The following is a 56776-nucleotide window of genomic DNA, read 5'->3' on the forward strand; positions in this document are numbered from 1 at the left end:
CGCGATTGGCGCACTGTATAAGATGAACGCGTCCATTTCCGGCGCTGAAGTCGGCTGTCAGGGCGAAGTCGGCGTCGCCTGTTCAATGGCGGCGGCGGGCCTGGCTGAACTGCTCGGCGCCAGCCCGGAGCAGGTTTGCGTGGCGGCGGAGATCGGCATGGAACATAACCTCGGCCTGACCTGCGACCCGGTCGCCGGACAGGTTCAGGTGCCGTGCATCGAGCGTAACGCTATCGCCTCCGTGAAGGCGATTAACGCCGCGCGTATGGCGATGCGCCGCACCAGCGAACCGCGCGTCTCTCTCGATAAAGTTATCGAGACCATGTACGAAACGGGTAAAGACATGAACGCCAAATATCGCGAAACCTCTCGCGGCGGCCTGGCTATCAAAGTGCAGTGTGACTAAAACTCATCTGTGAAATGCGCCCTTTCCGGGCGCATTTTTCTTTTTCTCCCACCAACTTATCTTACCCACTACACTTGCTTTAAGCCGGCTGTTACTCTTATTCCTCTATTTAGCCGACAGGGCGCCGCGCATGCAAAATGCACAGAAGGTCATTTCGACATATCGCCGCAAGCGCATTCTGGTGTGCCTGGCCGTTGCATTTCTGACGCTTGCCGTCACCCTGACAATCCGATTTATTTCACAGCGTAGCCAAAATCAGCAGCGTATCCAAACGGTGACCCGCAATATGGTGATCGCGATGGACAATATCCTGCAACCGCTGGCGGCAAAACACGCTACCCTGCTAAGTATGGTCGGCAAACCCTGTCAGGATGTACATCTTGAACTGCGTAAAACCGCAGCCACGCTACAGACCGTGCGCTCAATCATCCTTGTTCAGTCCGGGATGGCCTACTGCTCCAGCATTTTTGGCCCGCGCCATGTGGCCATTCATCAGCTACAGCCCACACTGCCGACGGTAAAGCCGCTGCTGGCCTTTTCAACCGACAACTCACTGCTCAAAGGCACGCCGGTACTGATCCAGTGGTATCCCTCCTCCGTGAGCGGCGCCGACGGCGCGTTGTTAATTATTAATATCGAGCTGCTTGGCGAATTGATTCTCAAAGAAAAATCATCGCTCATAAGCGACATCAGCCTCACTGTAGGCAACAAGAGCTTTCTCAGCGATGTCGGCGTCGTCGAAAGTCATCAGTTGCCGGGTCTGCCGATAATTTACCGGCAAAGTTCCAGCCAGTTCCCCTTTACCATCAACATCAGCGGCCCGGGAGCCTCCGCGGTGGCCTTAGAAGAGCTGCCCGCTGAATTACCGCTGGCGCTGATGTTCAGCCTGTTGATGACCGGTATCGCCTGGCTGACGACCGCAGGACGAATGACTTTCTCGCGCGAAATAACCCTGGGTATCGCCGCCCACGAGTTCGAGGTATGGTGCCAGCCGCTGCAGGATTTACGCACCCAGCAGTGCTGCGGCGTGGAAATTTTGCTGCGCTGGAACAATCCGCGCCGCGGCAATATCTCACCGGATGTTTTTATTCCTATTGCTGAAGGCTACAACCTGATAGTCCCCCTGACCCGCTACGTCATCGCCGAAACCGCCCGCCGGCTACATTATTTCCCGCAGGATGCCAATTTTCATATTGGTATTAACGTGGCGGCGCGTCATTTCAGTAATGGCGAACTGCTGCGCGATCTGCACACCTATTGGTTCAGCGCTAATCCGGTACAGCAGCTGGTAGTCGAGCTGACTGAACGCGATGTCCTGCGTGAGGGAGATCACCACATGGCGGAGCACCTGCATTTTAAAGGCGTCCAGCTGGCCATTGATGACTTCGGCACCGGCAACAGTTCTTTGTCCTGGCTGGAAAAACTCCGCCCGGATGTACTGAAGATTGATAAGTCTTATACCGGCGCCATTGGCATTGATGGCGTCAACGCGACGGTGACCGATATGATTATCGCCCTGGCGCACCGGCTCAAAATCGTCACCATTGCCGAAGGGGTCGAAACTCAGGAACAGAAGATTTACATGCGCAGCCACGGCGTGGATTTACTACAGGGATATTATTATGCCCGCCCGTTACCGGTAGAGGATTTTCCGCGCTGGCTGGCGGAGGAGAAACACCGTCTGGCGGCGACTGGGGGTAAAAAACAACCCGCCGGGCAAGTTTAGCCCGGCGGGTTCGACATTACTCTTCTTCGTCGTTATCGTGTACGGTTTTAATAACCCGTACCAGATCGACGCGGTAATCGTTCGCTTCAACAATGGTAAACTGCAGCGGCGGCAGTTCCACAACATCGCCTACCCGCGGGATATGGCCGTTCGCGGAGATAACCAGCCCGGCAACGGTAGCGATATCATCGTCTTCGTTGACCAGGTCGTCCAGCCCCAGCGCCTGCTGCAGCGCGTGGAGGTCGGTTGAGCCTTTGATTAACCACCCCTCGCCATCCAGCACAATTTCCGGCGTTTCATCCGCATCCGGGAACTCACCGGCAATCGCTTCCAGGACGTCCAGCGGCGTCACCAGCCCCTGCACCACGCCAAATTCGTTGGTGACGATGACAAAGCTACCGCGCGCCCGGCGCAGCACGCCCAGCAGGTTGATCGGGTCCAGCGTTTCCGGCACCACAATCGCCGGAGAAGCGGAAGCCATTGCGGCAACGTTCTCCCCCGCTTCCAGCGCCACCAGCATCTCTTTGGCGCGTACAATACCGATGATTTCATCAAGCTCGCCGCGGCAAACCGGGAACATGCTGTGTGGAGACGAAAGCAGCTGGCGACGAATTTCTTCTTCGCTCTGTTCAGCATCCACCCAGCTAATTTCGCCTCGCGGGGTCATGATGCTGCGCAATGAACGCTGCGCCAGGGTCAGCACGCCGTTAATCATATAGCGTTCTTCTTCAGCAAACGCGCCTTCCGGCACCGGCACTGCCGCCGGGCTATCGCTATCGTGCGCGACGGCCGCCTGTTTGCGACCGCCCATCAGGCGCAGAATCGCATCAGCGGTACGCGCGCGCAGCGGCAACGTCGACTGGTGGCGGATAAAGTTACGCCGCGCCACCTGGTTAAAGAACTCAATGGTTATCGAGAAGCCAATCGCCGCGTACAAATAGCCCTTAGGAATATGGAAGCCAAAGCCTTCAGCCACCAGACTCAGACCAATCATCAGCAGGAAGCTAAGACACAGCACGACAACCGTCGGGTGCTGGTTCACGAAGCGGGTTAACGGCTTCGAAGCCAACAGCATCAGGATCATCGCAATAACGACCGCAGCCATCATCACCGGCAAATGGTTCACCATGCCGACGGCGGTAATCACCGCATCAAGTGAGAAGACGGCATCCAGCACCACAATTTGTAGCACTACCACCCAGAAGCTGGCATAGCCTTTGCCGTGGCCGGCATCATGCTGGCGGTTCTCCAGTCGTTCATGCAACTCTGTCGTCGCCTTGAATAGCAGGAAGATACCGCCGACCAGCATGATCAGATCGCGCCCGGAGAACGAAAAATCGCCTATGCTTATCAAAGGCTTGGTCAAGGTGACCATCCACGAGATAACCGAGAGCAGCCCCAGACGCATAATCAGCGCCAGCGACAGGCCGATGATACGTGCCTTATCACGCTGTTTTGGCGGCAGTTTATCGGCAAGGATGGCGATAAAGACCAGGTTATCGATACCCAGAACAATTTCGAGGACCACCAGCGTCAGCAGGCCAGCCCAAATGGTGGGATCCATTAAGAATTCCATGAGCGGCTCCCGTTAACGACAGCGGTAGTCATCGCGATGTCATGCACCGGCGAAACAATAGTTGCTGGTAAAAAAGCGTGTGAGGTAGAGGCGGCAGACGAGTGCCTGAGGGTGAAAAGACGTCGATGACGGTCCATACGGCGGGCTATGCCCTATACTCCTGAGTAATTAAACGGAAGCTAAACATAGCAAAATATAGCGCAGAATTGGCAAAAATTTACCTGTCTTTGCAATAGCTAAGGCTATTTTTTGCGCTGCGAAATTATTGATTATCGAAGCGTAATTTACGGAGCTCCATCACATTAATTATTTTTTCACTATCTAAAATAATTCGCGGTAGTAATTAAATTAGATCTTACACCCTTACTGAATCGATTTTTCCACAAGAGTGATTCAGGATGTATCAGACCAGATGATGCATTCACCATAATAACGGAGGTAGCAAGTGACGATTGCTATTGTAATAGGCACACATGGTTGGGCTGCAGAACAACTGCTGAAAACCGCAGAAATGCTGTTGGGCGAGCAGGAAAACGTTGGCTGGATCGATTTCGTTCCCGGTGAAAACGCCGAAACGCTCATCGAAAAGTACAATGCACAGCTGGCAAAACTGGATACCACAAAAGGCGTGCTGTTCCTCGTCGATACGTGGGGCGGTAGTCCATTCAACGCGGCAAGCCGCATTGTTGTTGATAAAGAAAACTATGAAGTGATCGCTGGCGTCAACGTCCCGATGCTGGTCGAAACCTTCATGGCCCGCGACGACGATCCGTCGTTTGATGAGCTGGTGGCGCTGGCGGTGGAAACCGGTAGCGAAGGCGTGAAAGCGCTGAAAGCCAAACCGGTTGAAAAAGCGGCACCGGTGCAGGCGGCCGCGCCAAAAGCGGCGACACCCGCTAAACCGATGGGTCCAAATGATTACATGGTGATTGGCCTGGCGCGTATCGATGACCGTCTTATCCACGGCCAGGTTGCGACCCGCTGGACCAAAGAGACCAACGTCACCCGCATTATCGTGGTCAGCGATGAAGTCGCCGCCGATACGGTGCGTAAAACGCTGCTGACCCAGGTGGCTCCTCCGGGCGTGACCGCTCACGTTGTTGATGTCGCGAAGATGATCCGCGTTTACAACAACCCGAAATACGCCGGCGAGCGCGTCATGCTGTTATTTACCAACCCAACGGACGTTGAACGTATTGTTGAAGGCGGCGTGAAAATTACCAGCGTCAACATCGGCGGTATGGCTTTCCGTCAGGGTAAAACGCAGGTGAATAACGCGATTTCGGTCGATGAAACCGATATCGAAGCATTCAAAAAACTGAATGCCCGCGGTATTGAACTGGAAGCGCGCAAAGTTTCCACCGACCAGAAACTGAAAATGATGGATTTGATCGCCAAGGTGGATAAATAACCCGGCGCTCGCGAGCCAATTTTCACTTTAAGACTTAATCAACAGGAGAAGTACAATGGAGATTACCCTTCTTCAGATTGTGCTGGTGTTCATCGTCGCGTGTATTGCGGGTATGGAGTCGGTACTTGATGAATTTCAGTTCCACCGTCCTCTGGTCGCCTGTACCTTAATCGGCGCCGTTCTCGGCGACATGAAAACCGGTATCATCATCGGCGGTACGCTGGAAATGATCGCCCTGGGCTGGATGAACATCGGTGCGGCGGTTGCGCCTGATGCCGCGCTGGCGTCCATTATTTCTACCGTACTGGTTATTGCCGGCCACCAAAGCATCGGCGCCGGTATCGCGCTGGCTATCCCGCTGGCGGCGGCAGGCCAGGTTCTGACCATTATCGTGCGTACCATCACCGTTGCCTTCCAGCACGCGGCGGATAAAGCCGCTGAAAACGGTAACCTGACGGCCATCTCCTGGCTGCACGTTTCCTCGCTGTTCCTGCAGGCGATGCGTATCGCCATCCCGGCGGTTATCGTAGCCATCTCTGTCGGCACCAGCGAAGTTCAGGGTCTGCTGAACGCTATTCCGGAAGTGGTAACTGGCGGTCTGAACATCGCGGGCGGTATGATCGTCGTCGTCGGTTACGCGATGGTCATCAACATGATGCGCGCGGGCTACCTGATGCCGTTCTTCTACCTCGGTTTCGTCACCGCGGCCTTCACCAATTTCAACCTGGTTGCGCTGGGGGTGATTGGTGCCGTCATGGCCATTCTCTACATTCAGCTGAGCCCGAAATATAACCGCGTAGCGGGTGCCCCGGCTCAGGCGGCTGGTAACAACGATCTCGATAACGAACTGGACTAACAGGTGAGCGAAATGGTTGATATGACTAAAAATACCACCGAGAAAAAACTCACTCAGAGTGATATTCGTGGCGTGTTCATTCGTTCTAACCTGTTCCAGGGTTCATGGAACTTCGAACGTATGCAGGCGCTGGGCTTCTGCTTCTCTATGGTTCCGGCAATCCGTCGCCTGTACCCTGAGAACAACGATGCGCGTAAGCAGGCTATTAAGCGTCACCTTGAGTTCTTCAACACCCATCCGTACGTCGCGGCGCCGGTACTCGGCGTAACCCTGGCGATGGAAGAGCAGCGTGCTAACGGCGCGGAAATCGACGATGGCGCAATCAACGGTATCAAAGTTGGCCTGATGGGGCCGCTGGCAGGCGTCGGCGACCCGATCTTCTGGGGTACCGTACGCCCTGTATTCGCCGCACTCGGCGCCGGTATCGCGATGAGCGGTAGCCTGCTCGGTCCGCTGTTGTTCTTTATCCTGTTCAATGCCGTGCGTCTGCTGACCCGCTACTACGGCGTAGCATACGGCTATCGTAAAGGCGTGGACATCGTTAAGGATATGGGCGGCGGCTTCCTGCAGAAACTGACTGAGGGGGCGTCAATCCTCGGCTTGTTTGTCATGGGAGCTCTGGTCAACAAATGGACGCACGTTAATATCCCGCTGGTGGTTTCCACTATCACCGGTCAGGATGGCCAGACTCGTGTGACCACCGTGCAGACCATCCTTGACCAGCTGATGCCGGGACTGGTGCCACTGCTGCTGACCTTCGCCTGTATGTGGCTGCTGCGTAAGAAAGTCAACCCGCTGTGGATCATCGTTGGCTTCTTCGTCATCGGTATCGCCGGCTACGCGGTCGGCCTGCTGGGTCAATAATCGTCACGTTGTAGGCCGGGGACAGCTTTGTCCCCGGCTTTTTTTTAGCGTTAAAACGTGCGCCTGTGCGAAGGCCCACGCAGTCTGGAGGATCAATGGCAATCACGGAGCTGGTGCTCATTCTGTTTATCGTCGCCCTGGTGGCTTTCGCTATCTACGACCAATTCATCATGCCGCGCCGCCATGGCCCCACCCTGCTGTCAATCCCCCTGCTGCGTCGTGGACGGGTCGATGGGATGATTTTCGTCGGCCTGACGGCAATTCTCATCTACAACAATATCGCCAGCCACGGTGAAATAATCACCACCTGGTTATTATCTGCGCTGGCATTAATGGGGCTATATCTGTTCTGGATCCGTACGCCGCGAATTTTGTTCAAAAAGAGCGGCTTTTTCTTTGCCAACGTGTGGATTGAATATCCGCGGATTAAAGCGATGAATTTGTCGGAAGACGGCGTACTGGTGATGCAATTAGAGCAGCGGCGCCTGCTTATTCGCGTACGAAATATCGACGACCTGGAAAAAATATACAAATTACTTATTAATAGTCAATAACTTACAAAGATAGCCTGCGCTATATTTCCGTCATTTATTGCTGTCGGAATATATAGCCATGGCTATATTTACTCACCGCTCCTCGTTATATTATTTAACCAATCCTTCACTTAATATTTTAAATGAAAATCGTTATCATTTATTGTTGCTAATATTATTTTTCTGTGATTGTTTTATCTTCTAAAAATATGTTAAGGTTGCGCCCGTCGTTGGGGAGTAGCCGATTTTCCGCAGGTGGAAAATGTACGTGTCAACATACTCGTTGCAAAACGTGGCACGTACGGGTTGAGCGGTCGTTCAATCAGGCGAGACCATAGATACATCACTGCTGTACGTTATGCTCAAGCTCCGCGTATGTTTACTGGGGGCAGCGATGTGTCATATGGATATTCCCCGGTCAGGACACGCTCATGAACATATCTGCCACTATTCTTCTTGCCTTCGGCATGTCGATGGATGCGTTTGCCGCTTCTATCGGTAAAGGCGCCACCCTGCATAAACCTAAGTTCTCCGAAGCGCTGCGTACCGGTCTTATATTCGGCGCGATCGAAACCCTGACGCCGCTGGTCGGCTGGGGCCTGGGCATGTTGGCGAGCCAGTTTGTGCTGGAGTGGAATCACTGGATCGCGTTCGTACTGCTGGTGTTTCTCGGCGGGCGAATGGTCATTGAAGGTTTTCGCGGCGGTGATGACGAGGAGTGTGAAGCGCCGCGCCGCCACGGCTTCTGGCTGCTGGTGACCACCGCATTCGCTACCAGTCTTGATGCGATGGCGGTCGGCGTGGGTCTTGCTTTCCTGCAGGTCAATATTATCGCCACCGCGCTGGCTATCGGCTGCGCCACCTTTACCATGTCGACGCTGGGAATTATGGTTGGCCGCTTTATCGGCCCGCTGCTCGGCAAACGGGCCGAAATTCTCGGCGGTATTGTGCTAATCGGTATCGGCGCACAGATTCTGTGGAGCCATTTCGCCCCTTAGCGCTTACGCTTCGCGCTGCCAGCAGTGGATCATGAAATCGGTCTGGCAGCCAAAAGTTTCCTGCTCGCGCAGTGACTCACGAACTTCCGGTTTCGCTCGCCAGGCAAACGGCGTCATCTGCAGCAATGCTTCCGCCTGCGCGCCGCTCAACTGCATCGGATACGCTAACTGCTGCTCATGACGCAACGTAAAGCCCGGCATTGCCTCCCGGTTCTGTTCATGCAGACGAACTTCATCGTAGATCAGCCCTTTCAGCTCCATCAAATGGCGCGGCCCCGGCGTGGCGGTTATCACCCAACCGCCAGCTTTCACTACACGCGCTAATTCGTCCGCGTTACAGGGCGCATAAATACGCACGACGGCATCCAGAGAGCGATCGGCAAAAGGCAACCGTTGGCTGGAAGCCACGCAGAATTCGACCTGCGGGTAACGTTTAGCGGCGGCGCGGATCGCCGACTTTGAGACGTCGAGGCCGAAACTGCGTGCGGCAATGGCGGCGAAAGCATGCGTGTAGTATCCCTCGCCGCAGCCGATATCCAGCAGCTCGCCTGGCGCGAAAGTCCGCAGATAGCCGCAAATCGCCTCGCGCAACGGCTGATAATATCCACCATCAAGGAAGGCGCGACGCGCCTGCATCATCTCAGCGCTATCGCCCGGGTCACGTGAACGTTTGAACTGCACCGGCAGTAAATTGACATACCCTTCCTTTGCCAGATCGAACTGGTGCCGCTGCGGGCAAATATAGCTATTTGCGCTGCGGCTAAGCGGCGCGTGGCATAGTGGGCAGGTATAAGACATGATAACTCCGGTGGCGCTGAAAGGGCGAAAGTGTAGCGCTATTCGCCCTCGCAGACCACTGTTACAACGCGGGAGCCAGATCCTCGCGGTTATGCATGACGATAAGATTCTCAGAGCCTTGCGGCATACCGTCTGGCATCACGTTTTCCAGGCGTAACACATCGCCCATGATCTGGCTGAACACCGGCGCGGATACCGCCCCACCGTAGTATTTACCGTTGCTGGGGTCGTTTATCACCACCACCAGCGCAAACTTCGGCTGACTGGCCGGCGCCACGCCGGCGGTGTAGGCGACATATTTATCGATATATTTTCCGTCAGGGCCAATTTTCTTCGCCGTGCCGGTTTTCACCGCTATCCGATAATCACGTACCGCCGCTTTTGTACCGCCGCCGCCCGGCAGCGCCACGCTCTCCATCATATGTTCAACTTCATGCACGATCTCTTGCGGCATGACTCGCGTACCGATGACAGGCGGGTCGATACGGGTTATCGACAGCGGGCGCTCAATACCGTAACCGCCGATCGTCGCATAGACATGCGCCAGCTGCAGCGGGGTTACCATCAGTCCATAGCCAAAGGCGAAGGTGGCGCGATCCAGCTCACCCCAATAACGGCGATGCGGCATTAACCCGGAGCTTTCGCCGGTCAAACCAAGCCCGGTCGGGTCGCCAAAGCCAAAGGCCTTATAAGTGTCGATCAAGTGTTGCACCGGCATTGCCAGTGAGAGGTGCGAAACTCCTGTATCGCTCGATTTTTGCAGGATACCGGTGAGCGTCAGCTCGGGATAATAACCCACGTCGCGGATGCGATGACCATCAAGCGTAAAGGGATGGGTATCGACGACGCTATCCGGCTGCACGATACCCTGCTGTAACGCGGTCATAATCACCAGCGGTTTGACCGTTGAACCCGGCTCAAAGGTATCGCTGATAGCGCGATTTCGAAAATCATCGAGCTGGGCGCTGTCGCGGTTATTAGGGTTAAAATCCGGGTAGCTGGCCATCGACAGGATTTCGCCGGTATCAATCTTGATCAACACCGCCGCGCCTGATTCCGCCTTATTCCAACGCACGGCATTATCCAGCGCATCCTCCGTGACCGTTTGCAGCCGCTCGTCGATACTAAGTTGCAGGTTATGTGCCGGAACGGCGGCCTGCTCGGTAATATTTTCTATCACATGACCGTGGCGGTCTTTGCGCACCAGCCGACGCCCAGGCGTGCCCATGAGCTGTTTGTTAAAACTTTTCTCAACTCCCTCAATCCCCTGATTATCTACGTTGGTAAAGCCCAGCAGGTTGGCGGCGACGTGTCCGGCCGGATAAAAACGGCGGGACTCATCGCGCAAATAAACGCCCGGGAGGTGCAATTTATCGATCCAGTCGGCCTGTTCCGGATTAACCTGGCGCGCCAGATAGAGGAATCGGGCATGGGGATGCGACTGCACCCGATGAGAGAGCTCAATAAGATCGAGATGCAATGCTTCCGCCATAGCCTGCCAGCGCGGGCCATAGCCGACGCCGCCCTTCTCCAGCATGGTCTGTGGATCTATCCAGATTGCGCTTACCGGCACGCTCACCGCCAGCGGGCGTCCTTCACGATCGCTGATAGTTCCGCGCATTACGGCAATGGGTTCTTCGCGCAGCGAACGCATATCCTCTTGTTTAACCAGATTATCCGGAGAGACGATTTGCAGCCAACCTACCCTCGCCAGCAGAAATCCAAGACATCCCAAAATCGCCACACACAGCAACCCAAAACGGATAGGGAGAAAATTTGTGGCGGACTTACTTTTATTCTTTTGCACCGTAGCTCCAGCATTATTTTGCAACCACCTGATTTAACAGAAAATTGGCAAAACAGACTGCTAAACAGTGCTAATAAGGGTGATGTTTTGCAACAAAGCGCGTCGGAGGGGAAATATTGGAAATACTTTGCAACAGATGCTAAAAAGCCCCGCAGTAGCGAGGCTTTCTTACAAGATGAGTGGTCTTGAATCAGATAGCAGTTACGTTAACTGCAGCCGGACCTTTCTGGCCGTCCTGAATTTCGAACTCAACGTTCTGGCCTTCAGCCAGAGTTTTGAAGCCGTTACCCTGGATTGCAGAGAAGTGTACGAACACGTCTTTGCTGCCATCAGCCGGAGTAATGAAGCCAAAACCTTTAGACTCGTTGAACCACTTAACTTGACCTTTAATCTTTGCCATTTGCAAAATTCCTTAAACTGTTTTCTTCACCCGCAGGTGCTTACATAGATAAAACTGACACATAACTGCATGAGGCACTAATATAAGGTTCGGCAGAGAAGCGGTATTCAACGACAACGTGTTTACTCAGGACTTCTTTACTGAAAATGCCACACATAAACAGAACTGTACCTCGTTTAACCCGAAACGTGTTATCACACACAACGTAAATAATGGCAAGCCATTTTTAAACGTGTCACGATCGTTCGCACAAATTATCAGGAAATCATTTGATCGCCTGCACATTTATGCGTCTTTGCCGCGCCTGGCTTATCTTTGCATTGTTACCAAACAAACAATAACGTATGCCTGATAAATGCAACTTTTTTACCATAGCTCAACAACTTCTGTTCGTCCAGGTACGTACGTATACGAACTGCCATATTTAAGGGGGCGCAGCGGCGTATTGTGCATAATGATGCGAAAATGGCGCTGAAGAACAAGAGGAAATCGCCTGAACTATGCCAGTAGTAGAGTTAATTAAACCGCTAACTCGTTACCACACAAATATTCGCTAAAATAGACGTTAATAATGAAACATTAATGACAAAGTATTGCCAGCAGGCAATAGAAACGTTTCGTTATTACTTTTTTTGATTAGCTCAAAAGATTATTCAATATGTGAAATAGAGCATGGATGTTTAATCCATTAAACGGAAACAGTTTGAGGCGGAATAAGGGATTATATAAGAATAAGTTATAGCAAAATTTTATGACACTCACAGGCGCGCACATGATGTGCACACCTGTTCATCAACTTAACGTTCGGCAACGAGACGAATGAAATCGTCGTCGTTTTTCTCCTTCTCAGCCGCTGAAGGTTCAGCAACCTCTTCTTTCTCCGGCTCATTGGCTTCACAGAGACGGCGCAGCAGCGCATTCTGCCGCTTTTGTTGATCCAACAGCGACTGCAGCAGTTCGATTTGCTCATTGCTACGTGAACTGGCGCGATTCACAAAGAACCACAGCAGCAGCCCCACCAGCAGCAGTACAACGGAAAGCGCCAGAGACGCCAGACTTACAATCCCAGGATTCAATAACTCACTCATTTCACCACCTCAAAGAGAAGGCGTTCATTCTACCACCCGCGCGGCAGAAGAAAATCCGTCGGCACAAAAATGTCTTACCAGGGGATGAACTTGTTAATAGCGCAAATACCGCTGAAAAATTGCACATCCTGATCGCACATTACGTTAAGCATCTGAGTCCACAGCAGTAAACAGCCCGCTATGACAACAATCAGCAAAACCCAGCGTAATTTTTTCACTCCACTCTCCGTACCATAATCAGATGTTGCCAGGATAACACGGCCTTCTTAAACCGCGGCTAACTGTAATACGAAAGGCGAGTTTAGGAATCATAGACTTGTATCAAATAATGTTCGTGCCAGAATAAACGTCAGGATCATACAAATAACGAGGCAACAATGCGATTGATCATTCGCTCTATTGTCATACTGGCGATCGTCTGGATTGGCGTATTATTAAGCGGTTATGGCGTATTAATTGGCAGCAATCAGAATGCTGGCGGGCTGGGACTACAGTGCAAATACCTGACGGCGCAAGGCATCACCACCGCACAATATGTTCACTCTGATAGCGGTATTATCGGCATTACCAACTGCCCGATTCTGCGCAAAAGCGTGAAGGTTATCGATCAGGGTTAATACAAGTGGAGCTACAGCATCGCGCTGTAGCTCCCGCTGACTATCAGAACGGATAATTGTTATAACCCATCTGCTCGGAAATCTTACGCGCGGCGGCATGCAGCATCGCCACATACTCGTGCAAACGTTCTTCAGAGAAGCGCAGCGTCGGGAAGGAAATACTCAAGCCGGCAATCACCACGCCAAAGCGATCGAAGACCGGCACCGCAATACAGCGTAATCCTTCTTCCTGCTCCTCATTGTCTTCGCCATAGCCCTGCTCGCGCACCTGGTCCAGCACTTTCAACAGCTCGCTGGTATCGGTAATGGTTCGCTCGGTGCTACGTTTGTACTCCACGCCCTCCATGATTTGCTCGACTTCCGCCCGCTCGCGCCACGCCAGCAGCACTTTACCAATGGCGGTGCTATACAGCGGATTACGACGACCGATACGCGAATACATCCGCAGGTTATACATGGAATCAATTTTGTGGATATAAACGATGCTGTCTTCATCCAGCGCGCCGAGGTGAATCGTCTCTTTAGTCAGACGCGAAATTTCGCGCATCTGGATATCAGCGCTGCGGATCAGATCAACGTTCTGCAATGCCCGCGCGCCAAGCTCGAACAACTTCAACGTTAAAGAATATTTCTCAGACTCGCCTTCCTGTGCGACATAGCCCAGCGACTTCATAGTCTGTAAAAAACGATACACCGTGCTTTTAGACATCATCACACGCTGTGACAATTCGGTGATACCAATCTCACGCTCTTCGCCCAAAGCCTGCAGGATGCCAAAAACTTTTAATACTGAAGAGACAGAATCTGGCTGTTTATCCATATCAGCAGCTGCCATTGTTCACCTCATCGTAACTGTTTTATAAAATTCAGAACTGTTTTTTATTATAAATTCACATTATGACCGTCGCAATCGTTGTTCTGCGAGTTGGTTACAAATCTGCGACTTATGGTTGAATAATCAATGCTAAAATCATTAATCAGAAAATAGTTTCCTCTAAGACTTAAACTTCACATGGATAAAAAATTTTTGGATGGCCTGCCGGCGCCGCAGCGCTACGGCGCCATTCTGACGATTGTTTTAGGCTTGACGATGGCCGTACTTGATGGCGCTATCGCCAACGTCGCCCTGCCGACGATTGCCACCGACCTCAATGCTTCGCCGGCATCGTCAATCTGGATAGTCAACGCTTATCAAATCGCTATTGTCATCGCCCTGCTACCGCTATCGTTTCTTGGCGATATGGTTGGCTATCGGCGCATCTATAAAATCGGTCTGGTGGTATTTACTATCACCTCGTTGATTTGCGCACTTTCCCGAAGCCTTGAGATGTTGACGCTGGCGCGAGTGGCTCAAGGTTTAGGTGGCGCAGCGCTGATGAGCGTCAACACGGCGCTGATTCGCCTTATCTATCCTAAAAGGCAGCTAGGACGTGGAATGGGCATCAACTCTTTCGTTGTCGCCGTATCCTCCGCCGCGGGGCCAACCATTGCCGCCGCTATTCTTTCGCTCGCCTCCTGGCAATGGCTGTTTTTAATCAACGTACCGCTGGGGATTATTTCTATTTTCCTCGCTATGCGTTTTTTGCCGCCCAACAGCGCCGCCAGCAAAATTACCCGTTTCGATCTGACGAGCGCGATCATGAACGCTCTCACCTTCGGGCTGCTCATCACGGCGCTCGGCGGCTTTGCCCAGGGGCAATCCGGTTATCTGGTGCTCGCGGAAGTCATCGCCATGCTGATTATCGGCTTCTTCTTTGTGCGACGGCAGTTGCGCATGCCGGTACCACTGCTACCCGTTGATTTACTGCGAATTCCGATCTTTTCGCTCTCTATCTGTACCTCAATCTGTTCTTTTTGCGCCCAGATGCTGGCGATGGTATCCCTGCCCTTTTTCCTGCAAACCGTTATCGGACGCAGTGAAGTAGAGACCGGGCTGCTGTTAACGCCGTGGCCATTGGCGACCATGGTGATGGCCCCTCTGGCGGGTTACCTGATAGAGAAAGTTCATGCCGGGCTACTGGGGGCAATGGGGTTGATGATCATGGCCTGCGGCCTGTTTGGCCTTGCGCTATTACCCTCTTCCCCTTCCGACCTCGATATTATCTGGCGGATGGCGCTGTGCGGCGCGGGCTTCGGGCTGTTTCAGTCGCCAAACAACCATACTATTGTCTCCTCCGCGCCAGCTCATCGCAGCGGCGGCGCCAGCGGCATGTTAGGTACCGCACGCTTACTGGGACAAAGTAGCGGCGCCGCGCTGGTCGCCCTGCTGTTTAACCTGGCGGGCGATAGCGGCACCCATACCGCGCTTCTGCTGGCAGGCGCCCTGGCGGTGGTTGCCGCTGCCATCAGCGGACTACGCGTAACTCAACCGCGCGCCGCCTGATAACGCGCGGCCAAAAAAAATCCGCAGCCCGAAAGCTGCGGATTTTTATTTTCAACGTCTGCACGCCAGATTATTTCAGGTATTCCCCGCTGCGCAGCGCTTCAATGCGTTTGTCCAACGGCGGGTGGGTCATGAACAGTTCGCTCATCGACTTCGCTTTACCGTTGATACAGAACGCCATCATGCTGCTCGCTTCCTGCGGTTCATAGCTGGTTTTCAAGCGCTGCAATGCAGCAATCATCTTCTCACGGCCGACCAGTTTGGCGGAACCAGCATCGGCGTGGAATTCACGATAGCGCGAGAACCACATGGTAATGATGCTGGCGAGAATACCGAACACCAGTTCCAGTACGGTAGCGACCGCAAAGTAGATAAGCGGGTTACCGTTGCTGCTTTCGCCTTCATCTTCACGATTACCGCCGAGGAAACCAGCCGCAATCTGCGCGATAACGCGGGAGATAAAGATAACGAAGGTGTTCACTACCCCCTGAATCAGCGTCATGGTGACCATGTCGCCATTGGCAATATGGCTGATTTCGTGAGCGATAACGGCTTCCGCTTCGTCACGGCTCATATTCTGCAGCAAGCCGGTGCTCACGGCGACCAGAGAAGCGTCGCGGCGCGCGCCGGTGGCGAAGGCGTTAATGTCCGGGGCGTGATAAATCGCCACCTGCGGCATGCCGATGCCCGCCTGCTGCGCCTGCTGCGCGACGGTGTTCATCAGCCAACGCTCAGTTTCGTTACGCGGCTGCTCGATAACTTCCCCACCAACCGACTTCAGCGCCATCCATTTCGACATCAGCAGCGAAACGATCGAGCCGCCAAAACCAAACAGCAGCGCCATGATCAGCAGGCCGGTCATGCTGCTCGACTGGATCCCCGTCAGGCTAAGCACCAGGCCAAATACCACCATGACTGCCAGGTTAGTCAGCAGGAAAAGCGCGATTCGCATCATAATATTCTTTTTACCTCGATTTAACAAAACGCACTATGCGATACCCATATCGTATGGGTCAGATGCTAATTTTCAACTATCAGGCCCTGCTAAGTCACGAGAAAGACACAACTTTACATTTTGTAGCATATCGCTGACACCCTGAGAGAGTGTTGACATTTTTGTTGAATAAAGTCGACGGGCAGATGAAGAGAGAAAAAGAAACGGGCACAATCACTTGTGCCCGTTGAGGAGTTATTTGCTAACCGGCGGCTCTACCGGAGGCTGAGCTTTTTCCTGTTGCGCCAGGTCAATGGCGATATGCACGGTCTCATCAAGATACGGATCCGGTTCTTGATAATCCTTCGGCAGATCGTCAATCTTTTTGAGCAGCGGCTTGCCTTCGCGTTTCAGGCGATCGTTCACTCGCGCCAGACGAATTGCATCATCTTCTTCATTCTCTTTCTCACGCTGCGCGTAGTTCAGAGAAACAATATTGCGCTTGTCTTTCATAGCGTTAAAGCGCGCAATATCCTTCATGATGTACTGGAATTCCGGATCTTTCGCGATACGGTCTTCATGGCGCTTAAGCAGTTCAGGTTCGAACGGTTTCATATCGCCGGACTTCACGTAGGTCGCCGGATCGATACTATCCCACGGCAGCGCGTTATCTTCATACTGCTCGCCGGTATCGCGATCTTCTTTACCGGTTGGCATCATGATGTCCGGAGTAACCCCTTTACGCTGAGTGCTGCCGCCGTTAATGCGGTAGAACTTCTGGATGGTGTACTGTACGGAACCTAACGCCGGCCATTCCGGGCGCAACATCTGATCGTAGATACGGTTTAGCGAACGATACTGCTGAACGGTTCCTTTACCAAAGGTCTGCTCGCCGACGATCAGCGCACGGCCATAGTCCTGCATCGCGGCGGCAAAAATTTCCGATGCCGAGGCGCTGAAGCGATCGACCAGGACCACCAGCGGACCTTTATAGTAGACGACACCGTCGGTATCGCTATCTTCGCGAACCTTACCGTTGTTATCACGCACCTGCACCACCGGGCCGGATGGGATAAACAGACCAGAGAGCGAAACCGCCTCCGTCAGCGCGCCACCGCCGTTACTGCGCAGATCGATGACGATGCTGCTGACATTCTGTTTTTCCAGCTTCTGCAGTTGCACTTTGACGTCATCGGTCAGGCCAACGTAGAAGCCCGGGATATCCAGCACGCCGACTTTTTCTTTACCGACGGTTTTGACCGACATCTTAACCGCACGGTCTTCAAGACGAATACGTTCGCGGGTCAGAGTAACAATTCGGGTTTTCGCCCCTTTGCCAGCCGGCAGAACTTCCAGGCGAACTTTGCTGCCCTTCGGCCCTTTGATCAGCGCGACAACATCGTCCAACCGCCAGCCGATGACATCGACCATGCTCTTACCCGGCTGACCGACGCCGACGATACGGTCGCCAACGCTAATCGCTTTGCTCTTCGCCGCAGGACCACCGGCAACCAGTGAATTGATCACCGTATAGTCGTCGTCCATTTGCAGCACCGCGCCAATACCTTCCAGAGACAAGCTCATTTCAGTATTGAACTGTTCGGTGTTACGCGGGGAGAGATAGTTGGTATGCGGGTCGATTTCGCGCGCGAAAGCGGTCATCGCCAGCGAGAAGACGTCTTCGCTGTTGGTTTGGGCCAGGCGACGAATCGCAAACTTGTAGCGACGAGTCAGGGTTTCACGAATTTCTTTCTCGTCTTTACCCGCCAGCTTCAGGCTTAGTTCATCGAACTTCACCTTGGCGTCCCACAACGCGTTAAGCTCGGATTCATCCTTCGGCCACGGTGCCTTGCTGCGATCGAGATTGAAGTTGTCGTTGCCGGTAAAATTCATCGGACGATCCAGTACCTTTAAGGCGTACTGGTAACGCTCAAAGCGACGCTTCTGCGCGAGGTTATACAGGTCGTAGAAAACGTCCAGTTTACCGCTGCGCAGTTCGTCGCCGATTTTATTTTTTTGCGCCGCAAACTGAGAAACGTCGCTGGCCAGCAGCACGTTATGGCTGTAATCCAGCAGATTCAGATAGCGGTCGAAAATTTTTGCCGAAAAGGCGTTGTCGAGATCAAACTGCCGATAATGGGAGCGAGTAAAGCGCGAGGTAACGCGCTCACTCACCGTCGCGTGCTGCGGCTCTTCTTTCAGCACGGGAATTTGATCGACTCGGGTGATATCGTCCACGGCGAAGGCATGGCCTGCTATTGCTAGCAGGCCCGCAAGCGCGGTGAGCTTAAAAAGTTTGTTCATGCCTGGCCCGGCCTCCGTTTCAGAACACCAGGTGTTCTGCGCGTACAATCATTGACATACCAGAAGTCAGCTGTACACGAACGCCATCTTTGGTGATTTCCACAACGGTGGCGTCCATTGCGTTGTTGCCTGCTTTCACCTTCAGAGCCTGACCGACGCTCAATACAGAGACGTCAGACACCGGGGTAAGGCGTTGCTCTTCACGCGGTGCTTTGGCAGCTGCAGGACGCGGCTTACGCTGTTCACTACCTTCTTTACGGCGAGCCTGCGGCTGAGGACGCGGTTTACGCTCGCGGCGTGCCCCTTCTTCCTGCTGGCCTGCCGCGGCAGCGGCTTCGCGCTTCTTCGCCTGCTGGCTGGCGCGCTGCGCCTGAACGCGGGCTTTGGCTTCTTCGAGCTGCTGACGGGCGTGAGCAACGTGTTGCTCTTCCAGTTCGCCGCACGGGTTGCCGTCGAGATCGACGCGAATCGCTCCCGCTTTCACGCCGTACAGATAACGCCAGCTCGAAGTATAAAGACGTAAGGCAGCGCGCAGTTGGGTTTTGCTGAGATTCATCTCGCCGCCAACTCGCTCTACAAGATCCTGAAAAATACCGATTTTCAGGGGGCGCGCTTCGCCTTCAGCGCTGAAACACTGAGGAAAACGTTCGGCCAGAAACGCGATTACTTCTTTACTGCTATTCAACTTAGGTTGATTTTCCATGAAATTTCCTGATTACAACGGACGTAGCCAACAAGCCGCAGGCATGAACAGGCGTCATTATAATGACGTCATCGCTAAATGCTACGTTATCCGTTGATTATCCTGCGACGTGGGCAAAGATTTTTTGATAATCGGTCGCCGCAATCAGCGTTTCAAGGCGCGAGACCAGCTCTGCAAGCCCCTGTTCGTCTTCTGCGGTGAAGCGGGAATACGCCGTGCTATCGATATCCAGTACGCCGATAATCTGATTATTCACCTGCAACGGAAAGACGATTTCCGAATTGCTGGCGGCGTCACAGGCGATATGGCCATCAAAGGCATGGACATCTTCCACGCGCTGGACGCGGTTCTGCGCCACGGCGGAACCGCACACGCCGCGGCCGACAGGAATACGTACACAGGCCAGCTTACCCTGGAACGGCCCCAGCACCAGCGTGTCGCCTTCCAGCAGGTAAAAACCGGCCCAGTTGACCTCTTCCAGGCGTTCAAACAACAACGCGCTGGTATTGGAGATCATTGCCAAAAAACTGGTTTCGCCTGCCATAAGCGCCTGGAAATCGCGGTTCAGATCCGCGTAGAATTCTGTTTTGTTCATTTTTTAATCACTTAGTTGTCTTACTATCTCATCTGCAGATGCCTACTAAAATAAGCATTAAATGCCTTCGGGCTCAAGATGAATTCATTCCTGGGTTAATATAGTGGGATACATTCATTCCCGAACGTAATAAATGCTGATAAAAACACCCTCAATCACGCCGACGAAGAAGATTACCGTTCATTCGGTCAGTTCGCCAACGCCGCATGCGCACTATCAGCGCTGTACGCAGTGCGACATGCTGTTTCGCATACCGGTTGTGAAAAGAAATCAATGCGCCTGGTGTCCGCGGTGCAACGCGAAAGTACGCGACGGCCGCGATTGGTCCCTCTCGCGGCTTGCCAGTATGGCGTTTACGATGATGTTGCTGATGCCGTTCGCCTGGAGCGAGCCGCTGCTGCGTTTGCATCTGCTCGGCGTGCGCATTGACGCTAACGTCCTGCAGGGGATCTGGCAGATGACCAACCAGGGCGACCCCATTACCGCCGCGATGGTGCTCTTCTGCGCCGTGGTTGCGCCCGTCCTGCTGGTGGTATCCATCGCCTACCTTTGGCTTGGCAACGTGCTGGGGATGAACCTGCGTCCGGTGCTGCTGATGCTCGGGAAACTGAAAGAGTGGGTGATGCTGGACATTTATCTGGTCGGTATAGGCGTCGCCTCCATTAAGGTCCAGGACTATGCCTTCCTGCAGCCCGGCATCGGCCTAATCGCGTTTATCGCGCTGACCCTACTCAGCATCCTGACGCTCATCCACATGAACGTTGAAGAGTTGTGGGAGCGTTTTTATCCCGAACGACCGGCAATGCGCTACGACACCAATCTTCAGGTTTGCACCGGCTGTCACTATACCGGTTATCGCGACTCCCGCGGCCGCTGCCGCCGGTGCCATACTTCGCTGCATCATCGCCGGCCGCAAAGCCTGCAGCGTAGCTGGGCGGCCCTGATTGCGTCGCTGGTTTTCCTGCTGCCGGCCAACCTGCTGCCGATATCGATAATCTACGTCAATGGCTCGCGCCAGGAAGATACGATTCTTTCGGGCATTATTTCACTTGCCAACAGCAACGTCGCTATCGCCGGCGTAGTGTTCATCGCCAGTATTTTGGTACCATTCACCAAAGTTATAGTGTTATTTACCCTGCTGGTCAGCATACAATTCAAATGCGAACAGGGGCTACGTACGCGTATCCTGCTGCTGCGGCTGATTACCTGGATCGGCCGCTGGTCGATGTTGGATCTGTTTGTTATCTCATTAACCATGTCGTTGATAAACCGCGATCAGCTCCTGGCTTTTACCATGGGGCCGGCGGCGGTGTACTTCGGCGGCGCGGTGATTTTAACTATCCTTGCAGTTGAATGGCTGGACAGCCGCTTACTTTGGGACGCTCATGAGTCAGGAAACGCCCGCTTCGCCGACTGAAGCCAAAATAAAAACCAAACGTCGTATCTCGCCATTCTGGTTGTTGCCGGTCATCGCGCTAATGATTGCCGGATGGCTCATCTGGACCAGCTTTGAAGGCCGGGGAACGACGATTACCATCGATTTCCAGTCCGCAAACGGGATTGTTCCGGGGCGTACGCCTATCCGCTATCAAGGGGTAGAAGTTGGTACGGTACAGGATATCTCTTTGAGTAAGGACCTCAGCAAGATCGAAGTTTCCGCCAGCGTGAAGAGCGATATGAAAGACGCGCTGCGCAAAGACACCCAGTTCTGGCTGGTGACGCCAAAAGCTTCACTGGCCGGTGTTTCCGGGCTGGATGCGCTGGTCGGCGGTAACTATATCGGCATGATGCCGGGCAAAGGCGAACCGGAAGATCACTTCGTCGCCCTGGATACTCAGCCAAAATACCGCATCAACAACGGCGAACTAATGATTCATCTGCAGGCGCCGGATCTCGGCTCGCTGAACAGCGGCTCGCTGGTCTATTTCCGTAAAATTCCGGTTGGCCGGGTGTATGACTACACGCTCAACGCCAACAATCAGGGGGTGACGATTGATGTATTAATCGAGCGTCGCTTCACCAATCTGGTGAAAAAAGGCAGTCGGTTCTGGAACGTCTCCGGGATTAAAGCCGACGTCAGCCTGAGCGGCGCCAAAGTCCAGCTGGAAAATCTCTCCGCGTTAGTTAACGGCGCCATCGCCTTTGACTCGCCAGACGACTCCAAAGCGGCGGCGCAAAACGACGAGTACAACCTGTATGAGGATCTGGCGCACAGCCAGCGCGGCGTGCTGGTGACGCTGGAGCTGCCCGACGGCGATGGGTTGAAGGCGGGCTCTACGCCGCTGATGTACCAGGGGCTGGAAGTGGGTCAGTTAACCAAACTCAATCTCAATCCCGGCGGTAAAGTTAGCGGTGAGATGACCGTCGACCCGAGCGTGGTCACCCTGCTTCGGGATAAAACGCTGATTCAAATGAAGAAGCCGAAAATCTCGCTGGATAACCCAAGCGTCAGCGCCCTACTCACCGGCAACACCTTCGAACTGGTACCCGGGGACGGCGAACCGCGCAATCACTTTATGGTTATGCCAGCCGATAAAGCGCTGCTGGATGAGCCTAACGTCGCCACCGTGACGTTATCGGCGCCGGAAAGCTATGGCGTTTCCGCCGGCCAGCCGCTCATGCTGCACGGCGTGAAAGTGGGCCAGGTGCTGGAACGCAAGCTAACCGCAGAGGGTGTCACTTTCCAGGTCGCCATTGCGCCGGAGTATCGCAATCTGGTACGCGGCGATAGCAAATTTGTCGTCAACAGCCGCCTTGATGTGAAAGTTGGGCTGGATGGCGTGCAGGTACTCGGCGCCAGCGCCAGCGAATGGGTTGATGGCGGGATCCGCATCATCCCCGGCGAAAAAGGGGAAATGCAGAGCCGCTATCCGCTGTATGCCAACCTGGAAAAAGCGCAGGAAAATAGCCTTAGTGAAATCCCAACCACCACGCTAAGCCTTTCTGCGGAAACGCTGCCCGATGTGCAGGCAGGCTCGGTAGTGTTGTATCGCAAATTCGCCGTCGGCGAGATCATCTCGGTGAAGCCGCGCAGCAACGCATTCGATATCGATCTGCATATCAAACCGGAATATCGCCATTTGTTGACCAATAACAGCGTCTTCTGGGCCGAAGGCGGCGCAAAGGTAAAACTCGACGGTAATGGGCTAACCGTGCAGGCGTCACCGCTGGCGCGCGCGCTGAAAGGCGCCATCAGCTTCGATAACCTCAGCGGCAGCAGCGCCAACGCGCGCTTGAACAATAAGCGTATCCTGTACGCCTCCGAAACCGCCGCCCGCGCGGTGGGCGGCCAGATCACGCTGCACGCTTTCGATGCCGGTAAAATGGCGGCGGGTATGCCGATTCGCTACCTCGGTATCGACATCGGCCAGATCCAGTCGCTGGAACTGATCACGGCAAAGAATGAAGTTCAGGCCAAAGCGGTACTTTATCCGGAATATGTCGGCACCTTTGCCCGTGCCGGGACGCGTTTCTCGGTCATTACGCCGCAGATCTCTGCCGCCGGCGTTGAACATCTGGACACGATTTTCCAGTCTTATATCAACGTTGAACCCGGCCGTGGTTCGCCGCGCCGCGACTTTGAGATTCAGGACACCACCATCACCGACTCACGTTACATCGATGGCCTGAGTATTATCGTCGAAGTGCCGGAAGCCGGTTCGCTCGATATTGGTACGCCGGTGCTGTTCCGCGGCCTGGAAGTGGGCACCGTGACCGGGCTGACCCTGGGTTCAATGTCCGACCGCGTAATGGTTAAGCTGCGTATCAGTAAGCGTTATCAGTACCTGGTGCGCAACAACTCGGTGTTCTGGTTGGCTTCCGGCTATAGCCTCGACTTCGGCCTGATTGGCGGCGTGGTGAAAACAGGTACCTTCAACCAGTTTATTCGCGGCGGTATTGCCTTTGCCACGCCGCCGGGAACGCCGCTGGCGCCGAAAGCGCAGGATGGCAAGCACTTCCTGCTGCTGGAAAGCGAGCCGAAAGAGTGGCGCGATTGGGGAACGGCGCTACCTAATTAATTCCCAATGTCCCATAAACGCCCCGGTGTCCCGCTCCGGGGCGTTTATGGTAAACTGCGCACCCTTTTTTCTTGTGGTGCGCTGCTCGTGGCTCAAAACGCTGTCTATCTTCCGGAACCCTTCCTCGCTCAAATGCGTGCGGCTATGCCAACGCATCTCTCTTTCGATGACTTTATCGCCGCCTGCCAGCGTCCGCTGCGTCGCAGTATCCGCGTCAATACGTTGAAGATTACGGTCGCTGATTTTCTGCAACTGGTCGCCCCTTACGGCTGGCAGTTAACGCCGGTTCCGTGGTGCGCCGAGGGTTTCTGGATCGAGCGCGATGACGACGATGTATTACCGCTGGGCAGCACCGCCGAGCATCTGAGCGGGCTATTTTATATTCAGGAAGCGAGCTCGATGCTGCCGGTAGCGGCGCTGTTCGCCGATGGGAACATGCCTGAGCGAGTGATGGACGTCGCCGCCGCGCCGGGTTCCAAAACGACGCAAATCGCCGCTCGCATGGGCAATCACGGCGGGATTCTGGCTAACGAATTCTCCGCCAGTCGGGTGAAAGTGCTGCACGCCAATATCAGCCGCTGCGGCATCACGAACGTTGCCCTCACCCACTTCGACGGGCGCGTCTTCGGCGCCGCGCTACCCGAATGCTTTGATGCCATTTTGCTCGACGCCCCCTGCTCGGGCGAAGGGGTAGTGCGTAAAGATCCTGATGCGCTAAAAAACTGGTCGCCAGAAAGTAATCAGGAGATTGCCGCCACCCAACGTGAGCTCATTGACAGCGCCTTTCACGCTCTGCGTCCTGGCGGCACCCTCGTTTACTCCACCTGTACACTGAACCGTGAAGAAAACGAGGAAGTGATAAACTGGCTCCTGCAGACCTACCCGCAGACGGTAGAAGTCCTGACGCTGGATTCACTGTTCCCACAGGCCCGCGAGGCGCTCACCGACGAAGGCTTCCTGCACGTGTTCCCGCAGATTTTTGATTGTGAGGGTTTTTTCGTTGCCCGCCTGCGTAAAACCGCCTCTATCGATCCGCTGCCTGCGCCCGGCTATAAAGTGGGTAAGTTCCCTTTCGCGCCGATGAAAGGACGTGAGGCAGCGGCTGTCACCGCAGCCGCCAACGCCGTTGGCCTGCATTGGGGAGAGCATCTTCATCTGTGGCAGCGTGATAAAGAAATCTGGCTGTTCCCACAGGCGCTGGAAGCGCTAATCGGCAACGTCCGTTTTTCGCGCATCGGGATCCGCCTCGCTGAAACGCATAACAAAGGCTACCGCTGGCAGCATGAAGCAGCGATCGCGCTGGCCGCGCCAGAGGAGCCGTTTGAGCTCACCTTAGCGGAAGCGGAAGAGTGGTATCGTGGACGCGATGTCTATCCCGAGGCGCCGCCGCGGCAGGACGAAGTGATTGTCACGTTCCAGGGAACGCCATTAGGACTTGCCAAGCGTGTGGGATCGCGGTTGAAAAACAGTTACCCCCGCGAACTGGTGCGCGACGGCAAACTCTTCGCTGGAAAGTCGTGACCGCGCGCCAAAAAGCGCACTTTTTGACTGGCGATTTACTCCCCGTTGTCTACGCTGAAAAATGACGGCCTAACTGGTCGTACCACAACTCAGCAGACAAACGGGGTGAATGATGAGTAAAACTAACGTACGAATCGGCGCGTTTGAGATCGACGACGCCGAGCTGCATGGCGAGTCACAGGGTGAGCGAACGTTAAGCATTCCTTGCAAATCCGATCCTGACTTATGCATGCAATTAGACGCCTGGGATGCCGAAACCAGCGTTCCCGCCATTCTTAATGGCGAACATTCTGTGCTTTACCGCAAACATTACGATCGCCAATCCGATGCCTGGGTCATGCGCCTTGCCTGACTCAAATGAACCCGTCGCCTGAGACGGGTTATTTATATCCCTCCCCCGCTGCGCTAACTTCCCCTACACTTACCTTATGTTCATTCGCTAATGAGGGCGGGATGTTTGCCTTAGTATTATTCATTTGCTATCTGGACGGCGGGTGCGAAGACATCGTAGTGGATGTCTATGATAGCGAACGACAATGCCTCGTCGCTATGGACGACCAACGAATTCGCCAGGGAGGCTGTTTCCCGGTAGAAGATTTTATCGACGGCTTCTGGCGACCGGCGACGGAATACAGCGATTTTTAAGCGGCTCACTGCAGCTGCACCAGCGTTAGCTCTCCGCCAAACACCGCGCCGGTGTCAATGTAGTGTTGGTTATCGCTATCGTAACGGCGTTTAAGCGGCGTATGGCCAAACCAAAAGTGATCCGCCCCGGCAATCTCACTGTGCCGCCCCGCCAGATGATCGGTTAAACGCTGGCGGCCCCAGAGCACCTGATGTTCGTCCACGGGCAACTGCCAATGATAAACGCTGGCGGGATAGTCGGCATGGGCAATCACGTGGGTGGTATCCTGACAGCGGAGTTCAATGATTAACGGCACATCCCGGCAGCGGTTAAACAGCAAATCAGCCAACCGTTTCTGTTCTTGTGAGGCGGTTGGATACCACTCGCCACCGTTCATCGTCCACAGTGCCATTTCCCCGCTCGCCAGCGCATCCAGCGCCATTTGCTCATGGTTACCGCGCACCGCTCTGAACCACCGGCAACGCAGCAACCCCAGACATTCCACGCTTTGCGGCCCACGGTCAATCAGATCGCCAACAGAAATAAGAAGATCCTGCCAGGGATCAAATTTAAGCTGGCGCAGCTGGGACATTAATAAAGCAAAACAACCATGTAGATCGCCCACCAGCCAAATATTACGCCAGGTGCTACCTGCCAATCGCTGATACATATTTCACCCCCTCTGTTAATTATACAAAATATGTCTGAAAACGAGGTTGAAAATTCATACGTCAATCAACGTTAAACAAGGCGTAAATATAGTCTGGCGAACCATTAAGCTTGTCCCGCGAGATCCGTAAAATAAAAATAAAATAATGACGAGGTATGACATCGTGACGGACAATAGCCTGCATTCATCATGCACACTGCAGCAACGCTCAAATTTGATTGCCGATCTCGTAATGGGGCGTATCACGCCTGCGCCAATCTGGCAAAAACGCAACTTTCGGCTCAAATTCTTGTTGCGTACGGCATTATTTTATCAGCCGACCCGAGAAATGCTGGACACCCTTTCGGCACGTAGTGATTTCCGCCAACTGTTGGCTGCGCAGGCTACGCTTCCAGGTAAAGTACATCGTCAGTATTTAGTGCGCGATCTAAACGCGCGTCAGCGTTCCCAGGCCATCATCAGCCACTATCAGTACGTCGACTCGTTGGGCGAAAACCGGCTGGCGATGGCCATGATATCGCCGTCAGAACTACCGTTACTGACCCTGTCCGCTAAAGATGATGCGGCCTTTACGCTCTTTGCCTCGTCAGCCGGGAAAGCAGAGCGGGAAGGTGAAACCACCCTTTGGCTTCGCGATAGCCATCACCAGTTGTTGGCCAGCGCCACGTTTAGCGTAATGCGCCACCAAGGGCAGTGGCAACTGGTCATCGGCGGCCTGCAGGGGCCCCGCCGCCATGTTTCCCATGAGGTGATTAAACACGCGACCCGCGCCTGTTACGGCCTGTTCCCTAAGCGCCTGCTGCTGGAATTCATCTGGCTGTTGGCCGGCCAAAGCAATATTCAGGCTATTTACGCCGTTAGCGATAATGGCCACGTGTTCCGCGCGCTGCGCTATCGCTTAAGCAAAGGCCGGCACTTCCATGCCAGCTATGATGAGTTCTGGCAATCAATTGAAGGTGTGCGTGAGGATAGTTACCGCTGGCGCTTGCCGCTGAAACTGGAAAGAAAATCGCTGGAAAGTATCGCAAGCAAGAAGCGTGCCGAATATCGCCGCCGTTTCCAGCTAATGGATGAGATGGCCGTACAGGTGGCTAATCTGCTAAGTGTAAAATAAATATTCACGTCTTATTACGAAAAAGATTCGCCGTTTTAAATAACGGCGTTTTCATTTGTACATTCTTTGGTTAATATCGTGGCCTGTTGATAATCGGTTTAAGTTGGCCATTGACCCATGAGTAAAACTGAGATTTTCCTGCTGCTGGTTATCCTGCTTATTTTAGGTAGTGCCCTATGGTTTATTTTCAGTGACGAGATATGGGTATTGGTCAGCTATCTGGAAACGTCACTTTATCCGGCACTGATCGCGCCAGAATAATTCTCCATATTGCTCGTGGCCGAAAACTTAGTTCAATTATTAACAACTTGCAGAATTACGACGTCGATTAGCCGAAGAACCGCATTAATTGTAAAACATTCCATCATTGCCTTATTTCATTTGTCATACAAATATGTATACTGACGACTTCCGATGTAGACCCAATTTTCACCTGCACCATGGGTCTGGTTGCGTGCAGGTGTCTTCTTTTCTGCTGTTTTTATATGCTCATCCCTACCAACTTTTTCCCTGGCATTTCGCTAAAAATATGCGCTAACACGACAATTGCAAAAATTGTACACAGTCCCCCCTTCCCCACCTCGCCACACACAGAATTTACAACGCTCAAAACACCTAAAAACCAATAATAAAAATAAAAATTCACAAAATATAAAGCATAAAACACCATAAAAACACTAAATATAAGTTCATTGTAAAAAAATAAGCATTTTTCCAGAGAGCGATTATATGTTGATTAATGGGATTAATCTCATGCTCACAAAAACAGGGTTTTACTTAGCGGCTTTCAATCCAGAGGTTCATCATGAACGTCAACACTATTTCGCGCATTTTGCTTGGCGGCTTTATCACAACAGCGCTTCTCGTTCAGGCGCCATGGGTCACTGCAGCTGGGCTAACCACAGGTACATTGACGGGTCAGGTCGGGGTGCAATTGACTATCGGCTCGGGCTGTACCGTCACCAATGGTTCCAGCGCAAGCGGCGTAAACAACTGGGGTACCATTGATTTCGGCACCTATAGCGATTTGGTTAACGCCATAGATAGCAATCTGATTGGCAGCGGCGGCGCCAGCGCTGTCTCTATCGTCTGTAGCAATAACCTTCCCGCGACGCTGACATTGAATAACGGCCAGCATGCAGGAACAAACGGACTGCGCCAAATGCAAAGCGCCGACGGCGATCAAATTGCCTACCGGCTTTACTCAAATAGCACCCGTCAGGCCGAATTTACCAGTGCCGGTATCGGCATCACGGGGACAGGTAGCGCGCAGGAAATCCCAATTTATGCCCGAGTGCTGCCGGCGGACCAAGGAGGCGTAACCGCCCCTGCTGCGGGCTTCTACCAGGACATGGTCACCGCGACATTAACCTGGTAACACTGTGGAGAAATGGATGTCATGTCGCGCACAATTTGGCTACTCATATTCTTTTTTTGGACCACAGCCGTCTGGGCTGACACCGCGCAGAAAACCTTCAAGGTTACCGCCCAGATCACGACCGGCTGCCTGCTTGGCAACGGAACAGGAACACCTGGCGCTGATTTTGGCACCTTAAATTTTGGCTCCATGTCGTCGCTTTATAGCAATGTTGATGTCGCCAGCTCCGCTGGCGCTGGCTCAATCGTCGTCGCGTGTACGCCGGGGATGGCGATCTCGCTGGCGCTTGACTACGGTGTCAACGGCGGCTCCGCGGCCCAACGCTATATGTCCAATAGCACCGGCAATACGCTGGCTTACCAGCTTTTTCAGGATGCTAACCGCTCTACCGTTTGGGGGACCGGCGCTCAAGCTTACAGCGTCGCCTCATTCCCCAACACGACACAAACTTATACGGTTTATGGCCGCCTTTTTGCCACGAATGGCTTTCCGGCGCAGGGTTCATACAGTGATACCGTTACGGTCACGCTGACCTATTAAAATAAGACAGGTTGAATATGATTCGTCGTTGTATTGTTGTTTTGCTGGGTTCAGCAATAAGTACTAACGCCTGCGCCGCCAGCTCGGTGCTGGTCTGGCCTATTTTTCAAACCATCAGCGCCAGAGAAAAAGGCTCTGAACTGTGGCTGGAAAACCGCGGCGATACGGCGGTCAATTTACAGCTACGCATCTTCGGCTGGGATCAAAAAGAATCGAAAGATGTTTACGCCGATCAGAATGACGTCGTCTCCAGCCCGCCCTTTGCCAATGTGCAACCCGGCCAGCGTCAACTTATCCGCCTGATGCGCGTTTCGCCAGTCGCCAGCGGCCAGGAAAAATCATACCGTATCGTGATTGACGAAATCCCCGCGGCGCAACCGATAAAACAGACAGACAAAAGCTCCGCCGGCCTGAATATGCGCATGCGTTACGTACTGCCTCTGTTCACCTATGGACAGGGTGCGGATCCGTTGAAGCTGGAAAACGGCATAGAGCTGCTACGAACCACGTTAAACTGGTCGCTTAGCGGTCAGAATCTGTGCATTAACAATGCCGGGAATCAACACGCCAGGTTGAGTAATGTCTACTGGTCAACATCAGCAGGAAAGCCGCAGATCGAACAAACTCAGGGTTTACTGGGGTATGTGCTGGCTAAACGTCGCGTCTGTTTCCCGACATCAGGCCGCGCGGCGAACGCATCCGGGATGCGCCTGTTTGCGAAATTGACTGATAATAGTCAGGCGGTGGAAATCCCGGCAGCGCGTTAACCATGAGGCTTCTGATCGGAATCGGTGGTCTGCTGGCTATTGCTTCGGCAACGGCCTGGGCGGCTACCTATGATTCGTTACCCGCACCTGCGACCGCACCAGGCACACAACAGGAGTACGTGCTGTATCTCGGTATTTCCGTCAACGGCAACACGCCTGTGGGTACCGTGCCGGTGAAAGTGATTAATGATCGTTATTGGATCTCCGCTGCGGTACTCAAGCAGATGTGGATCCCGGTTCCCGACGGCAAAACGCTGGTTGACGTAGGAGAGATAGCGGAGGTCAAGGTCGTTTACGACCAGCCCGGCCAAATGCTGAAATTAACCGTTCCGGATAATTGGCTGCCGGAGCAGCATATCGGTAATAGTCGCGAGCAGGAGTATCTGCAGGCGATCAGTACCCCTGGGCTGTTGTTTAACTACGATTCCTATAGCCTGGCTTCTTCCGCCGGCGAGCGAACCACCAGCACCTCGACGGAATTTCGCCTTTTCGGCCCAGCCGGTGTGTTTTCAAACAATGCGGTGATCAGACAGAACTGGTCGTCTCGTCACGACGATAGCCAACAGGGCTATATTCGCTACGATTCGCTGTGGAAATATAGCGACCCGGAAAGTCTGCTCAGCTATCAGGCGGGGGATGTGGTAAGTAATGCTTTAACCTGGAGTAGTTCAGTACGTGTTGGCGGTATTCGTCTCAGCCGTAACTTTGCGGTACGCCCGGATCTTATCACCTACCCTTTGCTCAATCTTTCCGGTAGCGCGGCGGTCCCCTCCAGTGTCGATCTCTTTATCAACGGCTATAAAGCCAGCTCAACGCAAATTAACGGAGGTCCGTATACCCTGACTAACGTGCCGTACATTAGCGGCGCTGGTGAAGCAACCATCGTCACAACCGATGCTCTTGGCCGTCAAGTCTCTACCAGCGTTCCTTTTTACGTCTCAAACACCCTGCTGCGCCAGGGACTCAGCGATTTCGATTTTACCCTCGGCGCGTTGCGTAATAACTACGGCATTAAAAATGCCGACTATGGCGCTGGCGCCATCAGCGCAATTTATCGCTACGGTTTAACCAACTGGCTCACGCTGTCAATGCATACAGAAGATCGGCAAGGATTAACTAATGGCGGGGTCGGCAGCGACATCGCTATTGGCGCGCTGGGTACGCTGAGTCTGTCCGCCAGCACGAGTAAGGGCGATGGGCAGGGTGACCAGTATTCCGCTGGTTATTCGTATTACGGCAATATCTGGGGGATTAACTATCAACATATTCAACGCAGCGAGAATTTCGCTAATCTCTCCAGCTATCGATCGACGGTAACGCTCAGTCGTCAGTCAGACCAGGCAACATTAAGCCTCAGCCCATGGGGAAAAATACTGGGTTCATTTAGCCTTGGTTATTTCGATATCCAGGCGCAGGATGACAGCCGCACCCGCCTGATGAACTTATCCTGGAGCCGTAGCCTGTGGCGAAATAGCAGCTTCAACATCAGCATTAACCGGGATCTGCAGGCAAATACTTATTCCAGTATGATGCAGATAACCATTCCTTTCGACAGTTTCGGCTCATTGCAGTTAAGCAGTCAGCGCGCCAGCTCCGGCGAATGGGGGCAAAACGTCGCCTACAACCGCTCCGCTCCCGCAGACGGTGGATTAGGTTGGAATTTGGCCCACTCCGTTACCGGAGATCGCTATAGTCAGGCGGATTTAACCTGGGTAAATGATGTTTCAACGTTAAGTGGCGGTTATTACGGTTCCCAGCATGATAATCAGGGCTGGTTTGAAGCAGCTGGTTCGGTGGTGTTGATGGATAGCAGCCTGTTCTTCGCGCGCAGGATCAGCGATGCGTTTATCGTCGTCTCGACCGCTGGCTATCCGGATGTCGCAGTTAATTACGAAAACCGTAAAGTCGGAACGACCGACAAGAGTGGCCATCTGCTAATCCCGTGGGCCACCGCCTGGTATCCTGGCAAAGTGACCCTCGACACCTTACCGCTGCCCACGGACGTTGAGGCTAAAGTCGTAGAAAAACGAATTGCGATACGGGAATCCAGCGGCGCGCTGGTGGATTTCCCGGTCACCCGCGTCCGTTCCGCTTCGATTACCCTGGTCGATGAAGCGGGCAACCCTCTGCCGCCAGGCACGTCGGTTGAAGAAGTCAGCAGCCAGCAATCGGGGCTGGTTGGTTACGACGGACTGGTGTGGTTCAGTCATCTCACTCAACACAACAAATTGGTTATTCACGCTGCCAGCGGCGTGTGTACGGCGCAATTCGAGTTGCCGGAATCAACGCCGGTACCGCAACGTATCGGCCCGATTAGCTGCCATTGAAGAATAAGGATAGAAAATTGAAACATCTGTTTTTACTGTGCGCGCTATTCTTTCTGCTTTGTGCAACGGCGCGCGCGGATATTAGTTGTTCATTTCAGCTCTCAAACGATGCAAGTTTTGGTTCTGTTGACTCCTTTACGCTGGCAAACACTCAGCAAACGGTCAAATCGGGGTCTGGTTTTTCCTGTTCCGGCAGTGCCCTATCGCTACTCAGTACAAATACGATAAACGCCAGGATTCTTTCCTCCGATCATCCCTCGGGCACCACGCCCCAAATGATGAGCACCACCGGTACCGACGTGGTTCCTTACAACATCTGCTCAGATACCAATTGTTCGGAAATTTACAATATTGGCTATACCAAAACATGGAGTATCACTTCACTCATCGGCCTGCTTGGGTTATTTAATGCCAGCGACGGTTCGCTGCCTTTGTATTTGAAGATCCCGGCCGGACTCAACGTACCTGCGGGTACTTATACCGACACCATTAGTATTCATTGGGATTACCGGATTTGCGTTTCCGGCATTATTACCTGCAACTATGCCACCGGTCAGCAAACCGTCACGCTGAATGTGAAGCTAATTGTTACCAATTTCTGTTACATCGATAATGCTCCTGATGTCGCCTTTACTCCGGCGTCAATTCCTTCAAGCTTTACCACGCTTAGCAACAAACTTTCCGTTCGCTGTACTAAAAACGCAACCTATACCGTCAACCTCACCAGCGCCAATGCCCTCGCTGGCGGATGGCGGCAGCTTATTGCGAGCATTAACCAGGTGAATTACGGGTTGCAATATCAGTTTTATCAGCCTTCAGGCAGTGCATGGACGCCAACCAATAATCTGAGCGTCAGCGGCACCGGCGCATCACAGGATGTAAACTACACAGTACAGATAAATCCCAGCCAGACCAGTAAACCCGCAGGAGTATATACGGATATCGTCACCGTCACCGTGACCTATTAAGAACGGTACAGGATTCCGGCCAGCATGTCTGAACTCGGCCATTAACGGGACAAATTTTATGTAAAAATAATGTTAAGAGTGTTTTTGTTGTGATATAAGGGGAAAAGCTGAGCGTTCGGCCGTTTGGGCAGTCAAAAATGGATATTATTAACTCGCTGAACTTCAGATAAAAAGAGACCGAACACGATTCCTGTATTCGGTCCAGGGAAATGGCTCTTGGGAGAGAGCCGTGCGCTAAAAGTTGGCATTAATGCAGGCTAAGTCGCCTTGCCTTATAAGAATAGTTGACTGTGTCAGCTTTTCCAGTCCGCGACAAAAGCGGTTGAAAAATTGCTGACAAAATCCGTTGCGCCAACAAAAAACCGCCGCGTTTTTCCACAAGACGCAGGCGGTTTTTTATCTTTAAAACAACGTGATATAGGTAATTATCAGCAGAGCTTTTGCGCTCGTTCGATAAACGGCGCCAGACTCATTTTTTGCCCCGGATGCTGCGGATCGTCAGCCAGGATGATTGAAATCGGCTGCGCGGTAGTCTTACCGGCCTTCACTTCCTGCTCGGCGACATCATTCAGCGGATACTGCACCAGGGTGCTCGGGTTAATCACATAAAGCGCATTACCCGGGCGGCAGGTTAACATCACCTCTTCGCGGGTGAAGGCCCAGTTGTCTTTACCCACTTCAAAACGGCTCACGGTAATCACCTGTGGCGCCGCCAGCGCGGCGCCTGAGCTTGCCAGTAACAACATTGTCAGAACGATTTTTTTCATCATTTAGCCAGTTAACTCAATTAGGTTGCCAGGTCGCGAACAGGCTGACGGCGAGGATCGCCAGCGCGGCAAGCGCCATTTCCAGCTGTGTAGTGCGTAAAATAGTCCGTTCCGCCCATGCGCCTTCGCCTGACATTCGCGGTACCAGAACATACCTGTTCACCAGCGCAATTGCTACCATCGCGGCGACCAGCGCACATTTGAGCAACAACATCGCTCCCCACGGTGAATCGCCAATCAGCCGCCCCTGTATTAATAGCGTATTGCCAATTCCGCTGGCAATCGCGCCAGCCACGGCCAGATGCCCATAACGTGAAAAACGCATCATGGTGGTTATCGCTACCTGACGCCAGCGCCCGCGCGCCAGCCGCAGGCAATAGACAAATGGCAACAGCCCGCCGGCCCAGGCAGCGACGCAGAACAGATGTAGCGCGTGATTGGTGCGCTGTAGCGCGCCGAGCCAACCGTCGTTCATCGCCGCATGCCCCACGCCGGCCATTAACAACAACTGCGCGCAAAATAGCAGTAACAGAAGACGCGCCGGGCGGCGTGGTTTGAGCCACGCCACCGCCAGCGCAATCCACGCCAGCACCATTTGCCAAAGCCAGACGCCGCCGAACTGCGTCCCGATAACAGCCCTCCAGATTGCAGGTCGCCAGACATCCCCCCAGCCATCGGCCATCAACCCGCCTTGTGCCATCAGCATCAAGGTGGCTGAAATAGCGCTAATCATTAGCAGGTAGCGCAGCAAAGGATAAAAACGCTGCATCAGCAGACGACGCAGCGAGGCTGGCGCCCACCATGCGCCGTACAGCGCGCAACCGAAAGCCGTCATCAATGAGATGAAGTGGACAAACCGCAGGCCGACATACACTCCCGTCAGCATGGTTTACTTCACGCTGAAGTGGTATTGCCCTTTGGTCTTATGGCCGTCAACGGAGACCACATGCCACGCTACGGTATACTCGCCCGCCGCCAGCGGTTCAGTCAGCGGCAGCGTTAATTGCGCCTTATTACCGTCGCTGCGGGCCAGCTTGCCGGTAGCGACAGGTTTATTCTGCGGGCCGCTGAGGGTCACACCGCTGAAGGAGAGCTCGACGCCTTCACTAAACGTTAACGTGAGCGACTGCGGCGACGCGGAGACCGTCGAATCGGCCGCCGGGATTTGTTGTTGCAGATGAGCATGAGCAAAAGCGCTGGCGGTGGTTAACATAGCGCTGAAAAATACGGCGGCGTATAGCGCGCGTCCGGCGATGTTTCGCATAAACGTCATTCCTTTTTGTTATGTATGTTGGACAGAGAATAACCCTGTATAATGGCATAGTCGAGCTAAGCATCCGGGACTTGCCTTTCAGCGTCACGCTTAGTAACTTTTGCGCCGTAATGAAGGAGGTACTGATGGCAAATAATCTGGCAAAAATTTCGCAAGATGAAATGGACAAGGTCAACGTTGATCTCGCGGCGGCCGGCGTCGCCTTTAAAGAACGCTACAATATGCCGGTCGTTGCCGACCTCGTCGAGCGAGAGCAACCGGCTCACCTGCGCGACTGGTTCCGTGAACGTCTGATCGCGCACCGTCTGGCATCCGTGTCACTTTCCCGCCTGCCGTATGAACCGAAAGCAAAATGATTGATCATTCCTTGAGGATCCCCCCATTGGCATCCGCCGCGCATTCCTTTACGCTGGTGTTTTTGGCGAGGAGTAAGCCATGCTGCGCGTAATCGATACCGAAACCTGCGGTTTGCAGGGCGGCATTGTCGAAATTGCGTCCGTCGATATCATCGACGGCCAGATAACGAATCCCATGAGTCATCTGGTGAGACCTGACCGCCCTATCAGCCCGCAGGCGATGGCTATCCACCGCATCACTGAAGAAATGGTGGCCGATAAGCCCTGGATTGAAGAAATCGTACCGCAATACCAGGGCAGCCCATGGTATGTCGCCCATAACGCCAGCTTTGATCGCCGGGTATTACCGGAAATGAACGGCGAGTGGATTTGTACTATGAAGCTGGCGCGCCGCCTGTGGCCGGGGATTAAGTACAGCAATATGGGGTTGTATAAGTCGCGCAAGCTGAGCGTAGCCACCCCGCCGGGTTTGCATCACCACCGCGCGCTGTACGACTGTTATATCACCGCCGCCCTACTGCTGGATATCATGCAGGTTTCCGGCTGGTCACCGGATGAAATGGCCGACATTACTGGCCGACCGGCGCTACTGACTACCTTTACCTTCGGCAAATATCGCGGCAAAGCGGTGTCGGAAGTGGCGGAAAACGATCCAGGCTATTTACGTTGGCTGTTCAATAACCTGGACCGAATGAGCCCTGAACTGCGGCTGACCCTCAAACACTACCTTGGCGAGTAACGCTACACTTCTACCTTGCCGGGCAAGGTGCCTTGCGCGAGGGCGATTAAAAAGGCGTACTCCAAGGCCACGCCCTCGTAGCTTTTAAACCGTCCCGACTTACCGCCATGCCCGGAATCCATGTCGGTACATAACAGCAGCAGATTGTCGTCGGTTTTCAGCTCGCGTAGCTTCGCCACCCATTTTGCGGGTTCCCAGTATTGCACCTGCGAATCATGCAGCCCGGTGGTCACTAACATATGCGGATAAGCCTGGGCTGAGACGCCATCATAGGGGCTATAGCTCTTCATATAGTGATAATAGGTTTCGTCCTGCGGGTTTCCCCACTCCTCAAACTCACCGGTCGTGAGCGGAATAGATTCGTCGAGCATGGTGGTCAGTACGTCAACAAACGGCACCTGCGCCACTACGCCATGGAACAACTCCGGTCGTTGGTTTATCGCCACGCCCATCAGCATGCCGCCGGCGCTGCCGCCCATGCCATAGCATAATTTAGGGTCGCCATATCCCTGCGCCAGCAGCGCATCGCAGACGTCCAGATAATCGTTAAAGGTATTCTTCTTGTTGAGGAATTTGCCGTCTTCATACCACTGCTGACCAAGTTCGCCGCCGCCGCGAATATGGGCTATTGCAAAGACAAAACCGCGATCCAGCAGGCTCAGACGGCTGGCGCTAAAATCGGCGTCCATGCTGGCGCCGTAAGAGCCATAGCCGTACACCAGTAACGGGTTGGCCCCTTTGCGAAAGTGTTCGCGGTGATAGACCAGCGATACCGGCACCTCCACGCCGTCACGCGCTGTCACCCACAAATGTTCGCTGCGATAACAGGCAGCGTCAAAGCCCTGCACTTCCTGTTGTTTGATAACCCGCCGCTCGCCGGTATCCATATCCAGCTCAAATAGCGTATCCGGGGTCGTCATCGATGAATAACCGTAGCGCAGCCTTGACGTTTCCGGTTCCGGATTATAGGCAAGCCACGTGACGTAGGCGGGATCGTCAAAAGCGATGCCAACCACTTCTCGCGTTTTACGGTTGATCTGCCGCAGGCTGGTTAAGCCCCGCTGGCGTTCCTCGACCACCAGCCAGTCGGTAAACAGGGTAAAACCTTCAAGCATCACGTCAGGACGCGCAGGGATCAACGTCTGCCACTGCCCTTCGTCGCGAAGCACGGTGCGGTAGAGGCCAAAGTTCTTACCTTCGCGATTAGAGCGCAGATAAAACGCGTGCTGATAATGGTCGAGGCTATATTCATGATCCTTGCGTCGCGGCAAAAAGCACACCGGTGCCGCATCGGGAAGTTCCGGATTAAGGAGTAACACTTCACTGGTGGTGGCGCTGGCAAGATAAATAACCACAAACTGCTGGGAGGTGGTTTTATGCACGCTGACGTAAAACGTGTCGTCTTTCTCTTCGTAGACCAACACATCGTTATCTGCACTAGTGCCAATGGCATGCCGCCAGACCTGATACGGCAGCAGCGTGGTCGGGTGCTTACGCACATACCACAGAAAACGTGAGTCATTACTCCAGGCGAATCCTGGCGTGACGTTTTCCAGGATCTCAGCCGACCATTCGCCGCGGCTCAGATCCTTAAAACGTAAGCCGTACTGACGGCGGGAAAGATAATCTTCCGCCACCGCCATCAGCTGGTTGTTCGGCGCGACGCCTAATCCGCCGAGAGTATAGAATTCGCTCTTCGCCGCCCGTTGGTTGGCGTCGAGCAAAATCTCCCATTCATCCCACTCTTCTTTGAGCACCGATTGACGTTGGTAAATCGCGTATTCACAGCCTGGTTCATAGACCTGGCGATAGCGGTAGCCATTTTTGCTATAGGGAGCGGAGACCTCCCGCTGCGGAATGCGATCGATGATTTCCTTCAGCACCCGCTCCTGCAGGCTGCTTTGTGAATCCATCACCTTTTTGCCGTAGTCATTTTCCTGATGGAGATACTCCAGCACTTCCGGGCGCGCGCGTTCGTCATCGCGTAGCCAGTAGTAGTTATCGATGCGAGTGTCGCCATGTAGCGTCATGGCGTGGGGGATCCGTTTGGCTTTCGGTAGCATGCGTTATTCTTCTGCGTCTTATTATGGAATCACAAAATCACTCAGGGCGCCAAGCGCCCTGAACGATGTCGTGTCTATAAGGGTGGCAAAAGTGGCCAGCGATGCAAGCGAAACGCTCTCTTTTAAGAATCAAGCGCCTGCTTTTGCGCCTGAACATCGCGTTCTATCTCCTGACGAACGTCCTCAGGCAGCTTGAGCGCATCGCCGAGCGCATCCAGATAGCTGCGCTCCATAAAATGGTCAATATCAATTACCGCGCAGCTGAGGTAGTAGATTTCCAGCGCTTCTTGCCCATCGCGCACGCTTTGCGCCAGCCGCTGCGGGTCGAGCGGCTGGGTTAAAACCCTGTCGATCAACACTCGGCCCTGCACGTCGATGTTCGCCGCGCGCAACTGCTCTTCTATATGCTGACGTTCACGTTCGTCAATATGACCGTCGCTTTTGGCGGCAAAGACTAGCGCGGTAATCAGCCGCTCGCTGCGCGCATCAAGCACAACCGGTTCCTGGGCAACCGCGGTAGATGTCTGCATTGCGATATCCGCCTGCTGGCCGCGCATTTTTTGCTGATACTTATTCCACAGCACGCTGCCTGCCACCGCGCCGCCGCCAACCAGCAGCGCGCCGGTGCCATATTTCGCCAGCAGCTTGCGCGATGACTTGCTGGCGACCAATAAGCCCGCAAGACCGCCCAATGCGCCGGGCAGCAGGTTTTTAGCGGATGACGACTTTTCAGCGGAGAGGGGGTTACCCTGCTGACCCAGCAGGGACTGAAGTTGATTAAGCCAGTTAGCCATAACATTCCTCATAGCGCGAGATGCGATGCCATCAGCCTAAACGACGAGACGTCAGGAAATGTTATGGCTGGCTAAAGATGCGAAAATTTCCGTTGCGCCGGTTATCAGGCGGCCTTTGCTTTGCGCGGCTTTTTCGCGGCGCCTTCTTCGGCGGCACCAGGCTGAGCCTCGTCCTCTGTAGGCGCAGACTCCGGCATTTCTGCCGCCGCCTCAGCATGATCTTCTGCTTCCGGCAATTTCCCTGACTTCAGAATGTGGTGTAAGGCGTCTTTGCGCTCGGCCAGCCACATCGACATATTGTCACGCTGAGCTTCATCTAATTCCAGCGGGCACGCGACCAGCCAGTCATTGAGCACCTCAGCCAAATCGAGCATTTTGTCGTAAGCATCGGCCTCTTTTTTGCTGGCAAAAGACATTTTTTCCTCACCTTCACGGATCACGACGTATTTGATTTCAACCGCCATTGTGCAGCCTCTTTATACTGTATTTATATACAGTATATCAAATTTCGCCGCCGTTCTCAACTTACGCGTATAAAGACATACGCAAACGTTTTCGTTTATAATGCGCGGCATGTTCTGTTTACGCTGAGAGTAGGTTATGACTTTATTAGGTACCGCGCTGCGCCCCGCGGCCACGAAGGTAATGTTGTTAGGTTCCGGCGAGCTCGGAAAAGAAGTCGCCATTGAATGCCAGCGGCTGGGTATTGAAACCATCGCCGTCGACCGCTATCCCGATGCGCCGGCGATGCAGGTGGCCCATCGTTCGCACGTCATCAACATGCTGCACGGCGACGCGCTGCGTGAACTGATCGCCTTAGAAAGGCCAGATTATATCGTGCCGGAGATCGAAGCCATTGCCACCGACACTCTGGTTGAACTTGAACAAGCCGGGCAAAAAGTGGTGCCAACCGCGCGGGCCGCGAAACTCACCATGAATCGCGAAGGCATTCGCCGGCTGGCGGCAGAAGAACTGCAGATCCCCACCTCTGCCTATCGTTTTGCCGACAGTGAAGAAGGGTTCCGCGCCGCCGTCGCCGAAATTGGTCTGCCTTGTATCGTTAAGCCGGTAATGAGTTCCTCGGGTAAAGGCCAAAGCTTTATCCGCTCGGCTGACCAGCTCAGCGCCGCCTGGCAATACGCCCAACAGGGCGGGCGCGCAGGCGCCGGACGCGTCATCGTCGAAGGGGTGGTAAATTTTGATTTTGAAATTACGCTGCTCACCGTCAGCGCCGTCGACGGCGTCCACTTTTGCGCCCCGGTAGGCCATCGTCAGGAAGATGGCGACTACCGTGAATCCTGGCAGCCGCAGCTGATGAGCGATCTCGCGCTGCAACGCGCGCAGGAGATCGCCCGCAAAGTGGTACTGGCGCTGGGTGGATATGGGCTCTTCGGCGTTGAATTGTTCGTTTGCGGCGATGAGGTTATCTTCAGCGAAGTCTCCCCTCGCCCACACGATACCGGCATGGTCACTCTGATCTCGCAGGATCTATCGGAATTCGCCCTGCACGTTCGCGCCTTCCTTGGCCTGCCGATCGGCGCCATCCGCCAGTATGGACCAGCGGCATCGGCGGTGATTTTACCGCAGCTAACCAGTGAGAACGTGACCTTTGGCAATCTGCATGCCGCCGTTGGCGCGGGTCTGCAGTTGCGGCTGTTCGGCAAACCGGAAATCGCCGGCGCGCGTCGCCTGGGCGTTACGCTGGCGGTTGCTGACAACGTCGATGAAGCCATCAGCCGCGCCAAAAACGCTGCCGCCGCGGTTGTCGTGAAGGGATAAAAAAAGCCCGGTCGCTCACGCGGGCCGGGCTTCTGTCATTTAAGGCGCAGAAATTATTTCGCGCCTTCTACCGCTTCGCGGGCCAGTTTGGTGATGCGATCGTAGTCGCCGTTTTCCAGCGCGTCGGCCGGAACCAGCCAGGAGCCGCCGATGCACAGCACGCTGTTAAGCGCCAGATAGTCGCGGTAATTCGCCGGAGAGATGCCGCCGGTCGGGCAAAAACGAATGTGGCCGAATGGACCCGCAATCGCCTGCAGCGCTTTCACGCCGCCGTTCGCTTCCGCCGGGAAGAATTTGAACTCTTTCAGGCCATACTGCATGCCCAGCATCAGCTCGGATACGGTGCTAATACCCGGGATCAGCGGGATAGTACCTTCGCCGGTCGCCGCTTTCAGTAGGGACTCGGTCAGGCCCGGGCTAATAGCGAACTGCGCGCCTGCTTCAGTTACGGCTTTCAGTTGCTCAACGTTCGTCACGGTGCCGGCGCCGACAATCGCCTCCGGCACTTCTTTGGCGATAGCGCGGATAGCTTCCAGCGCGCACTCGGTGCGCAGCGTGACTTCCAGAACGCGTACACCGCCTGCAACCAGCGCTTTCGCCATCGGCACCGCGTGTTCCAGCTTTTTCACCACGATAACCGGTACGACCGGGCCGTTAGTCAGGATTGCTTCTGCAGTTGTTTTCCAGTTTTTCATCAGAGTTTTCTCTCGCCAGATCTACAAATCGAATCGTCTTAAAAAGTGATGCAGGTTGCGCCCTGCTCGGCTCCGGAGAGCTTCTCGCGCAGCGCGCCGAACATCTCGCGGCCGGTACCGACCCGCGAACTGCTCAGGTCAGGAATATGCGGCTGGCGGGCGGCCAGTTCGGCTTCATCGACCAGCAGGGTCAACTCGCCGGTCTGCCCGTTAACGCGAATCATGTCGCCATCTCGCACTTTCGCCAGCAAGCCGCCATCATAGGCTTCAGGAGTAACATGGATGGCTGACGGTACCTTGCCTGATGCGCCGGAAAGTCGACCATCGGTGACCAGCGCAATTTTGAAACGGCGGTCCAATAATACACCAAGTGGCGGCATAAGTTTATGTAATTCTGGCATGCCGTTCGCTTTCGGCCCCTGATGGCGTACAACGACTACGCAATCTTTATCCAGCAGTCCCGCTTCAAACGCCGGCAGTACGTCGTGCTGGCTCTCAAAGACGACCGCTGGCGCTTCGATAATCTGGTTCTCAACCGGCACCGCGGAGGTCTTCATTACCGCACGACCGAGGTTACCGCTCAGCACTTTGGTACCGCCATGGCGGGAGAACGGTTTCTCGAAGGTAGCAATGACCTGATCGTCAAGCGGCGCGGTCGCCCCTTCACGCCAGTCCAGTTCGCCGTTATTCAGCCAGGGTTCCATGGTGTAACGGGACAGGCCGAAGCCGGCAACCGTGTTGACATCTTCATGCAGCAATCCGCCTTTTAGCAGCTCGCGCACCAGTACCGGCACGCCGCCTGCCGCCTGGAAGTGGTTAATGTCCGCCGGACCGTTTGGATACAGACGCGCCAGCAGTGGCACCACATCAGAAAGATCGGAGAAATCATCCCAGTTAATGATAATGCCCGCCGCGCGCGCCATCGCTACCAGGTGCATCGTATGGTTGGTGGAGCCGCCGGTCGCCAGCAGCGCAACGATACCGTTGACCACCACTTTTTCGTCAATCATTTTACCCAGCGGCATCCACTCATTGCCGTTGCCGGTCATGCGCGTCACCTGACGCGCGGCGGCGCTGGTCAGCGCTTCACGCAGCGGAGCGTCCGGGTGAACAAACGAGGAACCCGGCAACTGCATACCCATAAACTCAACCACCATCTGGTTGGTGTTGGCGGTACCGTAGAAAGTACAGGTGCCCGGCGCATGATAAGAGGCGGCTTCGGATTCAAGCAGCGCCATACGGTCAACCTTACCTTCGGCATACAGCTGACGAATACGCACTTTCTCTTTATTCGGCAGACCGCTGGCCATCGGGCCGGAGGGAATAAATACCGACGGCAGATGACCGAAGGAGAGCGCCGCCATGGTCAGACCGGGAACAATTTTATCGCATACGCCAAGATACAATGCGCCGTCGAACATGTTATGCGACAGGCCGATGGCGGCGGACATGGCAATCACTTCGCGGCTCAGCAGCGACAGCTCCATGCCATCCTGACCCTGCGTCACGCCGTCACACATTGCCGGTACGCCGCCGGCCACTTGCCCTACCGCATTGGCGGAGTGCAAGGCTTTGCGAATGATATCCGGATAATGTTCATAAGGCTGGTGGGCGGACAACATATCGTTGTAGGAGGTGATAATGGCGATGTTGTTGCGCAACATGCTCTTCAGCGACGCTTTATCTTCTGACTGACAGGCGGCAAAACCGTGCGCCAGGTTACCGCAGGCCAACTGCGAGCGATGGACGGTATCGCTTTTGGCTTGATTAATCCGTGCGAGGTAGGCTGAGCGGGTTTCGCGCGACCGTTCGATAATGCGATTTGTTACCCGTAACATTGTCGAATTCATAGAGGCTCCTCAAAATTTATCTGTCCGGCCACCGCGCGATGACGTCGAAGAATGGTGTAAATGGCACCACCACTGGGGCTCAGGGGCAAAATGTCTACAGGCAGTGTAATAAAAAAAGCCCCGGGGGTGAATCCTCCCGGGGCTTAAAAGATTAAAAATTATGCGCCAGACTGCGCCAGATCATGTTACCGGTAAAATAACTCTCCCGGATTAACGATACTCTTACTCGAACTCGTTCCAGGAACGGCCATCGCGGGTGATCATCGCCACCGACGCCACCGGGCCCCAGGTACCTGCCTGATAAGGCTTCGGCGCGTCGCCGTCAGCCGCCCATGCGCCGGTAATGGAGTCAACCCACTTCCACGCTTCTTCCACTTCATCGCGACGCACGAACAGCGCCTGGATACCGCGCATGGTTTCCAACAGCAGGCGTTCGTAGGCATCCGCCAGGTGAGTTTGATTGAAGGTCTCGGAGTAGCTCAGATCCAGTTTGGTGATCTGCAGATTATGCTTGTGATCGAGGCCTGGAACTTTGTTAAGCACCTGAATATCAACACCTTCATCCGGCTGCAGACGAATGGTTAGTTTGTTCTGCGGCAGCTCCTGCCAGGTCTCTTTGAACAGGTTCAGTTCCGGAGTTTTGAAGTAAACCACCACTTCGGAACATTTGGTCGGCAGACGTTTACCGGTACGCAGGTAGAACGGCACCCCAGCCCAGCGCCAGTTATCGATATCCACGCGGATGGCCACAAAGGTCTCCGTATTACTGGATTTGTTAGCGCCCTCTTCTTCCAGATAGCCCGGTACTTTTTTGCCTTGCGCAAACCCGGCGGTGTATTGACCACGGACGGTTTTCTCACGCACGTTCGAGCGATCGATTCGGCGTAGCGATTTCAGCACTTTTACTTTTTCATCGCGGATGCTGTCGGCAGTTAGATCCGACGGCGGCGACATGGCGATCATGCACAGGATCTGCAGCAGATGGTTCTGGATCATGTCGCGCATCTGCCCGGCTTGATCGAAATAACCCCAGCGGCCTTCAATACCCACTTCTTCCGCCACGGTGATTTCAACGTGGTCAATGGTGCGGCAGTCCCAGTTATTAACAAACAAGGAGTTAGCAAAGCGCAGTGCCAGCAGGTTCAGTACCGTCTCTTTACCCAAATAATGGTCGATACGGTAAACCTGGCACTCTTCGAAATACTCGCCCACCTGGTCATTAATTTCCCGGGAGGTTTCCAGCGAGGTACCGAGCGGTTTTTCCATCACCACCCGCGCGGGTTTGGCATTCAGCTTTGCTTCGCCCAGGCCTTTGCAGATGGCGCCGAAAGTGCTTGGCGGCATCGCAAAGTAGTTAATGGTGACCCGGTTTTCCTGATCCAGCATTTCGCCCAGACGGGTGAAGCCGCTGGTATCGTTGACATCAAGATTACAGAAGTCCAGACGACCGCTCAGGGTATCCCATAAACCTTCGTCGATTTTCTCTTTCATGAAGGTTTCTAACGCTTCACGCACTACTTTGGTATAAGCGTCTTTATCCCAATCGGCGCGACCAACGCCGATGATGCGGGTTTCAGGATTAATCTGGCCAGCCTTTTCAAGCTGATACAGGGAAGGCAACAGTTTACGGCGCGCGAGGTCACCTTTCGCGCCGAAAATGACCAGATCGCATGCCTGGGCCGTTTGCGTTACCGCCATGTCATTCTCCTCAGTTGATAGTCTGGTGCTTATGCCAGGCTAAATTTGTAATTTTCTTACGCTGCACTGTACTGTGTTTACGAATTTCCTGAAACCCTTAGCGGTGCTTTCCCGACGTTACCGCACATAGAGGAAAAGCGTTCGCCGACAAATTGGGCATCAGGCTAAGAATGTTCGTTGTTTCGTCTGGTTTTCAGTTAGTAAAATACGACTCTGATCATGTAATGAAAAAAAACGACATTTTTTCTCGTCATTCCTCACCGCTTCTGATTGCGGAGGGGTATATTCTTGCTAAAACGCCTGATGATTTCACCCATTAATGAAATCGTTTCCATTGATGAGCGCCTGTTAACAATGAACATGCTGGAAAAAATCCAGTCCCGACTGGAAAACCTTAGCAAATCTGAACGCAAAGTGGCGGAAGTCATTCTTGCCACCCCGGCGCAGGCCATTCACTCAAGCATAGCGGCCCTGGCGCTGGAAGCCGGCGTCAGCGAGCCGACCGTAAACCGATTTTGTCGCAGTCTTGAAACCCGGGGTTTCCCCGATTTTAAACTGCATCTGGCACAAAGTCTGGCACACGGTACCCTCTATGTTAACCGTAATGTCGATGAAGACGACAGCGTCGAATCCTATACGGCGAAAATTTTCGAATCGGCGATGGCCAGCCTCGATCAGGTACATCATGCGCTGGATATGTCGGCGGTCAACCGGGCAGTCGATCTGCTTACCCAGGCGAAGAAAATCTCCTTCTTCGGTCTGGGGTCCTCAGCCGCCGTCGCGCATGACGCAATGAATAAATTTTTCCGTTTTAACGTCCCGGTCATCTACTCCGACGATATTGTCCTGCAGCGCATGAGCTGTATGAATTGTAACGATGATGACGTGGTGGTCATCATTTCACACACCGGGCGCACCAAAAGCCTGGTTGAACTGGCGCAACTGGCGCGTGAAAACGATGCCATGGTCATTGCCATTACTTCAGCCGGCACCCCGCTGGCGCGGGAGTCGACGCTGGCCATTACTCTGGACGTCCCGGAAGACACCGATATTTATATGCCGATGGTGTCGCGTCTGGCCCAGCTCACGGTAATTGATGTGCTGGCGACCGGCTTCACCCTGCGCCGCGGAGCAAAATTCAGAGATAACTTGAAGAGGGTCAAGGAAGCGCTCAAGGAATCGCGCTTTGATAAAGAACTACTCATTAGTAGTGATAAACAATAATAGTCATTATAAGTCAGAGACCAATTATGTCCCGGCAGCGTAGCAGTTCCGCCCATTAGCGGATTCGGCGCTACCGAATCCATGTTCACGCAACACCAAAGTTGTTTCAGTCAACGGAGTATTACATGTCCAGAAGGCTTCGCAGAACCAAAATCGTAACGACCTTAGGCCCGGCAACTGACCGCGATAACAACCTCGAAAAGGTTATCGCCGCGGGCGCTAACGTCGTACGCATGAACTTCTCTCACGGTACCCCGGAAGATCACCAGCTCCGCGCAGACAAAGTCCGTGAAATTGCAGCAAAACTGGGCCGTCACGTAGCAATTCTCGGCGACCTGCAGGGGCCGAAAATCCGCGTCTCTACCTTCAAAGAAGGCAAAATTTTCCTCAACATTGGCGACAAATTCCTGCTCGACGCCAACCTCGGCAAAGGCGAAGGCGATAAAGAAAAAGTCGGCATCGACTATAAAGGCCTGCCGGCGGACGTCGTTCCAGGCGATATCCTGCTGCTCGACGATGGTCGCGTGCAGCTGAAGGTCCTGGAAGTACAAGGGATGAAAGTGTTCACCGAAGTTACCGTTGGCGGCCCGTTATCTAACAATAAAGGTATCAACAAACTCGGCGGCGGACTGTCTGCTGAAGCGCTAACCGATAAAGACAAAGCCGATATCATTACCGCCGCAAAAATTGGCGTTGATTACCTGGCGGTCTCCTTCCCGCGCTGCGGCGAAGACCTGAACTACGCTCGCCGTTTGGCCCGCGACGCTGGCTGCGATGCGAAAATCGTCGCTAAAGTCGAGCGTGCGGAAGCGGTCTGCGACCAGGATGCCATGGACGACGTTATTCTCGCCTCCGATGTGGTGATGGTTGCTCGCGGCGATCTCGGTGTGGAAATCGGCGATCCGGAACTGGTGGGTATCCAGAAAGCCCTGATTCGCCGCGCTCGCCAGCTTAACCGCTCGGTCATCACCGCCACGCAGATGATGGAATCGATGATCACCAATCCGATGCCGACCCGCGCGGAAGTTATGGACGTAGCGAACGCCGTGCTGGACGGTACCGATGCCGTAATGCTGTCCGCAGAAACCGCTGCCGGACAGTATCCGTCAGAAACCGTTGCCGCGATGGCGCGCGTGTGTCTGGGCGCGGAGAAGATCCCAAGCCTCAACGTTTCTAAACACCGTCTTGACGTCCAGTTCGACAATGTCGAAGAAGCGATTGCCATGTCAGCGATGTATGCGGCCAACCACCTGAAAGGCATTACCGCGATTATCACCATGACCGAGTCCGGCCGCACTGCACTGATGACTTCGCGTATCAGTTCCGGCCTGCCGATTTTCGCCCTCTCCCGTCACGAGCGTACTCTGAACCTGACGGCGCTCTATCGTGGCGTGACGCCGGTGCATTTCGATAGCCATAACGACGGCGTTGCCGCCGCGCACGACGCGGTTAACCTGCTGCGTGATAAAGGCTATCTGGTCTCCGGCGACCTGGTGGTCGTCACCCAGGGCGACGTGATGAGCACCATCGGCAGCACCAACACCACCCGTATCCTGACCGTTGAGTAATCATCTTCAGAGACAGGAAAGCCTCCTTACGGAGGCTTTTTTATGCTGGTTATCCTGGTAAATGCAGGCATCACAACATGCCGGCGATGGTAGCATACGGAAATGTTTTGTAGGCCCGCGCAAGCGCAGCGCCGCCGGGCAATATCCGCGGATAAGGAGCCGCTTTTGCGCCGGATGGCGGCTGCGCCTTATCCGGCCTACGGTCTGGTAAATGCAGGCGCCGTAGCCCTGCTCAACGCAGCGTACAGCTTACTTCTTCGGAAACAGTTCTTTGCGCTTATAAGGCTCAGTTTCACCCGGCTTACGCGTCTTCAGCAGTTTCAGGATCCAGGTATACTGTTCGGTGTGCGGCCTGACGAAAATCTCAACCTCTTCGTTCATACGGCGCGCAATCGTCGTGTCATCGGCTTCCAGCAGGTCGTCCATTGGCGGGCGCACCAGTACCGTCAGGCGATGCGTTTTACCGTCATACACCGGAAATAGCGGCACTACGCGCGCGCGGCAGACTTTCATCAGACGGCCAATCGCCGGAAGAGTCGCTTTATAAGTCGCGAAGAAATCAACAAATTCGCTGTGCTCGGCGCCGTGATCCTGGTCGGGCAGATAATAGCCCCAGTAGCCCTGGCGCACCGATTGAATAAACGGCTTGATACCATCGTTACGCGCGTGCATCCGCCCGCCAAAACGACGGCGTACGGTGTTCCAGACGTAGTCAAATACCGGATTACCCTGGTTATGGAACATCGCGGCCATTTTTTGCCCGCCTGAAGCCATCAGCATCGCCGGAATATCCACGCCCCAGGCGTGCGGCACTAAAAAGATGACCTTTTCATTATTACGGTGCATCTCGTCAATGATCTCTTTCCCTTGCCAGTCAACGCGGGACATCACGCGCTGCGGATCGCGCATGCCGAGTTCGGCCATCATCACCATTGCCTGCGGAGCAGACATATACATCGCATCGATGATAGCTTCACGCTCTTGTTCGCTTTTTTCCGGGAAGCAGTACAGCAGGTTAATCTGCGCCCGACGGCGGGAGCTTTTTGCCAGACGGCCGACAAAACGCCCGAGTTTTCCGAGAATAGGGTCGCGGAAAGAGGGAGGCGTCAGCGCGATTCCGGCGAAGGCGAAAACGCCCAGCCACGCGCCCCAGTAGCGCGGCAGTAAAAAAGATTTCTCAAATTTGGGGATAAATTCAATGTTATTTTTTTTCGTTTCCATGCCCGGTCCGCAGAAGTTCTGCTTAATCAATAAAGATAATGGCTTAGTTTAGCGATACGTCACTCATCGCACAAAAGAAAAAGCCGGCGCACAACGGGCGCCGGCTTTCAGTGAAGATAATTCAGACTAATCAAAGCGCAGCTGTGGGATAACCTCTTTGGCCTGCGCCAGGTAATCGGTACGGTCGGAACCGGTTAAACCTTCGGTACGCGGCAGTTTCGCCGTCAGCGGGTTAACCGCCTGCTGGTTGATCCAGACTTCATAGTGCAGGTGCGGGCCAGTAGAACGCCCGGTGTTGCCCGACAGCGCGATACGATCACCGCGTTTCACTTTCTGCCCCGGTTTCACCAGCAGCTTACGCAGGTGCATATAGCGGGTGGTATAGGTGCGGCCATGACGCACGGCGACATAGTAACCTGCCGCGCCGCTGCGTTTCGCCACCACCACTTCACCATCACCGACGGAAAGCACCGGCGTGCCCTGCGGCATAGCGAAGTCAACGCCGCGATGCGGCGCGACGCGCCCGGTCACCGGATTCAGGCGACGCGGGTTGAAGTTAGACGACACGCGGAACTGACGCGAGGTCGGGAAGCGCAGGAAGCCTTTCGCCAGACCCGTACCGTTGCGATCGTAGAATTTGCCATCTTCGGCACGGATCGCGTAATAATCTTTGCCATCGGAACGTAAACGCACGCCCAACAGCTGGCTCTGCTCGCGCTTGCCATCAAGCATTTCACGCGACATCAGGACCGAGAATTCATCACCTTTTTTCAGCTTACGGAAGTCCATCTGCCACTGCATCGCTTTGATGACCGCGCTGATTTCCGTACTGGTAAGGCCAGCATCACGGGCGCTGGAGACGAAGCTGGCGCCAACGGTACCTTTCAGGACATTGTTGACCCAATCCCCTTTCTGCAGCTCGCTGCTCATTTTAAAGCCATTGGCGACGCGGTTATAGGTACGCGTCTCGCGGCGCGACATCTCCCACGTCAGGCTTTGCAGGTCGCCATCGGCGGTCAGCGTCCAGGAGAGCTGTTGACCAATTTTAAGGTTGCGCAGTTCTTTATCAGCAGAGGAGAGTTGAGCGATATCGCCCATATCAATACCGTACTGATTAAGAATACTGCTCAGCGTATCGCCGGTGGAAACCACATATTCATGGCCGCCGGAGTCGCTATCGGATTTATCGTCGAGCTCATCCTGCGGGATAGCTTCTTCTTCCTGCGGCGCCTGATCGATGGGTTCAGAGGCTTCCGGCAGCAGAGAGCGGATTTCGCTTTTTTCCAGCTCAATCGTTCTGACGATCGGGGCTGATTCCGGGTGGTAGATGTAGGGCCGCCAGACGGCGACCGCTAAAGTCAGGACGCTCAACGACCCCAGCATAACGCGATGGGGTCGCGGCAAGTTGTTGAATGCCTGAGTGACAGCGCGGGCTATCTGTTGCACGTATTCACTTCCTCGTTAATCTCCTTTCAGGCAGCTTGAATACTGATGCCCCAACTGGCTCAGGAACTGCGGGTAACTGTCTTTACCCAGCTTAATTCCGATTCCAAGTGGATCCAGGGTTCCCATGCGCACGGAGGTCCCCCTGGCAACAGCTTCGATAACCGCTGGCCTGAATTGTGGCTCAGCAAAAACGCAAGTCGCTTTCTGCTCAACCAACTGTGTTCTTATTTCGTGTAAACGCTGCGCACCAGGCTGGATTTCAGGGTTGACGGTAAAATGCCCCAACGAGGTCAAACCGTAATGTTTTTCGTAGTAGCCATAGGCATCATGAAAAACGAAATACCCCTTACCTTTCACCGGCGCCAGCTCGTTACTCACCTGTTTGTCGGTTGCGGCTAATTTTGCCTCAAATTCCTTCAGGTTGGCGTCAAGTTTGGCTCGACTCTGCGGCATAAGTTCCAATAATTTATCGTGGATTGCAACCGCTGAGAGCCGCGCTATCTCTGGGGAGAGCCACAGATGCATATTGTAAATGCCGTGATGGTGATCGCCGTCACTTTTTTCGCCATTAGCATGTTCGTGACCATGTTCGTCATCGTCATCATCCGTCCCTTTCATGAGCAACGGTTTCACCCCATCCAACTGGGCGATGGTGACCTTTTTCTGCTCCGCAATGCTTTGCGTTGACTTGTCCATAAAGGCTTCCATTTCTGGACCAATCCATACGACTAAGTCTGCGTTCTGTAAGCGTTTTACATCCGATGGACGAAGTGAATAATCATGCTCGGAAGCACCATCAGGCAGTAAAACCTGGGTATCCGTCACGCCATCGGCGATGGCGGAAGCGATAAAGCCAAGGGGTTTCATGGAAGCGACGACGGCTGCATGAGCAACCGGGGCATGAGCGAACAAAAAAGCGGCGCTAAGTCCAGCGCAAAGAAGCGTATTTTTATGTAACATAATGCGACTAATCATCGTAATGAGCGAAAGTGATGTGATATTATAACATTCAATCGCTAGTGCAACCCCTAATTTGACATGACGAATCTTGTAACGCTGGAAAAAGTCGCGGTCGTCTACGGCCAGCGGCGCGTGTTGTCTGACATTTCGCTAACGCTAAAACCAGGCAAAATTTTAACGCTTCTTGGCCCAAACGGCGCCGGGAAATCGACGCTGGTGCGCGTGGTGCTCGGCCTGGTGACGCCGACCGAAGGTGCTATCCAGCGCGAGAAAAATCTGCGTATCGGCTATGTGCCGCAAAAACTGCATCTTGATGCGACCATGCCGCTGACGGTCAGCCGCTTTATGCGCCTGCGTCCCGGTACCCGCAAGCAGGATATTATGCCGGCGCTGCAGCGCGTGCAGGCCGGGCATCTAATCGATGCGCCAATGCAAAAGCTCTCCGGTGGCGAAACCCAGCGCGTTTTGCTGGCGCGCGCCCTGCTGAATCAACCACAACTTCTGGTGCTGGATGAACCGACCCAGGGCGTCGACGTCAATGGTCAGGTGGCATTGTATGATTTAATTAATCAACTGCGTCAGGAGCTGAACTGCGCGGTCTTAATGGTTTCCCACGATCTGCACCTGGTGATGGCCAAAACCGATGAAGTGCTGTGCCTGAATCAGCATATTTGCTGCTCCGGAACTCCGGAAGTGGTCTCGATGCATCCGGAATTTATCTCCATGTTCGGCCCGCGCGGCGCGGAACAGCTGGGCATTTATCGTCACCAACATAATCACCGCCACGACCTGCAGGGGCGGATTGTACTGCGTCGGGGAAATGGCCGCTGATGATTGAATTACTGTTACCCGGCTGGTTAGCCGGCATGATGCTCGCCTGCGCGGCAGGCCCCCTGGGTTCGTTCGTGGTCTGGCGGAGAATGTCCTACTTTGGCGATACGCTGGCGCATGCTTCGCTGCTTGGGGTGGCGTTTGGTCTGTTGCTCAACGTTAATCCGTTTTATGCGGTTATCGTGGTCACGCTGCTGCTGGCAGGCGGGCTGGTATGGCTGGAAAAACGCCCTCACCTGGCGGTCGATACCCTGCTGGGTATTATGGCCCACAGCGCGCTGTCGCTCGGCCTGGTGGTGGTGAGCCTGATGTCGAACGTGCGCGTCGACCTGATGGCCTATCTGTTTGGCGATCTGTTAGCCGTCACCCCGCAGGATTTAATCTCCATTGCGTTAGGCGTGGTGGTAGTGGTCGCGATATTGCTCTGGCAGTGGCGCAACCTGCTGGCGATGACCATCAGCCCTGATTTAGCGTTTGTTGATGGGGTGAAGTTGCAGCGGGTTAAGCTGCTGCTGATGCTGGTGACGGCATTGACTATCGGCGTGGCAATGAAGTTCGTCGGCGCGCTGATCATCACTTCGTTGTTGATAATCCCGGCCGCTACCGCCCGCCGTTTTGCCCGCACGCCGGAACAGATGGCCGCGGTAGCCGTTGGTGTAGGTATGCTGGCGGTGACCGGCGGTTTAACCTTCTCGGCGTTCTACGATACCCCTGCAGGCCCTTCGGTTGTGCTCTGCGCAGCGGCGCTGTTTGTTCTGAGTATGACGAAGAAAGCGGCGAGTTGATTGAGAGGCTACCCGGTAGCGGAAAGCTACCGGGTTTTATCAGGGCATTTCCGGCGGGGTAATACCGAAGTGATTCCAGGCGCGCACCGTCGCCATTCGGCCACGCGGCGTGCGCTGCAGGAACCCCTGCTGAATTAAGTACGGCTCCAGCACGTCTTCAATGGTTTCCCGCTCCTCGCCGATAGCCGCCGCGAGGTTATCGAGGCCGACCGGACCACCAAAGAATTTATCGATCACCGCCAATAGCAGCTTGCGATCCATATAGTCAAACCCTTCGGCATCCACGTTGAGCATATCCAGCGCCTGAGCGGCGATCTCAGCGGAGATAGTGCCATCGTGGCGCACTTCGGCGAAGTCGCGTACCCGGCGCAGCAGACGGTTGGCGATACGCGGTGTACCGCGCGCGCGACGGGCCACTTCCAGCGCCCCTTCCTCGCTCATCTCCAAACCCATATGACGGGCGCTGCGGCCTACGATATGCTGCAGGTCCGGCACTTGATAAAACTCGAGGCGCTGCACGATACCAAAGCGGTCGCGCAGCGGCGAAGTCAATGAACCGGCGCGGGTAGTCGCGCCAATCAGGGTGAACGGCGGCAGGTCGATTTTAATCGAGCGTGCGGCCGGGCCTTCGCCAATCATGATATCCAGCTGATAATCTTCCATTGCCGGATACAGTACCTCTTCCACTACCGGCGAAAGGCGGTGGATCTCATCAATAAACAGAACATCATGCGGCTCAAGGTTGGTCAGCATTGCCGCCAGGTCGCCGGCCTTTTCCAGCACCGGGCCGGAGGTGGTACGCAGATTCACGCCCATTTCGTTGGCGACGATATTAGCAAGCGTGGTTTTCCCCAACCCTGGTGGGCCAAAAATCAACAGGTGATCGAGCGCATCGCCGCGCAGTTTCGCCGCCTGGATAAAGATCTCCATCTGCGAACGCACCTGCGGCTGGCCGACATATTCTGCCAGTAATTTGGGGCGGATAGCGCGGTCAGCGGCCTCTTCGAAACCAATGCTGTCGCCTGATACCAGCCGATCTGCTTCAATCATCCCTTACCTCACAACGCCGCGCGCAGCGCTTCGCGGATTAGCGTTTCACTGTTGGCGTCCGGGCGAGCGATTTTGCTCACCATTCGGCTGGCCTCTTGTGGTTTATAGCCCAGCGCCACCAGCGCGGCAACCGCTTCTTGCTCCGCATCGTCGGCAGTTGGGCCGACAGGCGTGGTCAGCACCAGATCGGCGGCCGGAGTAAACAGATCGCCATGCAGGCCTTTAAAGCGATCTTTCATCTCGACAATTAAACGTTCGGCGGTTTTCTTGCCGATACCAGGCAGTTTCACCAGCGAGGCAACTTCTTCACGCTCAACGGCGTTCACAAACTGCTGCGCCGACATGCCGGAAAGGATAGCCAGCGCCAGCTTCGGCCCGACGCCGTTGGTTTTGATAAGCTCTTTAAACAGCGTGCGTTCCTGCTTGTTGTTAAAGCCGTACAGCAGCTGCGCGTCTTCACGCACCACAAAATGGGTGAAGACGATGGCTTCCTGCCCGGCTTCCGGTAGCTCGTAGAAGCAGGTCATCGGCATATGGACTTCATAACCTACGCCCCCGGTTTCCAGTAATACCAGCGGGGGTTGCTTTTCGAGAATGATGCCTCTGAGTCTGCCTATCACGTAGCGCTCCTGAATAAAGGGCCGAAAGTCTAATGCGTTATCATAAAAAAAGGCTGGATGAATATCCAGCCTGATTTGTGATTATCGTAACCGCCCTCGCGCCAGATTGAGCCTGGTCTCGCTAATCTGAGCCAGGTTCTGACTGAGGTGGCAATGGGTGATGGCGATGGCCAGCGCATCCGCCGCATCCGCCTGCGGATTTGCCGGAAGTTTCAGCAAGGTACGCACCATATGCTGTACCTGGCTCTTTTCCGCGCTACCGATTCCGACGACGGTTTGCTTAACCTGGCGGGCGGCGTACTCAAAGACCGGCAGGTCCTGGTTCGTCGCCGCGACAATCGCCACCCCGCGCGCCTGCCCAAGCTTCAACGCCGAATCGGCATTTTTCGCCATAAAGACCTGCTCGATAGCGAAATAGTCAGGCTGGAACTGGGTAATAATTTCGGTGACGCCGGCGTATATCAGCTTCAGCCGCGACGGCAGATCGTCTACTTTGGTGCGGATACATCCGCTGCCAAGGTAGCTCAACTGCCGCCCGACCTGGCGAATCACGCCATAACCGGTCACGCGTGACCCCGGGTCAATGCCGAGAATAATGGCCATCACGCGCCTCCAGTAATAACTCACCCGCAATACCGGCTACCGGCATCACAGCGTTGCGGCAACCTCATCAGAGATTTCGCCGTTATGATACACTTCCTGCACGTCGTCGCAGTCTTCCAGCATATCAATAAGACGCAGCAGCTTCGGCGCGGTTTCCGCGTCCATATCCGCTTTAGTCGACGGGATCATTGAGACTTCAGCAGCATCAGCTTTCAGGCCAGCGGCTTCCAGCGCATCACGCACCGCGCCCATCTCTTCCCAGGCGGTGTAAACGTCAATAGCGCCGTCGTCATAGGTAACGACGTCTTCAGCACCAGCTTCCAGCGCGGCTTCCATGATGGTGTCTTCGTCGCCTTTCTCGAAGGAGATCACGCCTTTTTTGCTAAACAGATAGGCCACGGAGCCGTCGGTTCCGAGGTTACCACCGGTTTTGGTAAAGGCGTGGCGTACTTCGGCGACGGTACGGTTACGGTTGTCGCTCAGACATTCAACCATTACCGCAGTGCCGCCCGGGCCGTAACCTTCA

54 protein-coding genes, 3 pseudogenes and 1 riboswitch (2 of these 58 running past the window's edge) are annotated in these 56776 nt (G+C 54.3%); of the genes and pseudogenes, 28 read left to right on the forward strand and 29 right to left on the reverse strand.

Going from position 1 to position 56776, the window contains the following annotated elements; translation table 11 throughout:
* A protein-coding gene (gene sdaA / locus AC22LX_RS06310) for an L-serine ammonia-lyase (RefSeq protein ID WP_487333879.1) crosses the window boundary here: on the forward strand, positions 1-406 show its 3' end. It extends 959 nt beyond the left edge of the window; only the last 406 of its 1365 coding nucleotides appear in the window; the start codon falls outside the window, past its left edge; its stop codon occupies positions 404-406.
* Positions 407-536: 130 nt separating this feature from the next.
* On the forward strand, positions 537-2132 hold the full coding sequence (locus AC22LX_RS06315) for an EAL domain-containing protein (RefSeq protein WP_045390398.1): 1596 nt from the start codon (positions 537-539) through the stop codon (positions 2130-2132).
* Positions 2133-2148: 16 nt separating this feature from the next.
* Here AC22LX_RS06315 and yoaE read toward each other — a convergent pair whose 3' ends face one another.
* Positions 2149-3708 carry a CNNM family cation transport protein YoaE gene (gene yoaE, locus AC22LX_RS06320; protein WP_045390395.1) on the reverse strand — a complete coding sequence of 520 codons (1560 nt, stop codon included), beginning with the start codon at positions 3706-3708 and terminating at the stop codon, positions 2149-2151.
* Between the two features lie 445 nt (positions 3709-4153).
* Between yoaE and manX the strand changes: the two genes are divergently transcribed.
* The 5 genes from manX to mntP all read left to right on the forward strand — a co-directional run bounded on the left by manX (position 4154) and on the right by mntP (position 8370).
* A complete protein-coding gene (gene manX, locus AC22LX_RS06325; protein WP_045390392.1) occupies positions 4154-5119 on the forward strand; it encodes a PTS mannose transporter subunit IIAB in 966 nt (321 codons plus the stop codon).
* A gap of 55 nt (positions 5120-5174) precedes the next feature.
* A complete protein-coding gene (locus AC22LX_RS06330; protein ID WP_015366039.1) occupies positions 5175-5975 on the forward strand; it encodes a PTS mannose/fructose/sorbose transporter subunit IIC in 801 nt (266 codons plus the stop codon).
* Positions 5976-5987: 12 nt separating this feature from the next.
* Positions 5988-6839 (forward strand): PTS mannose transporter subunit IID, encoded by an 852-nt coding sequence (locus tag AC22LX_RS06335; RefSeq protein WP_015366038.1) that lies wholly within the window; start codon positions 5988-5990, stop codon positions 6837-6839.
* A 95-nt stretch (positions 6840-6934) separates the two neighbouring features.
* Entirely contained in the window at positions 6935-7393 is a 459-nt protein-coding gene (locus tag AC22LX_RS06340) for a DUF986 family protein (RefSeq protein WP_487333880.1), read from the forward strand.
* A 199-nt stretch (positions 7394-7592) separates the two neighbouring features.
* Positions 7593-7742: riboswitch (yybP-ykoY riboswitch) on the forward strand.
* 61 nt (positions 7743-7803) lie between these two features.
* Positions 7804-8370: a manganese efflux pump MntP gene (gene mntP, locus AC22LX_RS06345; protein WP_045390386.1), complete on the forward strand. Its 567-nt coding sequence runs from the start codon at positions 7804-7806 to the stop codon at positions 8368-8370.
* A 3-nt stretch (positions 8371-8373) separates the two neighbouring features.
* On the opposite strand, the gene rlmA is transcribed toward mntP, so the two are convergent.
* From rlmA to mgrB, 6 genes and pseudogenes are all read right to left on the reverse strand, one after another.
* A complete protein-coding gene (gene rlmA, locus AC22LX_RS06350; protein ID WP_047077762.1) occupies positions 8374-9168 on the reverse strand; it encodes a 23S rRNA (guanine(745)-N(1))-methyltransferase in 795 nt (264 codons plus the stop codon).
* 61 nt (positions 9169-9229) lie between these two features.
* Positions 9230-10975 (reverse strand): peptidoglycan glycosyltransferase FtsI, encoded by a 1746-nt coding sequence (ftsI, locus tag AC22LX_RS06355; RefSeq protein ID WP_047066878.1) that lies wholly within the window; start codon positions 10973-10975, stop codon positions 9230-9232.
* Between the two features lie 190 nt (positions 10976-11165).
* The gene (gene cspE / locus AC22LX_RS06360; protein ID WP_001062678.1) at positions 11166-11375 is read right to left on the reverse strand and encodes a transcription antiterminator/RNA stability regulator CspE; all 210 of its coding nucleotides are present in this window, start codon (positions 11373-11375) and stop codon (positions 11166-11168) included.
* A 12-nt stretch (positions 11376-11387) separates the two neighbouring features.
* Positions 11388-11532: pseudogene (locus tag AC22LX_RS06365) on the reverse strand (DUF2627 domain-containing protein).
* A gap of 640 nt (positions 11533-12172) precedes the next feature.
* Positions 12173-12463, reverse strand: coding sequence for a YebO family protein (locus tag AC22LX_RS06370; RefSeq protein ID WP_045390380.1), 291 nt, complete (start codon positions 12461-12463; stop codon positions 12173-12175).
* 74 nt (positions 12464-12537) lie between these two features.
* A complete protein-coding gene (gene mgrB, locus AC22LX_RS06375; protein WP_015366032.1) occupies positions 12538-12681 on the reverse strand; it encodes a PhoP/PhoQ regulatory lipoprotein MgrB in 144 nt (47 codons plus the stop codon).
* Between the two features lie 159 nt (positions 12682-12840).
* Between mgrB and AC22LX_RS06380 the strand changes: the two genes are divergently transcribed.
* A complete protein-coding gene (locus AC22LX_RS06380) occupies positions 12841-13080 on the forward strand; it encodes a YobH family protein (RefSeq protein ID WP_015705933.1) in 240 nt (79 codons plus the stop codon).
* Positions 13081-13123: 43 nt separating this feature from the next.
* Here AC22LX_RS06380 and kdgR read toward each other — a convergent pair whose 3' ends face one another.
* A complete protein-coding gene (gene kdgR, locus AC22LX_RS06385; protein WP_045390378.1) occupies positions 13124-13915 on the reverse strand; it encodes a DNA-binding transcriptional regulator KdgR in 792 nt (263 codons plus the stop codon).
* 177 nt (positions 13916-14092) lie between these two features.
* Between kdgR and AC22LX_RS06390 the strand changes: the two genes are divergently transcribed.
* Positions 14093-15463, forward strand: coding sequence for an MFS transporter (locus AC22LX_RS06390; protein ID WP_487333881.1), 1371 nt, complete (start codon positions 14093-14095; stop codon positions 15461-15463).
* Positions 15464-15533: 70 nt separating this feature from the next.
* Here AC22LX_RS06390 and htpX read toward each other — a convergent pair whose 3' ends face one another.
* The 4 genes and pseudogenes from htpX to AC22LX_RS06410 all read right to left on the reverse strand — a co-directional run bounded on the left by htpX (position 15534) and on the right by AC22LX_RS06410 (position 19999).
* A complete protein-coding gene (htpX, locus tag AC22LX_RS06395) occupies positions 15534-16418 on the reverse strand; it encodes a protease HtpX (RefSeq protein WP_045390374.1) in 885 nt (294 codons plus the stop codon).
* A gap of 234 nt (positions 16419-16652) precedes the next feature.
* The gene (gene prc / locus AC22LX_RS06400) at positions 16653-18701 is read right to left on the reverse strand and encodes a carboxy terminal-processing peptidase (protein ID WP_045390372.1); all 2049 of its coding nucleotides are present in this window, start codon (positions 18699-18701) and stop codon (positions 16653-16655) included.
* 19 nt (positions 18702-18720) lie between these two features.
* On the reverse strand, positions 18721-19404 hold the full coding sequence (gene proQ / locus AC22LX_RS06405; protein ID WP_015366026.1) for an RNA chaperone ProQ: 684 nt from the start codon (positions 19402-19404) through the stop codon (positions 18721-18723).
* A gap of 81 nt (positions 19405-19485) precedes the next feature.
* Positions 19486-19999: pseudogene (locus AC22LX_RS06410) on the reverse strand (GAF domain-containing protein).
* A 133-nt stretch (positions 20000-20132) separates the two neighbouring features.
* On the opposite strand from AC22LX_RS06410, the gene yebS reads away from it, so the two are divergent.
* The 5 genes from yebS to AC22LX_RS06435 all read left to right on the forward strand — a co-directional run bounded on the left by yebS (position 20133) and on the right by AC22LX_RS06435 (position 26184).
* The gene (yebS, locus tag AC22LX_RS06415; protein WP_045390370.1) at positions 20133-21416 is read left to right on the forward strand and encodes a membrane integrity lipid transport subunit YebS; all 1284 of its coding nucleotides are present in this window, start codon (positions 20133-20135) and stop codon (positions 21414-21416) included.
* The gene (locus tag AC22LX_RS06420) at positions 21385-24018 is read left to right on the forward strand and encodes a PqiB family protein (RefSeq protein ID WP_045390368.1); all 2634 of its coding nucleotides are present in this window, start codon (positions 21385-21387) and stop codon (positions 24016-24018) included. Before yebS ends, AC22LX_RS06420 begins: the two co-directional genes overlap by 32 nt.
* Positions 24019-24105: 87 nt before the next feature.
* The gene (gene rsmF, locus AC22LX_RS06425) at positions 24106-25539 is read left to right on the forward strand and encodes a 16S rRNA (cytosine(1407)-C(5))-methyltransferase RsmF (protein WP_487333882.1); all 1434 of its coding nucleotides are present in this window, start codon (positions 24106-24108) and stop codon (positions 25537-25539) included.
* 112 nt (positions 25540-25651) lie between these two features.
* Positions 25652-25891, forward strand: coding sequence for a YebV family protein (locus tag AC22LX_RS06430; protein WP_015705939.1), 240 nt, complete (start codon positions 25652-25654; stop codon positions 25889-25891).
* 101 nt (positions 25892-25992) lie between these two features.
* Positions 25993-26184, forward strand: a complete 192-nt coding sequence (locus tag AC22LX_RS06435) for a YdfD/YebW family protein (RefSeq protein ID WP_045376105.1) — start codon at positions 25993-25995, stop codon at positions 26182-26184.
* Between the two features lie 5 nt (positions 26185-26189).
* On the opposite strand, the gene pphA is transcribed toward AC22LX_RS06435, so the two are convergent.
* Positions 26190-26834: a protein-serine/threonine phosphatase gene (pphA, locus tag AC22LX_RS06440; protein WP_487333883.1), complete on the reverse strand. Its 645-nt coding sequence runs from the start codon at positions 26832-26834 to the stop codon at positions 26190-26192.
* Positions 26835-26979: 145 nt separating this feature from the next.
* Between pphA and AC22LX_RS06445 the strand changes: the two genes are divergently transcribed.
* The 7 genes from AC22LX_RS06445 (at position 26980) to AC22LX_RS06475 (ending at position 33928) form a co-directional block, all read left to right on the forward strand.
* Positions 26980-27948, forward strand: coding sequence for a VirK/YbjX family protein (locus tag AC22LX_RS06445; protein ID WP_049060165.1), 969 nt, complete (start codon positions 26980-26982; stop codon positions 27946-27948).
* Between the two features lie 117 nt (positions 27949-28065).
* The gene (locus AC22LX_RS06450; RefSeq protein ID WP_113771553.1) at positions 28066-28209 is read left to right on the forward strand and encodes an Ecr family regulatory small membrane protein; all 144 of its coding nucleotides are present in this window, start codon (positions 28066-28068) and stop codon (positions 28207-28209) included.
* Positions 28210-28753: 544 nt separating this feature from the next.
* The gene (locus AC22LX_RS06455) at positions 28754-29326 is read left to right on the forward strand and encodes a Csu type fimbrial protein (protein ID WP_047045315.1); all 573 of its coding nucleotides are present in this window, start codon (positions 28754-28756) and stop codon (positions 29324-29326) included.
* A 21-nt stretch (positions 29327-29347) separates the two neighbouring features.
* Positions 29348-29866 carry a Csu type fimbrial protein gene (locus AC22LX_RS06460; protein WP_045390353.1) on the forward strand — a complete coding sequence of 173 codons (519 nt, stop codon included), beginning with the start codon at positions 29348-29350 and terminating at the stop codon, positions 29864-29866.
* A gap of 17 nt (positions 29867-29883) precedes the next feature.
* Complete coding sequence (locus AC22LX_RS06465; RefSeq protein ID WP_487333884.1) at positions 29884-30633, forward strand: fimbrial biogenesis chaperone; 750 nt, start codon at positions 29884-29886, stop codon at positions 30631-30633.
* Positions 30634-30635: 2 nt separating this feature from the next.
* Entirely contained in the window at positions 30636-32960 is a 2325-nt protein-coding gene (locus tag AC22LX_RS06470; RefSeq protein WP_487333885.1) for a fimbria/pilus outer membrane usher protein, read from the forward strand.
* Positions 32961-32977: 17 nt separating this feature from the next.
* Positions 32978-33928, forward strand: a complete 951-nt coding sequence (locus tag AC22LX_RS06475) for a Csu type fimbrial protein (protein ID WP_049060939.1) — start codon at positions 32978-32980, stop codon at positions 33926-33928.
* Positions 33929-34356: 428 nt separating this feature from the next.
* On the opposite strand, the gene AC22LX_RS06480 is transcribed toward AC22LX_RS06475, so the two are convergent.
* The 3 genes from AC22LX_RS06480 to yobA are packed head-to-tail and all read right to left on the reverse strand — an operon-like array spanning position 34357 to position 35959.
* A complete protein-coding gene (locus AC22LX_RS06480; protein WP_072251410.1) occupies positions 34357-34698 on the reverse strand; it encodes a YebY family protein in 342 nt (113 codons plus the stop codon).
* 13 nt (positions 34699-34711) lie between these two features.
* On the reverse strand, positions 34712-35581 hold the full coding sequence (gene copD, locus AC22LX_RS06485; RefSeq protein ID WP_045390338.1) for a copper homeostasis membrane protein CopD: 870 nt from the start codon (positions 35579-35581) through the stop codon (positions 34712-34714).
* 3 nt (positions 35582-35584) lie between these two features.
* Entirely contained in the window at positions 35585-35959 is a 375-nt protein-coding gene (yobA, locus tag AC22LX_RS06490; protein ID WP_045390336.1) for a CopC domain-containing protein YobA, read from the reverse strand.
* A 134-nt stretch (positions 35960-36093) separates the two neighbouring features.
* Here yobA and AC22LX_RS06495 point away from each other — a divergent pair, with 134 nt between their 5' ends.
* Positions 36094-36324, forward strand: coding sequence for a DNA polymerase III subunit theta (locus AC22LX_RS06495; protein WP_015366007.1), 231 nt, complete (start codon positions 36094-36096; stop codon positions 36322-36324).
* 79 nt (positions 36325-36403) lie between these two features.
* Positions 36404-37063 (forward strand): exodeoxyribonuclease X, encoded by a 660-nt coding sequence (gene exoX, locus AC22LX_RS06500; protein ID WP_045390333.1) that lies wholly within the window; start codon positions 36404-36406, stop codon positions 37061-37063.
* 2 nt (positions 37064-37065) lie between these two features.
* On the opposite strand, the gene ptrB is transcribed toward exoX, so the two are convergent.
* From ptrB to AC22LX_RS06515, 3 genes are all read right to left on the reverse strand, one after another.
* Positions 37066-39126, reverse strand: coding sequence for an oligopeptidase B (gene ptrB / locus AC22LX_RS06505; protein ID WP_213292435.1), 2061 nt, complete (start codon positions 39124-39126; stop codon positions 37066-37068).
* A 122-nt stretch (positions 39127-39248) separates the two neighbouring features.
* Complete coding sequence (locus tag AC22LX_RS06510) at positions 39249-39920, reverse strand: tellurite resistance TerB family protein (RefSeq protein WP_045390329.1); 672 nt, start codon at positions 39918-39920, stop codon at positions 39249-39251.
* 104 nt (positions 39921-40024) lie between these two features.
* Complete coding sequence (locus AC22LX_RS06515; protein ID WP_045390327.1) at positions 40025-40384, reverse strand: YebG family protein; 360 nt, start codon at positions 40382-40384, stop codon at positions 40025-40027.
* Between the two features lie 136 nt (positions 40385-40520).
* On the opposite strand from AC22LX_RS06515, the gene purT reads away from it, so the two are divergent.
* Positions 40521-41699 carry a formate-dependent phosphoribosylglycinamide formyltransferase gene (purT, locus tag AC22LX_RS06520; RefSeq protein WP_213292434.1) on the forward strand — a complete coding sequence of 393 codons (1179 nt, stop codon included), beginning with the start codon at positions 40521-40523 and terminating at the stop codon, positions 41697-41699.
* 53 nt (positions 41700-41752) lie between these two features.
* On the opposite strand, the gene AC22LX_RS06525 is transcribed toward purT, so the two are convergent.
* The 3 genes from AC22LX_RS06525 to zwf form a co-directional block, all read right to left on the reverse strand.
* Positions 41753-42394, reverse strand: a complete 642-nt coding sequence (locus AC22LX_RS06525) for a bifunctional 4-hydroxy-2-oxoglutarate aldolase/2-dehydro-3-deoxy-phosphogluconate aldolase (RefSeq protein WP_015366001.1) — start codon at positions 42392-42394, stop codon at positions 41753-41755.
* Positions 42395-42432: 38 nt separating this feature from the next.
* Positions 42433-44244: a phosphogluconate dehydratase gene (gene edd, locus AC22LX_RS06530; protein ID WP_047066814.1), complete on the reverse strand. Its 1812-nt coding sequence runs from the start codon at positions 44242-44244 to the stop codon at positions 42433-42435.
* A gap of 222 nt (positions 44245-44466) precedes the next feature.
* On the reverse strand, positions 44467-45942 hold the full coding sequence (gene zwf, locus AC22LX_RS06535; RefSeq protein ID WP_045390321.1) for a glucose-6-phosphate dehydrogenase: 1476 nt from the start codon (positions 45940-45942) through the stop codon (positions 44467-44469).
* A gap of 319 nt (positions 45943-46261) precedes the next feature.
* Between zwf and AC22LX_RS06540 the strand changes: the two are divergent.
* Positions 46262-47166 (forward strand): annotated as a pseudogene (locus AC22LX_RS06540) (MurR/RpiR family transcriptional regulator).
* Between the two features lie 125 nt (positions 47167-47291).
* Positions 47292-48734, forward strand: coding sequence for a pyruvate kinase (gene pyk / locus AC22LX_RS06545; protein WP_045390319.1), 1443 nt, complete (start codon positions 47292-47294; stop codon positions 48732-48734).
* A gap of 249 nt (positions 48735-48983) precedes the next feature.
* Here the strand turns inward: pyk and lpxM are convergent, their stop codons facing one another.
* The 3 genes from lpxM to znuA form a co-directional block, all read right to left on the reverse strand.
* Positions 48984-49955: a lauroyl-Kdo(2)-lipid IV(A) myristoyltransferase gene (gene lpxM, locus AC22LX_RS06550; protein WP_045390317.1), complete on the reverse strand. Its 972-nt coding sequence runs from the start codon at positions 49953-49955 to the stop codon at positions 48984-48986.
* Between the two features lie 126 nt (positions 49956-50081).
* On the reverse strand, positions 50082-51401 hold the full coding sequence (gene mepM, locus AC22LX_RS06555) for a murein DD-endopeptidase MepM (protein ID WP_045376156.1): 1320 nt from the start codon (positions 51399-51401) through the stop codon (positions 50082-50084).
* Positions 51402-51416: 15 nt separating this feature from the next.
* Entirely contained in the window at positions 51417-52361 is a 945-nt protein-coding gene (gene znuA, locus AC22LX_RS06560) for a zinc ABC transporter substrate-binding protein ZnuA (RefSeq protein WP_045390494.1), read from the reverse strand.
* Between the two features lie 78 nt (positions 52362-52439).
* Between znuA and znuC the strand changes: the two genes are divergently transcribed.
* On the forward strand, positions 52440-53192 hold the full coding sequence (gene znuC / locus AC22LX_RS06565) for a zinc ABC transporter ATP-binding protein ZnuC (protein WP_015705955.1): 753 nt from the start codon (positions 52440-52442) through the stop codon (positions 53190-53192).
* A complete protein-coding gene (gene znuB, locus AC22LX_RS06570) occupies positions 53192-53977 on the forward strand; it encodes a zinc ABC transporter permease subunit ZnuB (RefSeq protein WP_045390315.1) in 786 nt (261 codons plus the stop codon). The genes znuC and znuB overlap by 1 nt, the downstream gene beginning before the upstream one ends.
* 39 nt (positions 53978-54016) lie before the next feature.
* On the opposite strand, the gene ruvB is transcribed toward znuB, so the two are convergent.
* The 4 genes from ruvB to AC22LX_RS06590 form a co-directional block, all read right to left on the reverse strand.
* Positions 54017-55027 (reverse strand): Holliday junction branch migration DNA helicase RuvB, encoded by a 1011-nt coding sequence (gene ruvB, locus AC22LX_RS06575; protein ID WP_015365990.1) that lies wholly within the window; start codon positions 55025-55027, stop codon positions 54017-54019.
* Positions 55028-55035: 8 nt separating this feature from the next.
* On the reverse strand, positions 55036-55647 hold the full coding sequence (gene ruvA / locus AC22LX_RS06580; protein ID WP_045390313.1) for a Holliday junction branch migration protein RuvA: 612 nt from the start codon (positions 55645-55647) through the stop codon (positions 55036-55038).
* 81 nt (positions 55648-55728) lie between these two features.
* Complete coding sequence (gene ruvC / locus AC22LX_RS06585; RefSeq protein ID WP_015365988.1) at positions 55729-56250, reverse strand: crossover junction endodeoxyribonuclease RuvC; 522 nt, start codon at positions 56248-56250, stop codon at positions 55729-55731.
* Between the two features lie 45 nt (positions 56251-56295).
* Positions 56296-56776: the 3' portion of a YebC/PmpR family DNA-binding transcriptional regulator gene (locus tag AC22LX_RS06590; protein ID WP_015365987.1), read on the reverse strand. 260 nt of this gene lie beyond the right edge of the window; the window shows 481 of its 741 coding nt (coding positions 261-741); its start codon lies off the right edge, out of view; its stop codon occupies positions 56296-56298.

This window comes from Klebsiella sp. PK01 (genome assembly GCF_057624675.1).

What these genes read in the sequence shown, in the direction of transcription:
- AC22LX_RS06455 (WP_047045315.1), top strand. Translation starts at nt 28,754, where the DNA reads ATGAACGTCAACACTATTTCGCGCATTTTGCTTGGCGGCTTTATCACA.
- yebS (WP_045390370.1), top strand. Translation starts at nt 20,133, where the DNA reads ATGCTGATAAAAACACCCTCAATCACGCCGACGAAGAAGATTACCGTT.
- AC22LX_RS06390 (WP_487333881.1), top strand. Translation starts at nt 14,093, where the DNA reads ATGGATAAAAAATTTTTGGATGGCCTGCCGGCGCCGCAGCGCTACGGC.
- AC22LX_RS06420 (WP_045390368.1), top strand. Translation starts at nt 21,385, where the DNA reads ATGAGTCAGGAAACGCCCGCTTCGCCGACTGAAGCCAAAATAAAAACC.
- AC22LX_RS06445 (WP_049060165.1), top strand. Translation starts at nt 26,980, where the DNA reads ATGACGAGGTATGACATCGTGACGGACAATAGCCTGCATTCATCATGC.
- AC22LX_RS06370 (WP_045390380.1), bottom strand. Translation starts at nt 12,463, where the DNA reads ATGAGTGAGTTATTGAATCCTGGGATTGTAAGTCTGGCGTCTCTGGCG.
- yobA (WP_045390336.1), bottom strand. Translation starts at nt 35,959, where the DNA reads ATGCGAAACATCGCCGGACGCGCGCTATACGCCGCCGTATTTTTCAGC.
- AC22LX_RS06525 (WP_015366001.1), bottom strand. Translation starts at nt 42,394, where the DNA reads ATGAAAAACTGGAAAACAACTGCAGAAGCAATCCTGACTAACGGCCCG.
- AC22LX_RS06470 (WP_487333885.1), top strand. Translation starts at nt 30,636, where the DNA reads ATGAGGCTTCTGATCGGAATCGGTGGTCTGCTGGCTATTGCTTCGGCA.
- pphA (WP_487333883.1), bottom strand. Translation starts at nt 26,834, where the DNA reads ATGTATCAGCGATTGGCAGGTAGCACCTGGCGTAATATTTGGCTGGTG.
- purT (WP_213292434.1), top strand. Translation starts at nt 40,521, where the DNA reads ATGACTTTATTAGGTACCGCGCTGCGCCCCGCGGCCACGAAGGTAATG.
- AC22LX_RS06515 (WP_045390327.1), bottom strand. Translation starts at nt 40,384, where the DNA reads ATGGCGGTTGAAATCAAATACGTCGTGATCCGTGAAGGTGAGGAAAAA.
- prc (WP_045390372.1), bottom strand. Translation starts at nt 18,701, where the DNA reads ATGAACAAACTTTTTAAGCTCACCGCGCTTGCGGGCCTGCTAGCAATA.
- AC22LX_RS06460 (WP_045390353.1), top strand. Translation starts at nt 29,348, where the DNA reads ATGTCGCGCACAATTTGGCTACTCATATTCTTTTTTTGGACCACAGCC.
- znuA (WP_045390494.1), bottom strand. Translation starts at nt 52,361, where the DNA reads ATGTTACATAAAAATACGCTTCTTTGCGCTGGACTTAGCGCCGCTTTT.
- ruvB (WP_015365990.1), bottom strand. Translation starts at nt 55,027, where the DNA reads ATGATTGAAGCAGATCGGCTGGTATCAGGCGACAGCATTGGTTTCGAA.
- rlmA (WP_047077762.1), bottom strand. Translation starts at nt 9,168, where the DNA reads ATGTCTTATACCTGCCCACTATGCCACGCGCCGCTTAGCCGCAGCGCA.
- zwf (WP_045390321.1), bottom strand. Translation starts at nt 45,942, where the DNA reads ATGGCGGTAACGCAAACGGCCCAGGCATGCGATCTGGTCATTTTCGGC.
- exoX (WP_045390333.1), top strand. Translation starts at nt 36,404, where the DNA reads ATGCTGCGCGTAATCGATACCGAAACCTGCGGTTTGCAGGGCGGCATT.
- ruvC (WP_015365988.1), bottom strand. Translation starts at nt 56,250, where the DNA reads ATGGCCATTATTCTCGGCATTGACCCGGGGTCACGCGTGACCGGTTAT.
- proQ (WP_015366026.1), bottom strand. Translation starts at nt 19,404, where the DNA reads ATGGAAAATCAACCTAAGTTGAATAGCAGTAAAGAAGTAATCGCGTTT.
- AC22LX_RS06380 (WP_015705933.1), top strand. Translation starts at nt 12,841, where the DNA reads ATGCGATTGATCATTCGCTCTATTGTCATACTGGCGATCGTCTGGATT.
- znuB (WP_045390315.1), top strand. Translation starts at nt 53,192, where the DNA reads ATGATTGAATTACTGTTACCCGGCTGGTTAGCCGGCATGATGCTCGCC.
- lpxM (WP_045390317.1), bottom strand. Translation starts at nt 49,955, where the DNA reads ATGGAAACGAAAAAAAATAACATTGAATTTATCCCCAAATTTGAGAAA.
- ptrB (WP_213292435.1), bottom strand. Translation starts at nt 39,126, where the DNA reads ATGCTACCGAAAGCCAAACGGATCCCCCACGCCATGACGCTACATGGC.
- AC22LX_RS06430 (WP_015705939.1), top strand. Translation starts at nt 25,652, where the DNA reads ATGAGTAAAACTAACGTACGAATCGGCGCGTTTGAGATCGACGACGCC.
- AC22LX_RS06315 (WP_045390398.1), top strand. Translation starts at nt 537, where the DNA reads ATGCAAAATGCACAGAAGGTCATTTCGACATATCGCCGCAAGCGCATT.
- AC22LX_RS06330 (WP_015366039.1), top strand. Translation starts at nt 5,175, where the DNA reads ATGGAGATTACCCTTCTTCAGATTGTGCTGGTGTTCATCGTCGCGTGT.
- mntP (WP_045390386.1), top strand. Translation starts at nt 7,804, where the DNA reads ATGAACATATCTGCCACTATTCTTCTTGCCTTCGGCATGTCGATGGAT.
- AC22LX_RS06510 (WP_045390329.1), bottom strand. Translation starts at nt 39,920, where the DNA reads ATGGCTAACTGGCTTAATCAACTTCAGTCCCTGCTGGGTCAGCAGGGT.
- AC22LX_RS06340 (WP_487333880.1), top strand. Translation starts at nt 6,935, where the DNA reads ATGGCAATCACGGAGCTGGTGCTCATTCTGTTTATCGTCGCCCTGGTG.
- edd (WP_047066814.1), bottom strand. Translation starts at nt 44,244, where the DNA reads ATGAATTCGACAATGTTACGGGTAACAAATCGCATTATCGAACGGTCG.
- yoaE (WP_045390395.1), bottom strand. Translation starts at nt 3,708, where the DNA reads ATGGAATTCTTAATGGATCCCACCATTTGGGCTGGCCTGCTGACGCTG.
- AC22LX_RS06335 (WP_015366038.1), top strand. Translation starts at nt 5,988, where the DNA reads ATGGTTGATATGACTAAAAATACCACCGAGAAAAAACTCACTCAGAGT.
- AC22LX_RS06465 (WP_487333884.1), top strand. Translation starts at nt 29,884, where the DNA reads ATGATTCGTCGTTGTATTGTTGTTTTGCTGGGTTCAGCAATAAGTACT.
- htpX (WP_045390374.1), bottom strand. Translation starts at nt 16,418, where the DNA reads ATGATGCGAATCGCGCTTTTCCTGCTGACTAACCTGGCAGTCATGGTG.
- AC22LX_RS06450 (WP_113771553.1), top strand. Translation starts at nt 28,066, where the DNA reads ATGAGTAAAACTGAGATTTTCCTGCTGCTGGTTATCCTGCTTATTTTA.
- znuC (WP_015705955.1), top strand. Translation starts at nt 52,440, where the DNA reads ATGACGAATCTTGTAACGCTGGAAAAAGTCGCGGTCGTCTACGGCCAG.
- cspE (WP_001062678.1), bottom strand. Translation starts at nt 11,375, where the DNA reads ATGGCAAAGATTAAAGGTCAAGTTAAGTGGTTCAACGAGTCTAAAGGT.
- AC22LX_RS06480 (WP_072251410.1), bottom strand. Translation starts at nt 34,698, where the DNA reads ATGATGAAAAAAATCGTTCTGACAATGTTGTTACTGGCAAGCTCAGGC.
- copD (WP_045390338.1), bottom strand. Translation starts at nt 35,581, where the DNA reads ATGCTGACGGGAGTGTATGTCGGCCTGCGGTTTGTCCACTTCATCTCA.
- pyk (WP_045390319.1), top strand. Translation starts at nt 47,292, where the DNA reads ATGTCCAGAAGGCTTCGCAGAACCAAAATCGTAACGACCTTAGGCCCG.
- AC22LX_RS06435 (WP_045376105.1), top strand. Translation starts at nt 25,993, where the DNA reads ATGTTTGCCTTAGTATTATTCATTTGCTATCTGGACGGCGGGTGCGAA.
- AC22LX_RS06495 (WP_015366007.1), top strand. Translation starts at nt 36,094, where the DNA reads ATGGCAAATAATCTGGCAAAAATTTCGCAAGATGAAATGGACAAGGTC.
- kdgR (WP_045390378.1), bottom strand. Translation starts at nt 13,915, where the DNA reads ATGGCAGCTGCTGATATGGATAAACAGCCAGATTCTGTCTCTTCAGTA.